Here is a 57,671-nt window from a genome sequence, read left to right on the forward strand (position 1 = left end):
GATCTCGGTATTCACGGCTTGCACCCCGAGCTGATCAAGATGATTGGCCGGATGCGTTTCCGGTCGAGCTACGGGCAGAACCTGCTGCAGCACTCGCGTGAGGTGGCAAAACTCTGCGCCACCATGGCCGCCGAATTGGGGCTGAATGCCAAGCTCGCCAAACGGGCTGGATTGCTGCACGATATTGGTAAAGTATGGCCTGAAGAAGCCGAACTGCCCCACGCCCTGCTGGGTATGGAACTGGCCAAGAAGTACAAGGAGAACCCCGAGGTAGTGAACGCCATTGGCGCTCACCACGACGAAATAGAAATGACCAGCATGATCTCGCCGATCGTGCAGGTGTGTGACGCCGTTTCTGGCTCCCGTCCTGGTGCCCGCCGCGAGATGATGGAGTCGTACATCAAACGCCTGAAAGAACTCGAAGAACTAGCTACTAATTTCCAGGGGGTCGTTAAATGCTACGCCATTCAGGCCGGTCGTGAACTACGCGTGATGGTCGATGCTGATCACGTTACCGACGAGCGGGCAGGTACGTTGTCGTTCGAGATATCGCAGAAGATCGAGAAAGAGATGCAATATCCGGGTCAGATCAAAGTGACCGTTATCCGCGAGATGCGTTCGGTAGCTTACGCTAAGTAGAACAGCATAAATCACAAACGAAAAAGCCGGGCTAGTACCCGGCTTTTTCGTTTGTGATTTATGCTGTTTACGTTTCGTTGCCTTCAACGTCTTTTTTGTCATCCCTCCTGCGTCGGGATGACAAAAAAAGCTGTCGAGAATTTACACGCTCAGCTTCTGCATGTTTTTGAAGCTTACCGCGATGGCCTCCAGCGGGGTACCTTTTGTGACGGCATCCTGCTCAACGAAATAGTGCTTAACACCGCCGGTTTTGGCTGCATCCAGGATACGCTGGAAATCAACTGAGCCGGTGCCTACTTCGGCAAACTCCTTCTTCTCCGTTTTGGCAATGTCTTTCATGTGTACCAGCGGAAAACGACCGGGGTTCTGCTTGAACAGTTCAACAGGGTCTTTTCCAGCAATGATCGTCCAGTATAAATCCAGTTCCATCTTCACCATCTTGGGATCAGTGCCTTTCAGAATGATGTCGTAGCCAAGCTGCCCATCGAGTGGCTGGAATTCGAAATCGTGGTTATGATACACGAACTGGATACCCGCTTTGTGGCAGGTTTCGGCCGCTTTGTTGAAGAGATCAACAAAGCCCTTGTAGTCATCGGCTTTCTTACGGTCGGCGGGCATGATATACGCGCAGGCCATGTACTTCTGACCAATCGTATTGGCATCTTCCACGATCTTCTCCCAGCCATTCTTTAGCTGATTGGGCATGTAGTGACCGCTAGGCGAGGTAAGACCCAGACTTTTTAACTGATCTTTAAAGGCTTGTGGCGTTTTACCGAAGTATTTACCGTCGTTATACCCAAACGTTTCAACTTCTTTATAGCCGATCTCGGCAACCCGCTTCAGCACAGAATCAGGATCTTTGCTCAGTTCGTTCCGCAAGGTGTAGAGCTGTAAACCCACATTCTTGATGGGTTTAGCCTGCGCCTCAAAGCGGCTCAACAAGGGCAGAGATAACGCTAATGCGCTTGTTTTCAGAAAGTCAGCGCGAGAAATAGTGGGCGATTGTGCCATTATCAAAGGTTAGTTAATTAGAAAGACAAAAGCATTAGAAATGCAATTCTGTTTGTCAGACAACGAATAAACAAATAGGTTTATCCGAGCCATGACGTATCTATTACTTTCAGAAGATCAACAAGCGAATTACCTACTAACCAGGTTGCTTAAAACAGGGCCGCCTTTACCGCTGATCGGCATATTGCCTTTCCAACTGACTGTGCACAGTGGGGGCCTTTGCCAACTTCAGACTGCGTTCACTTAACCAGACGGCGATGATATACAGGAAAACGACGTTGTAGGTGATCAGTGTATAAGCCTGCGTATAATCGGAAAGGCGATTACCCAACAGATCACTGGTCATAAAACCAACCGAGATAGCAACGATGCACATCCAACGGCGCAGACTGGCTGCCTGCTGTACTGTCAGCAGGTGATAGAGGCCGGCCACAATAAGCAGCAGCGTGACATGGTGCCCTTCCCAGGCCACGCCAGACACCAATAACATGGTCAGGAAAGTAAGCAGGATCGCCAGAAAGGGCAGCTGGCGTTGCTTTCGGGTTAACCAGACGTACCTGTACGTGATACCCATTATCAGTAGTCTGATTGCCAGGCTGATCTTGCCAACTACCGCCGGCGGCCAGCTCACGACGTTGTATGTGATTCCATTGATGGTATCGTGGGCTGTCAGCAGCTTCGCCAGTAGTGGCGAAATACCGAACGCAATCCAGTCGGTAAAGACTTTACCGGTTAGAAACGGTTTGAACGTGATGTTCCAATAATCGAAATAATCCTGAATTCCCTGATTTACGCCCCGGAAGCCCATCAGGATAACGGCGAAAAGCGCCGTGAAGCCAAGCGCTGCAAGTACGGTCTGTTTCGGTCGCCGGAAAGCTAGTGTGACGACAAGCAACAGGGCCATTACTTTAATCCACATGGCCAGCGTTAACAGGCCCAGCGCCGCTAACCGATGTCCTTTCAGGTACGTGTATAAGCCACCAAAGCAAAGCAGCGCAATTACTTCATTGACATTTACCCACAAAATGTTGTGCCAGAAATAGCGGATACTAGCCACGAGGCCAATCACCAGAGCTACCCCTAGAGCTGCCCTGGGAAAGTAAAAACGTAGCAGTTTATAGACCAGTGTGATGATAACCAGCCAGGCTGCAAAGTTGAACAGCGTAAAGACGACCACAGCCACCGGAAACGGCATCAGGGCCAGGATCTGGCAGAATAGCACAGCTATGGGTGGATATAAAAACTCCTGAGAACCGGGCACTGGCTCATAGAGTGGTTTGTCGGCCAGAAACTTTCCGCCAACAGCCCAATAGATATACACATCGCCGTTGACACCCTGGTACGAATACTGTCGGATCGCGATGACAATGGCCAGCACTAGAAAAGCAGCTAGTAGATACCAGCGGCGACGGGCAAAGAGGAGAACTTCACTCATTTAATCGATAGACTTTGATATCACAACGTTGAGTCTCGTTCAGGCCGGTATGGCTACCCGGCGAACGTATTACCTGACATAACGGACCAACCAACTGTGTTTTGTAATGGAACCTTTAGAACGGCCCATTTTTCGATAATTAGTTAGCTTATGTACACTATAAGATCAGGAGCGGCTATAAGTCTGGTAGATTCAGGCGCCATTTTGCGAATGCGACCCCTACGGGCTATTTTTCCAGAACACTCATTATACAACCTGATATAACTTATGCGATTACTCTTTACGCTGCTGTTCGTGGTCGTGCTCAACCCGTTGGTGGCCCAGACCATCGCCACCTTCACAAACGGCATGGAGAAGCACCCGGGCTTCCTGACCTATTACTGGGACGCCAAAAAAGGCAAGATCTGGCTCGAGATTGATAAGTTCGGGCAGGAGTTCCTTTATTACCCGACCCTGGCGCAGGGGGTTGGCTCCAACGATATTGGCCTCGACCGGGGGCGGCTCGGGGCCGAACACGTCGTTCGTTTCGAGCGGAGCGGCAACAAGATCCTGCTCATCGAACCAAACTACGGCTACCGCGCCCTCAGCACCGACTCCCTGGAGCGCCGGGCCGTGGCCGAATCCTTTGCCCAGTCGGTCCATGCTGGCTTTGAGGTGGTAGCCGAAGAAGGCGCCAGAGCGCTCGTTGATCTAACGCCATTCTTACTTCAGGACGCTGTAGGCGCTGTGCAGGCGATCAGCCAGACCAGACAGGGTACGTTCCGGGTCGATGCCAGCCGGTGTGCACTCTACCTGCCACGCACCAAAGCCTTTCCGCAGAATACCGAGTTTGAAGTGACCATTACCCTTACCGGCGATCAGCCCGGTGCCTATCTGCGGCAGGTAGTGCCCACGGCATCGGCGGTGAGCATGCGGCAACACCATTCGTTCGTTGAACTTCCCCCACTCGACGGGTCGTATAAACCCCGCCCGTATGACCCCCGCTCGGGCATGAACAGTATCGATTTCTTCGACTATGCCTCACCAGTGAGCCAGCCCATCACTAAACGATACACCGTTCGGCACCGGCTGGCCAAGAAAGATCCGTCGGCCCCTGTCAGCGATCCGGTGAAGCCTATCATATACTATATGGATCCCGGCGCACCCGAGCCTATCCGGTCGGCCCTGATGGATGGTATAAACTGGTGGAACCAGGCCTTCGAAGCGGCAGGCTACCGCAATGCCTTCCAGGTAAGACTACTGCCTGCCGACGCCGACCCGATGGATATTCGGTACAACCTGGTGCAGTGGGTACACCGATCAACGCGGGGCTGGAGCTACGGTATGAGCATTGTTGACCCACGAACGGGCGAAATTTTAAAGGGGAAGGTAACGCTCGGCTCACTGCGGGTTCGTCAGGATTACCTGATTGCCCAAGGGCTAACGGCTCGGTATGAAAACAACCGCGCTGACACGGCGGCTCTTATGCCCATGGCACTGGCCCGCCTCCGGCAACTCGCGGCCCATGAGGTAGGCCACACGCTGGGCTTACCGCACAACTACATTGCCAGCACCGTTAACCGCTCCTCAGTGATGGATTACCCGCACCCACAGGTTGACATTGGTGCGAACAACAGCCTAAGACTGGATAGTGTTTACGCCGTTGGCATTGGTGAATGGGACAAAGTGGCGATTACCTACGGATACCAGGATTTCCCGAAAGGAACCGACGAGAAAGCGGCGCTCGACGCCATCATCACCAATTACCTGAAGCGCGGCCTTAAATTCCTGAGCGATCAGGACGCCCGCCCGGAAGGAAGCGCCCATCCACAAACACACCTTTGGGACAGTAACGCCGATGCCACGAGTGAACTGCTCCGCACCATGGCTATTCGTAAGATCGCGCTGGGCCAGTTCAATGAATCGAAAATTCCGGTGGGCATGCCAATGGCCAATCTGGAAGAGGTATTGGTACCCATGTATATGTTCCATCGGTATCAGGTCGAAGCGGCCAGCAAGGTACTTGGTGGTGTCACCTATAGCTATGCGCTGCGGGGCGACGGGCAGGTAGTGACCCAAACGGTAGCCCCCGATCAGCAGCGGCGGGCGCTAACGGCGCTGCTGAGTACCCTGGATCCAGCCACGCTGGCCGTTCCTACAGGCATTTTAAGCTTGATTCCGCCCCGTGCGTTTGGCATCGATGCGAATCCGCGTGAAGTGTTTAAACGCCACACCGGCCTCACCTTCGACCCGATGGGACCACCCGAAGCAGCGGCAAACCTGACCCTGCGTTTATTGCTGAACCCTGAACGGTGCGCCCGCCTGCTGAATCAGAAAGCGCTGAACCCCGCCATGCCTGGCCTGTCTGACCTGCTGACGGGCCTGATCGGCATCACCTTCGAGCCAATGCGCCGCCAGTTTGGAGAAGCCCCAACGTACCCCGAGGCAATTCGGCAGCTGACGAGCCGCCGCCTGCTGGAAAGTCTGATTGAGCTAGCGGCCAACCGCGACGCCGACAGCCGGGTACGGGCTACCGCTCACGATGCCATTCAGCGCATTCGGCTGCAATACCTGATCAACAAGCCAACTACAGCTCCACTGACGTATACGGTTACTGAGACGTACCCAAATCAGTTGCTCTGGCTGATTCATCAGTACGAAAGCAATCCACAGCAACCGATGGCCAACACCGTACTTGCCGCTCCCGACGGTGCACCCATCGAACCCGGCTACGACTGGCTCGATTGCGAACAAAACTAGTTTACTGTCTTGTTCGCAATCGAGCCAGTCGTAGCCGGGTTCGATTGCGAACAAGACAGTAAACTGTTAATTAACTCCACTCGCGGTCCCAGGAATCTTTCGTGTTCCAGACATCGGTGGGGGCAAACCAGGTGCTGCCTTTTTTCAGGAATTTCTTAGCCGCTTCTTCGTTCAGCTCTACCCCCAAACCCGGTTTATCAGGCACTTTTACGAAGCCATTGTTCACAATGGGTTTGAGGCCGGTTACAATATCTTCCCAGCCTTCTACATCCACACCGTGATGTTCCAGGGCAATGAAGTTTTCGGTAGCTGCCGCACAGTGCACGTTGGCCATCATGGAGATGGGCGATCCGGCAAAGTGCATCGCCATCGGAATCCCAGCATCTTCAGCGTAGTCGCCTATTTTCTTGGTCTCCAGAATACCGCCCGACGAGGCCAGATCCGGGTGAATCATATCCACCGCCCGCTTATCGATCAGTTTGATAAATTCTTCTTTCAGGAAAATGTCTTCACCCGTCAGCGTAGGCGTTTCGATGGCGTCTGAAATCTGCTTCCACTGATCGGCGTAGAACCAGGGCACCAGGTCTTCGAGCCACGCCAGCCGGAAAGGCTCCATCGCTTTACCAATCTGAATAGCCGTATTTACGTCGAAATGGCCGAAGTGGTCGGCGGCGAGCGGGGTGTCGTAGCCCACAATCTCGCGCACTTTTCCGACGTGCTCCACCAGCTGATCAAGCCCTTTTTTGGTCACCTGGATTCGGGTAAACGGGTGTTTGGTCATGCCGTAGTTACCTACTTTATTCTCTTTGCCTCCATACTGGTTCGTAATGTCCCAGACGTTGGCCCCAACCAGCATGTCTTTCTGGCCAGCCAGCATGCCAATGCCGAAATCCATTTTCAGGAAGGTGTACCCCTGTCCTTTCCGCTTCTTCATATTCACCGCAAAGTCATCATACGTTTTCCCTTCCGGTGTATCGGCATACAGGCGCACCTCATCGCGGTATTTGCCGCCCAGCATCTGGTAAACAGGTACGTTGAACGCTTTACCGGCCAAATCCCACAGCGCCATTTCAACGCCACAAACGCCACCTGCCGCCCGGCCATGACCGCCAAAAGGCTTGATGAGCTTAAACAATTGCTCGACATTACAGGGGTTTTTGCCCAACAACCGTGACTTCAGCATCAGCGCGTAATTAGGGCTGGCGCCGTCGCGTACTTCGCCCCAGCCAACAAGCCCCTGGTTGGTATCGATACGAATAATAGGACTGCCAAAGGGCACCCTGTCCAGATGAGCAATGCGCAGATCGGTAATTTTCAGATCCGACGGTTTTGAGTCGCGGTTCACCCGCTGCGTAGTGAACTCCAGTTCCTGGTCTACGCCAAACGGGCCTTTCACGTTGTCGAAGGTCAAGCCGACAGACAGGCCACCCAACACCGATTTTTGCATAAAATCACGGCGTGAAGGCGCCTTGGGCACAACCAGCGGAAGTGTTGCCGAGGGTAAAACAGAGCGGTCAGGCGAGGTAGATTGCCGCAGAAAGTCGAGTAAATGCCTTTTCATATAAGTGGTTAATAAGCAGGATTTAATAGGACTAAAACTACCGCTGTAAAGTAATTTACTCCTGCCAGGCCCTTCTAACGATAAATTCCTTACTCCGACCTATTTATATGAAGACCATTGGTTTACCACTCCTTTTTGCCTCCTTTTGCTTGTCTGCCTCTGCCCAGATTCAGCTTCCGAAAGAACAGCTACAATTCTACACCGCCGACTGGAAAGGCGACCGCACCGCTGACGGTCGGCCGAAGGTTTCGGATGCACTGCTGGCCCGGTTAAAAAATGTATCGCTGGAAGAAGCCTGGGGGGTGTTGCGCAGTGAAGGGTACCATAATCAATTCGAGGGCAACTGGCAGATCATTCGCCCCAATGAAGCTATGGTTGGGCGGGCCCTCACGGCCCAGTATATGCCTAGCCGCCCCGACATGGAGAAACCTATCAAGGAACTGGGCAAAACGCAGGGGCGCCAGGGCAACACCAACTCGTGGCCTATCGATATGCTTCAGAATGGCGACATTTATGTGGCCGACGGAATGGGGAAAATCGTGGGCGGCACGCTGATCGGCGATAACCTCGGCAATTCCATTTTCGCCAAATCAAAAACGGGCGTCATCTTCGATGGCAGTGTACGGGATCTGGAAGGGCTGGAAGATATTCCGGGGTTCAATGGCTGGGTACGTGGCTACGACCCGAGCTATATCATGGACATGACCATGACCTGCGTAAACTGCCCGATCCGCATTGGCCGGGCCGTTGTGCTGCCGGGCGATCTGGTCCTGGCCAAGAAAGAAGGCATTGTGTTTATTCCGGCCCACTTGGCCGAGAAGGTTATCCTGAGCGCCGAGTTCATTGCGTTGAAAGATAATTTCGGCCATCAGATGCTGCGCGAAGGCAAGTTTACCCCCGGTCAGATCGATCAGGCCTGGACCGCCGACATTACGCAGGCCTTCAAAAAATGGATCGACGCCAACCCCAGCAAGATTCCGATGCCCCGCGCTGATCTGGATAAATTCATGAAAGACAAAAACCTGTAAGAAGAGAGCCAGCCGACATGCTGGCTTTTTTTATTCCGTAGCTTTGGCCTATGATCACCCTTCGTCCGGCGCGCTCAACCGATGTATCATTCTTCTACGACTGCCTGTGCGATCTGGAAGCGGTGCAGTTAGACCTTGCCGCTTTCTCCCGAATCTTCTTCCAGAACATAACTGATCCCACGATCAGGTACGTTATTGCCGACTCCGACAACGTACCTGTGGGTTTTCTCAACTGCCACGTTCAGTGGCTGTTACACCACGCCGGGCCGGTGGGTGAAATTCAGGAAATGTATGTACTGGCGGAGTGGCGGAGCAAAGGAGTTGGTCAACTCTTGATCGAACACATGGCTGAGCAGGGGCGGCACGAAAACTGGGTCAACCTGGAGGTCACCTCGAACCGTCGCAGGCAACGTACCCATGCGTTTTACGAACGCATGGGATTCATTAACAGCCATGTGAAGCTGGTCAATTCGTTGATGGAGCCTGGACGGTAACCGAGACGAGGCTCTCAAAAAGAGGCATCGTTCATTTAACGAACGTTTATCAAGCGACTGATCGAGACGGGGCGGCCGTAGGTGGTCACCCCCTGCAAGCGCAACCGAATGGTACGAGCCGAATCAGATAGCGGAAACTTAATCGTCGAAAACCCTGACAAGCCCGTTGCCACCGCTGGTTTCCAGTACAAAACATCGCGGTGGTCGGGCCGAATCGCCACGCTATCCGGCTGACTGTCATACTTCGGGGTGTAGAACTGCCGGTCGGTCTGGAGTCCGTAGAGCGTTAATTCAGGCATCTCCGGCGCTGTTTTTTTACTTGCAATCGGCTCCCTCCTTGAGAAGAAGGCAATAACACCGGCGCCACCCCGTGAACCATAGATAGCCCCACCCCCGTTTTTAAGCACCTCAATTCGCTCAATCTCAGTCGGATTGATCGTGTACAAGGCTGTTCCGTCCTCATTTTCAGGCAGGGCCATTCCATCGAGCAGGTAAAGCGGGGCGTTGTTCTGACCAAACGAGCTTACCCCCCGCACCACCACCGAGTAACCCATGTTTCCCGGCCCGCTCCGCCTGGTTACCTGCACGCCCGGCACTCTGCCAGCCATCATATCATAAGCATTGGAGTACGACCGGGCGTTGTCGTCGAACAGGACTGTTACATCTGGCGACCCGTGCAGACTTACCCGGCGGGCGTGGCTATCGTCGTCGGTCCGACGGGCTTTTACCGTTATTTCTTTCAACTGGCGCACATCCTGGTTGCGGTACTGACCGGGATCACTCACTTGCCGTTCCTGGATAGAAGCTACAAATGGCTTTAGTAGGGTCAGATCAACTGCATACACCGAATCGACAGCAGCGAAATAATGGCCAGGTACGTTCAACTCAACGCGGGTGTTGGTAATTGGTTTGAAATCGATGGTCATTGGCCTGACCTGAACCGTGACAGAATCGCTCAGGTCGAGGCTGCTGAGCTCAAAATGGCCTTTATCATCGGTTCGGGCGGTTCGGGCAACTGTATTTCCAGACGAACCGCTGAAAGTCAGCAACAGATTGGCGTTGGCAAGCAGACGATTCTTTTTATCGAAAACCTGTCCGGTCAACGTCATACCGGTCATTGGCGGGGTGACAGCGGGTGGTTTGCCCCCGGCCATTCGCCAGTTTATTCGTCGCCAGCCCTGCGTCAATAGCAGATCATCGAGTGCCCGTCGAATCTCGGGCTGCGGCCGGTTCAGGTACTCGTTGGCAAACTCGACCCGCCCCCGCAATTCGCCGGTCAGCAACAGGTGGGTACGGATGTCGGCTTCAACGCTATCGTCGGGAACCTGCTGCGCATCGGTAATGACCGCCGAACCCGTCACGGCCACCTGTTCGCCAAATCCATCGGTTAGGCGAACAGACAGCGTAACATCTTCATGGGCTGTATAGACTGGCTTGTTGGGTGTCACCTCGGCGATGATGGGCAGAAACCGGTCGGGAATACATACCAGCCGCTCGGCCTGTGCATGCCCCAGTGAATCGAACAACGTAACCTGCGCCACCCCAACGGGCAATTTTGCCGTTGGAATCTCGATGGTGGCATTTCCTTTCTGTAGCTGAATTTTGGTCTGTTGCATCAGCCGCCCCCGACACTGAACCGTGAGGTAGACAGGCTGCGTGGCAAACTGAGCAGAGCCACGTACCCGGACGGTCAGCTTCGTGCTGTCGGTAACCAGATCGGCGGCCAAAACGATACCCGCTGAGTCGGCGGCGGGCAGCGTAACCAGCAGTGAGTCAACCCCCCAGCGTACCTGAGCCGTGTAGGTCTGATTGGGCAACGGTACCAGTTCGAGGCTCCCCATCCCCACCGTATTGGTGGCGAACTGACGCACACCAATGCCTTTTGCCGACAGGATTTGCCCCGTAATGGCAACGCCCTTTCCCCGTCGGTCAACGGCTTTGATGCCCAGCCGCGCTGGCAACCCGGTTACCCATCGCCCGCCTTCGGGCAAAAATTGAACATCGATTGGAGCCGCTTTGGCCGAAGTGGCGGGCCTGGGTACGTCATTACCTAGCGCCAGCCCATTGATGATCGACACCGTTCGCTCGAAAGCTGGCCGGGAACTACCCCGGTCGGCTTCGGTGTAGGCCCGTAAACGGTATTGCCCCGTCGCCAGCGAATCAGACAACCGGAAGTTGCCCGATGAGCGGCCGTTGGTGACCCGTATCCACTGATGGGCAACCAGCCGCCCGCCCGGAGCCACCAGGTCAACGTGCAGCGGCATTTCTTCATCACTAACCGCCTGGTCGAAAGGAAGTTGGGTAGCCGGATCGAGCGAAAATCCACTGAACCAGAGGCGGTCACCGGTACCGTAGAGACCTTTATCTGTTTGCAGATATACGGCTGGTGCTTTGTTTTGCTGCCGGGCTATCCAGTCCGATTTCAGGGAATCGATCTGGGCATCGGGCGGCAACAGAATTCCCTGGTTCGACGTGGCTGCCAGCAGCATAGCGGTTTTCGTTGGCGGTTGCCAGTCGGCAGGTAGCAGCGTAGCCAGCCGGTCGGCACTCAGGGCCCCGCGCATCTCCATGCTGTTGGGCGACACCACCCATCCGTCGACCGTAATGGTGGCTGGCCCCAGGGGCATGTCTATCAGTGAATAGGCATAAGGCAGCTCACGATAGGGTGTTAACGCACGTTGCCGGGTATAAAAGACTTCCAGCGGTTTCCGGCTGTAGAAATAACGTTCAGAGGGGATTTCGGCCTGCGTAAACAGGCTATCGGCCCTAACGGATTTGGTGGGTGGTTCGCTTCCGAAACGGATAATGGGAATCGATTTGTCGGCGCCGAGATTGATCGTCGATTCAAAAACCAAAAAACCTTCCCGTTCATGCGTGCCCGCCAGCAGACTCGCCAGCAAGTGCCGCCCCGACCCCAGGTAGGCCCGTTGCCGATTCCGTTCCCACCGCTCGGTCTGCTCGCTATTGTCGGCCTTCATCGACTCGAACCGGCTCACGCCCCCGTAGTACGTCGATCCCTTGTAACTATCGAACGAGAGCAGCTGGTAGGTAAGGCGATACCCCAGGGCGTTGTTGTCGATCACCAGCGGTTCAGAGGCAGTAGCCACCAGATGACCGTCATTCATGGAGAGCGCCACTGTTTCAACGTTAGTGATCACGCATTTATCAGCGGCCGAGTTTTCGCCGAGCAATTCGCGCTTAAACTGCTTCAGCATTCGGTTGTAGGCGCCGGTCCGTTTGGCTTTGACAGTCACAGCCTTCAGCCCGATAGCATCAGGTTTCAGCATGAACGTGACCCGCCGATTCTGCGTATCGCCTACCCGCAGTTTCTGACGCACGGTTTCGTAGCCCACCGCCGAGGCCACAAGCTCAACCGTTCCTGATGGCACGCCTGGCAGTTGGTAGCGCCCTTCGCCATCGGCCGTGGTGCCGCGCGTAGAGGCATTGACGTACACGCTGGCAAACGGAACCGGCTTGTTGGAGACGCCATCGATCACCCGTCCGGTAATCGCCATTGGTCCCTGCGCCCATGCCAGTCTGACCAGCATAGCCTGGCAGACTACCAATAAGCCAATGATGGATATTCGATTCATGACGACCGGGAAACGCTTAAAACCATTGACAACGTACCTGACTCTTCCAGAAGAACTTATGTACTTAGCCGGATAACGCCCCCATCAAGCGGATAATCGGCGCCCGTGATGAATCCCGCTTCATCTGAACATAAAAAGAGTGCCAGAGCCGCTACCTCGTCAGGCGTCCCCATGCGGCCAATAGGCTGGGCGGCTGACAGTTTAGCAAACATGTCGGCTTCCTGACCGGGGTAGTTTTTCGCCAGGAAACCATCTACGAAGGGCGTATGCACACGGGCGGGCGAAATGCAGTTGCAGCGGATGTGATGGGCCAGGTAATCTTTGGCCACCGACAGTGTCATGCTCAGGACGGCTCCTTTGCTCATCGAGTACGCAAACCGATCATTCAGCCCCAAAGTAGCCGCAATGGAGGCCATATTCAGTACCACCCCTCCACCACTGGCCTTCATTCGGGGCAACACAGCGTGCAGGCAGTTGTAGACGCCTTTTACGTTTACCGAAAAAATACGATCGAAATCGGCCTCGCTGGTTGTCTCCGCTGAGCCAATATGGGCAATGCCGGCATTGTTGACCAATACATGAATAGGGCCCGCTGCCGCCACCTGATCAACCACCGCATCAACAGTGGCCTGGTCGGATACGTCGACGCCGTAGGCATAAGCCTGCCCACCCGCCGCCTGAATACGATCAACAGCCGCCTGCGCCGCAGCCAGATTCAATTCCAGAATATGAACAGTGGCCCCTGCCGCCGCAAAAGTTTCCGAAATGGCCAGTCCTATTCCACTGGCGCCCCCCGTAATGAGGGCTGTTTTGTGTTGTAATGAAAACATAAGAAAGGAGGAAAGGGAGGAAGGGAAGGAAGGAGGAAAGGGAAGTCTGCATAAGTAAGCGTCTTTTGCTCCCTCCGTCCGTCCTTTCCTCCCCTTCCTCCACTAAAGTGATACGCCCCGCTTCCAGGGGATGAAATCGTCTTGTCCGAGCAATTCGGCTTTGGTCAGGTACGTTCCTGAGGCCAGGTCAATTAGCCAGTCGAGCAGGGCGGCGCCGTTCTGTTCAATAGTTTGCTGCCCGTCGATGACTGGGCCACTGTCGAAATCAATGACGTCGGGCATCCGGTTTTTCAGCTTGGTATTGGTCGAAATCTTCACTACCGGACTAACCGGATTGCCTGTGGGCGTACCCAGACCTGTAGTGAACAGAATCAGGTTTGCCCCCGAGCCAGCCATGCCCGTTGTGGCTTCTACGTCGTTACCGGGGGTGCAGAGCAGGTTTAGGCCCGGCGCCATGATCGGCTCGGTATAGTCGAGCACATCGGCCACAAAAGCCAGTCCCCCTTTCCGGGCGGCCCCCGCCGATTTAATGGCGTCGGTGATCAATCCGTCTTTGATGTTTCCCGGCGAGGGGTTCATATCGAAACCAGAGCCAGCGGCTTCGGCCTGGGCGGCATAGGTCTCCATCAGGTTCATGAACTTCACGGCCCGCTGATCGTCAGGCATCCGGTCGATCAGGTTTTGTTCAGCGCCGCACAGTTCGGGAAATTCGGCCAAAACCGTTCGTCCGCCCAACGTACCCAGCAAATCAGACAGGTAGCCAATGGCCGGGTTAGCCGAAATTCCCGAAAAGCCATCTGATCCGCCACATTTCAATCCAACGCATAAGTCGCTCAGTGGTGCAGGCTGGCGTTCGATCTTATTTACCTCGATCAGGTGCAGAAATGTGTCTTTGATGGCCTGGGTCATCAGTTCGTATTCGGTACCGGCCTGCTGCTCATACATCAGCAGCGTCTTTTTCCCGTGCGGGTTCTGGCGACGTACCTCTTTTTCGAGCATATCGGTCTGCAGATGCTGACAGCCCAGGCTCAACACCGTAGCCCCAGCCACATTCGGATTGTTGATGTAGCCAGCCAGCAACGAACAAAGCGCCGCCGAATCCTGCCGGGTGCCGCCGCACCCCATTTCATGCGTCAGGAATTTGATCCCATCCACATTGGCAAATGGCCGCCGTACTATCCCTTGCTGCCCCGTATGCAGGGTCTTGTTTTGCTCTGGCGCCACAAAAGGCTCCATCTTACGAATCACGTCGAGCTGGCCGTGCTGATACAAGTGTAAGAGCTCACGGACCTGATCGCGATAGATGTCAGCCTGTGCATAGCCGAGTTCGCGCTCAAACGCGTCTTTCAGCGTCAATACATTCCGGTTCTCGCAGAAAACCAGCGGAATAACCAGCCAGTAATTACGGGTCCCTACGCGCCCGTCGGCCCGGCGATACCCCATAAACGTTCGGTCGGCAAACGCCGATGCATCGGGTGGCTGGTAGGTATAGGGCTGCCGTTGATCTAGTCCGTAGGGGTCGGCCTCGTGGCGCAGATTGAACGTGGTGATAACTTCACCCTGCCCGATTGGCTGCGTTGCCCTGCCCACTGTTACGCCATACATATAAACGGGATCACCGGGCTGCCGGGCCTCCGTCACGAATTTATGTTTGGCCGCGACGCCGTTCGGCACCGTATAGGCATGACCGTCATGATGCACCACTGCCCCCGCAGGCAAATCGGCCAGTGCCACAATGACGTTATCGTCGGGATGAATTTTCAGAATAGTGTCTGACATGAAATAGAACGTTACTCAATCGGTAAGTAACAGAAAAAGTAGCCTTGTAAGGCGATATACCCTTAGTTACTCCTAGTTACGTAAGCTAAAACTTTCCGGGAAGATTTGCGATTATTCGCACCTTTTGCCAACATTTGACCTTCAACAGGCTACCTGTCCCTTTCAGGTTACCAACCGCTTTATGCTAACTGCCAATATCCTGAACCTCTTCGATAAGTCGATCTATTACGGCACCATTCACATTGATCATGGCCGTGTGGCGCAGATTGATCGACTTGGCCCCGAACGACTTGGCGAACCTTATATAGTCCCCGGCTTTGTTGACGCCCACGTGCACATAGAAAGCTCGTTGTTAACGCCTACCCAATTTGCCCGACTGGCAGTTGTACACGGTACCGTATCCACCGTATCGGACCCGCATGAAATCGGCAATGTGCTGGGCGTGGCGGGTGTTGAGTATATGCTCGATGACGCGGAACGTACCCCGTTTAAATTTTGCTTTGGCGCCCCCTCCTGCGTACCAGCTACTGTATTCGAGACTGCCGGTGCGACCATTGGCGTAAACGATATAAAGAATCTGCTGGGCCGACGTGACATTGGGTACCTGGCTGAGATGATGAATTTTCCGGGCGTGCTGAACGAAGACCCGGATGTGCTCCTGAAAATCGCGTATGCCAAAGCGTTCAGCAAGCCGATCGACGGTCATGCACCGGGGCTGCGCGGTAATGATGCCCAACGGTACATTGATGCCGGCATTGAAACAGACCACGAATGCACCACCTACGATGAAGGTCTCGACAAAGCCCGACGGGGCATGAACATCCTGATTCGGGAAGGAAGCGCCGCTCGAAACTTCGACGCCCTGATCCCACTCGTCGATGAGTTTCCGCAACTTATCATGTTCTGTTCAGACGATAAACACCCCGATACGCTGGCCGAAGGGCACATCAATCAACTGGTGGTGCGGGCAATCCGGGCTGGCTATAACCGCTGGAATGTTCTACGGGCAGCCTGCATCAACCCGGTGTTACACTACCGGCTACCGGTGGGGCTACTCCGCGAAGGCGACCCCGCCGACTATATTGTGGTGGCTGATCTGCAGGAATTTCAGGTCCTCGAAACGATCATTAACGGTGAAACAGTAGCCAAAGCAGGTCAAACGCTGTTGGCCGATCAGCGAAGCGAACACGTCAATCAATTTAACTGCACCCCCAAAGAACCCGCCGATTTTTGGTTACAGGCCCATCGGCCTTATGGTTCATTACGGGTCATTGAAGCCATTGACGGTCAGTTGATCACCAATGAACTGCATCTGGAAGGGCAGGTGGAAAAAGGGGCCTGGGTGGCCGACACCACCCGGGACCTGCTCAAGATCGTGGTGGTGAATCGATACACCGACGCGCCTGTAGCCGTGGGGTTCATCAAAAATTTTGGGTTAAAACAGGGCGCTATTGCCTCCTCTGTCGGGCACGATTCGCACAATATCACCGCCGTAGGCTGCGACGATGAGAGCCTGTGTCAGGCGGTTAATGCGGTTATTCAGTCGCGGGGAGGCTTATCGGCGGTAGGGGTGCTAGACCAGGCAATGGGGCCGCTTTATATCCGCAAGTTGCTGCCTTTGCCCGTTGCTGGCCTTATGACTGATGTAGACGGGTACGTTGTGGCCGAGCAGTATGCCGAACTGGACCAATTCGTAAAGGAAGAGCTTGGCAGCATACTGGCAGCCCCCTTTATGACCCTCAGTTTCATGGCGCTGCTGGTCATTCCTTCCCTTAAGCTAAGCGACAAAGGTCTTTTTGATGGAAGCACTTTTCGATTTACCGGTTTGGAATTAATTAAATGATCATCCTTTGATTCGTGGAACCGTTACGCGCAGTCACAAAGAGTGTAGTATTTTACCCAAATACAACACTTTTGTAGCAATTGAGTCTTTTTTTTAGGATTATGCCGATAATAATTAGTGAAAGATTTATAAGTTTACGGTAGTCCTCTTAACTAATCTACTACCCATATGGCTCGGCAGCGCACGTCTCCCAAAATTGATGAAGTTAAGTTGTGGGACGAATTCCGGTCTGGTAACCAACCGGCTTTCGCAACACTCTATCAGGAGTACGTCAATGTTCTATTCCATTACTGCAGCCACTTTTCGCAGGATCGTGCGTTAATCAAAGATTGTATCCACGACTTATTTGTGGAGCTTTGGCGACACCGGCAAAACATTGGCCCAACAACATCGGTGCGGTTTTATTTGATGGCATCTATCAAGCGCAAGCTGGTTCGCCACATCACCGCCGAACAGAAATTCTGTAATCCTGATGACCTCCGGCCAGGCGAAGGATTTACCGACAGTGACCGGTCGTATGAGATGGCCCTGATTCAAAATGAGGAAGACACGCACCTGAACAGCTGTTTAACCCGTGCCCTCGACCGGCTGCCTCGCCGTCAGCGCGAAGCCGTCTATTTGAAATTCTATCAGAACATGGGCAACGAAGAGATTTCAAAACTCATGGACATTAACATTCAATCTGTTTATAATCTGATTTTTGGCGCCCTGGGCAATCTAAAAAAACACGTGTCTGTTGAACGGTTCGCTATGTAGCAAGAAATTTTCCAGACTATTCCTACCCCTCCCTTTCCCATAGAACAGCGGCCCTGGTTTTCTAATCAGGGCCGCTGTTTTATGTAGGTGATCAGTGGCGCCTGGTCCATATTCTAGATATTAAGCCGGTAATGAAGCTAAACTGTTGGGGAAATGCGTTCTCTCTATACGCTCCGCCCATACGGACATAGCTTACCACCCCATTTGATCCCCATGCCTACGCGCCACCTGATTGCCGTTGAGAATCGCTACTGGCACTTCCGCCAACAGGGAGACACCACGGCCGAAACGGCAATTGTTCTTCTGCATACATTTCCAGGCGACTCGGCCATGTTTGCGCCGTTGTTTGATGAATTAAGTGCGCTGCGGCCTAAAATGCGACTAATAGCGCCCGATATTCCGGGCTATGGTGGCACCGACCCCTTGCCCCGCTCACCCACTTCACTTCAGGATTATCTACCTTCTTTCCGCGCTTTTTTCCGCGAACTGGGGCTACGGCAGGTGATCGTGTATGGAACGGGGAGTGGCGCCCAATTTGCCACAGCCTATAGCAATGCCTACCCCGATAAGGTGGCCAGTGTGTTTCTTGATGACGCTCTTCAGGCAGAGGGGCCGGAGCGGGAATACAGACTGGCGTATACTTTCCCTGATCTGACGCCTCAACCGGATGGCAGTCATCTACCTACGGTATGGCAGCTGGCCACCAACCTGCTTCAGCATTTCCCCTGGTTGGGCAACCATGAAGCGCACCACGTCGACTTGCCCCCTACTCCTGAACAGATTCAGCGAACAGCCGTCGAGATCATGAGAGCCGGCGCTGATTATGTCCAGGGTTACCGGGCGGCCATACACTATGCGCAAATGGCCAGGGTGGGTCATCTGCCAGTGCCTACCACACTATTTCGTCGATACGCCAACGCTGAACAGCCCGACGCACCCGATCAGCAGGAACTGCCTGCTTCTATACAATTAGTTGATACCCCTTCTGCCCTTTCCGGCCATTACAAAGTTGTGGCCGAGCGCCTTCTGAAAGGAATCAAGAATTGAGAGGCGCTACTGGCTACCACCTGGTGCGGTTACATAGCCCCGTTTTGTTTTCCGTTAACCACCAATCGTTGACATCGACTCGGTGACGGGTTGCCGGTGATCTTCGGCTTCGAACCCATTGAGCGGGCGATGGGCAAAGGCTTTCAGGAAAGCCGCCGTTAACTCGCTATCCGACGCACCGTTCCGAATCAGCGCGCGGATATCGAGCACGCCATCATCGTACAGGCAGGTTTTCAGCATCCCCTGGGCCGTCATTCTGATGCGGTTACAGCTTCCGCAAAACGTGCGCGTATAAGCCGCAATGATACCCAACGTACCCACATAACCCGGCACCTGCCAGGTGGCCGCCGTGGCGTGGGGCGCCGTAGGGCGTTGTTCCAGCTCAGGGTAAAATGATCTCAGTTCCTGCAAAATTCGCTGGTGCGTCCAGGTTAGTACCGGGTAATGATTGCCTTCGCCATTGAACGGCATCTCTTCGATGAAGCGCACGTCAATGGGCTGGGTACGTGCCAGTTCAGCCAGCGGGTAAAGATCTTCGATATTCTGCCCGTCCATCACTACTGCGTTAATTTTAACGCGGATATGGTGGGCCAGTAGCTCATCTAACGTACCCAGTACGGCAGGCAATTCATCGCGACGGGTGATCTGGTGAAACCGATCCCGATCGAGGCTATCCAGACTTAGGTTAACCGATTTCACTCCCAGACGCGCCATCTCAGCCACATGTGGGGTCGTTAGTACGCCGTTGGTCGTCATGTGCAGTTCGGCCAGGCCAGGAATAGCCGCCAGGCGTTCCATAAACGGCATCAGCCCGGCCCGCACAAAGGGTTCCCCACCGGTAAGTCGCAACTTAGAGACGCCCATTCTGGCCAGCACAGCCACAATTCGCTCCATTTCCTCGTAAGTAAGCAGCTGGTTTTTGGGCAGGTACTTAATACCACTTTCGGGCATGCAGTAAAAACACCGCAGATTACAGCGGTCTGTTACGGCTAGCCGCAGGTAGGTTATCGGGCGATTGTGGTTATCGAAGAGCATCAGCCGGAAAACAGCAGATCAGACAGGAAGGTTGCCTGATTTGTACCGGCAAATTAATAAAAGCAGGCTGTGTTTGCTGACCCTGCTCTCTCGCCACTGACCCCATCGCCTTTTTCACGGATCATGATCTACGATTAAGCTAAGAAAACCACCTTTGCTTCCAATTTATGCGCCGTAAGCCGTTTATTTGAGGTATCGCATTACTCAATAGTCAGCCTATGCTTACGACCCAACCCTGGACCAGCTTCCTGCCCGACACCGACAATCAGCAGTTGCTGAGCGAAACAGTGTTACCCACCTATATAAACACGTGCCGCTGGTTTGCCGGAAAAGCTCGTCAGCAAGCGGGATTTAGCTTCTCAACGATACTGCCACTTCAGGCCAGCAAAGCAATCTATTATATGGCTATTATTGAGGTGCGTTACACAGATGGCGACCCTGAGCAGTATTTGTTGCCCTTGTCTTTTATCACCGATTCGAGCATGATGCCCAGCGTACCTGAAAAAGGGCTGCTCACCACCGCTACCTTCGGCACAGAAACGGGTTGGCTCATTGATGCCATCTACGATGCTGGTTTTCGCGATGTCCTGTATCACAATCTCCTGGCTAACCAGGCTGTAGGAGCTGTTACATTCCAGAAGGGGAAGGGACTGATCGCCAGCGACACGGTTTCCTCACGCGTGTTACCCGTCGACTCCAGTAATTCGGCGCTGGTTTTCAACGAACTGTATTTCATGAAGCTCTACCGGAAACTGTTCGCGCTGACTAATCCGGAGGTAGAGATGGTGGCTTTTCTGACCGAAACCGGTGGCTTTGAGGCGATTCCAGCTTATGCGGGTAGCTTCACCTGGCAACAGGCGGGTGAACCGGATGTGACACTCGGCATGATGCAGCGCATGGTAGCCAACGACAAAGACAGCTGGGCCATGACCGGCGATTACCTGAACGATTTTCTGTATGCCGTACCCAACCGGGTATTTATGGTGAAAGAAGATGTGTTTGAAAAAGTAGCCTTGCTGGGGCAGCGAACCGCCGAGATGCACCTGGCCCTCTACAGCAAAACCGATGACCCGGCATTCCAGTCAGAGCCTTTCACCGACGAGTATCGCACGTTTCTGGCTGGTCGCTTCACCGAGCTGCTCGAACGCCGTTACGACCTGCTGGTCAACAATTACGGTAGGCTCGACGAGCAGGCGCAGCGACTGGCGTGGGTGTTTATGGAGGCCAAGGAGATGATCGACGATTTTGTGGCCGATTTCAAGACGCGCGAGTTGGGGTCATGCCGTACGCGTATTCACGGCGATTACCACCTCGGTCAGGTGCTGGCCACGCAAAACGACTACGTCATTATCGATTTTGAAGGCGAGCCCGAAAGCACCATTGCCGAACGGAAGATCAAGCATTCGCCGCTGAAAGATGTGGCGGGCATGATTCGGTCCTATCACTACGCCGTATCGGCCAAGCTGTTCAACGCCGCAGAAACGGAAGGGATTGACCCCGACAAATTACAGATCGTATCGGATCGTTGGTACAAGCTGATTCGCGATACGTACCTGGACGCGTATCTGGGTACGTTCGGATCACCCCACCCGATGTTCTACGACAACGGCGAGATCAACTACCTGTTGCTGATCTATCTGCTCGAAAAGGCAGTCTATGAACTAGGCTACGAAATCAGCTACCGACCAACCTGGGTGAAGATTCCGCTAAAAGGCATCGTCGATGTTATCCGCGAGATCGAAAAACTCCAGCCCGGCGGCCACCACCGCCAGATAGCTTCAGCACCGCTTCATCTGGTGTAATGGTATCAAGTGTCACCTGAAACTTGACACCTGAAACTTGAAACGACTACCCTCATGCCCTACTTCCACAACACCACAGTTCTACTCACCGGCGCGGGGTCGGGAATCGGGCGCGAACTGGCCCGGCAGGCAATGCAACAGGGCGCAGAAGTCATTGCGACCGATGTGAACGAAATGACGCTGGCCGAAACGAACCGGCTGGCTGGCGGGACGCTACGTACCCATCCCCTCGACGTGGCAGACGCCGTTGCGATTCAGCAGTTTGCCAGTGATCTGCTTCCATCGCTCAATCCGGCGCACCGGCTCATCCTGCTCAACAACGCGGGGGTGGCGCTGGGCAGCGGGCCTTTTGCGCAAACGCATCTCGATGATTTCGAGTGGCTGCTGACCATTAATTTGTGGGGAGTCATCCGAATGACCAAGGCATTTCTGCCGTTCATGCTGAAGCATAACCAGGGTCACATCGTCAACATCAGCAGTGTTTTCGGGCTGGCGGGCGTAGAAAACCAGTCGGCCTACTGCACGGCTAAGTTCGGAGTCCGGGGGTTCTCCGATGTGCTTCGGATGGAATTGATGGATACGGACATCCAGGTTTCCTGCGTGCATCCGGGTGGGATCAGCACCAGTATCGCAGCCGCTGCCCGCCGGGGTCAAGGCGGTTTCGTGACCGACGATATGCACAAGCAAAGTACGGCCAGCTTTGCCAAAGCAGCCAAAATAACCCCGCAGGAAGCGGCCCGGGTCATCCTCGACGGTGTAGCCCGACGAAAAGCGCGAATACTGATCGGTAACGATGCCCGCCAGATCGAGTGGATCACCCGCCTCTTTCCTACCAGGTACGTGGCCATGCTCCGAAAACGTATTCACAAGGCGTTTGAAACGAGTTAAAGCGCTCAATTCGTGCGCCTTAACCGTTTAAGCTATCCAGCTGAATTCGTAGGCAAGCTCCGGCGTTTTAGTCCGCTCAGCCACACGGGCAAGGCGGGCAGGAAGGGCCATCAGGTAGTCGCGGGCCTTTTGTGCTTCGTCGTTCAGGCCACAGATGGCATCGATTTTCCAGTCTTTCAACAGCGACTGCATGATGGCAATGTAATCCTGAACGGTATACACGCCGAGACGCTGAGCCGCATCGGAGAAGTGGCTATAGGTTTCGCCCAGTTTAAAGCCCGATTCGCGCAGGAAATGAGCGGGCATAACGATCTTTTTCCGCATCATGTCTTCAAACGCCAGCATCATATTCGACGGATCGAGCCCGAAAATTTCCTGCACAAACGACTTATACGCTTTGGCGTGGCGCATTTCATCGGCGGCAATAACGCCACACATCTGCGATAGCAACGTATTGCCGGCTTGTTTGGCCAGCGTTGCTGTACGGCGGTGCGATACGTTGGTGGCTAATTCCTGAAATGACGTGTACACAAAGTTGCGATACGGATCACGGCCGGTCTGAATGTCGAATCCGTCGGCAATAAGATACTGGGTTGATGTTTCCATGGCCCGCATATCTACCCGGCCCGAGAGGTACAGAAACTTGTTCAGCAGATCGCCGTGGCGGTTTTCTTCGGCCGTCCAGGCACGTACCCAGCGCGACCAGCCTTTCTGATCAGTCTGGTCGATGCCATCAACGTCCATCAGCCAGGATTCATAGGTGGGCAGGGCTTCTTCCGTGATGGTATCACCGATCAGTACGGCAATGTAATCGTATGGCAGGGCTTCGGCTTGTTCACGCAAGTCGCGCACTTCGTCGAAGAACGTCGGCTTGGTTGAGTCGGGCAGAAAATCGGTAGGCTGCCAATTGGTATCAATTGGCTTCAGGTAATCGGCCATGATCGTGTCGATCCTGGTACCAATAAACTGCATGACTTCGATTCGAGAATTCATTGAGTTGTATCGCGTTACGGTAAGTATAGGCAGCCAGACGGTGTGACTACGGGCCTGTTACCAAGCTACTTTACGAAAAAAAGAAGCAAGAACGGGCTTATTACTTAATTTTGCGCGGTTAATGACAAGTTATTATTAGTATCAACGTTTGAAACGGGCTGCCGAATACCTGCTTAGTGCAGTTTATCTGATTTATTTCTCCCTGATCCTGCTGGTATTCCATGCGGCGCAGTTGATCGCTTTCACCCTGGGAGGACGGGCTGCACAGAAACCAGTGGCCGACTGGTTGAATCTCTCCATTATGCAAGGCTGGTTGCTAACCGGCTCGACCCACCGGTTCCGGTTCGAGTACACACCGCCAACCGACCGACCGCTTATTTTCGTGGCCAATCATCAGAGCATGTTCGATATCTCGCCGATTGGCTGGTATCTGCGGCGGTATACGCCGGTTTTTGTCTCGAAAATCGAGTTGGGCCGAGGCACACCCAGCGTGTCGTATAACCTGCGTAAGAGTGGGGCCGCGCTGGTAGACCGGACCGATCCCCGGCAGGCATTGAGTGAGATTGGGCGCCTGGGCCAACGCGTGAAGGAAGGTGTTTGTTCGGCCGTGATTTTTCCCGAAGGCACCCGCAGCCGTGATGGGCAATCAAAACCTTTTGCCGGGGCGGGGCTGGCTATTTTGCTCCGTAAATGCCCCAATGCCCTGATCGTGCCCATTGCCATCACTGGCACAGGTAAATTCAATCCGGAAGGTCTTTTTCCACTACGCCCCTTCAGCCACATGACCTGGACTGTTTTGCCGCCCATCGAGCCTGCCGGTCTGACCGGTGAGCAGGTAGCTGGTCAAACACAGGAGGCAATTATGGCCTACGTCCCTACTAAACAATCCGTCTGACACCTGTCACTTCTATGCAAGTTAACGATACCCACCAGCACGCCTTTCGCTTTTCGCAAGGCGACGTAATTGATTTTGCCCGCGTTACCGGCGATAATAATCCGCTTCACCTCGACGCTGACTTTGCGGCTCAAACCCCCTTTAAACGCCCGATCATTCACGGCATGCTGGGTGCCTGTATTTTCACAAAAGTGCTGGGCACCGAATTTCCTGGCTCGGGATCGGTCTATCTGGCGCAGACGCTGGATTTTCTGCGGCCCATGTTCGTCGATACCGATTATGAGGTAACGTTTACCGTGCAGTCTATTGATGCGGCGAAACATACAGCGCAGATCCTCGGCGAGATCCGCGATGTACAGACGAAGAAAATTACCACCCGTGGGGTGGCTACGCTGATGCACAAAGAGAAGATTGGCTAATCCGCTTTGATGCAGGAGACCCGATCGACCCACTGAACAGGCCATCTCAGCCTTGCGTTGGTTGATCGGGTCGGGGCACCGTGTTTTCCTGTTAGCGCACAGGCCACCCGGTCATCGACACTACTTCTACTTGTATCAATTAGTCTGGCGTCGAAACGCGCGGCAGCTAAGGTGCTCGCTGGATGCCGCGCGAGCCTGGTCGCTAGTGGCCACGCTAAAACATCCCATATAGCTGTTTATAGCCGGCCAATCCATAAAATTTACGCCCGGGGAGGTGATGCTGGCATAAAAATGGCTACTGATTCTATGGACTAACTCCTTTGGAAAAATCGACGGCGAGCTATTACGTAGTACTCGATCAGACCAGTCAGGGCCGTACCAGGAGTAGATATGATGACTAGATTTACGTTTGAACAGTATGGCTTGAGACGACCCTGGCTGGTTATTTTACTCTTTCTGGTTGGACAGTTCATCGCGCTATCCGCTGCTCAGGCCACTCACTTTCGCTATGGCAATCTGACCTGGCGCCAATTACCCTCCGACGCTTCAGGCCGTACTATTGAGTTTAAACTCACCATGGGGTTCCGGCTGGGGTATTTCACGCCGACACCAACGGTTGGCTCTACGGTGACCAATACCAGCGCCAATTCCGGGGCGGCGTTTAATTATGGGGATGGAACATCTATCTCTGTTTTCGATTTCACGGTAACGACGGTCAATGCAGCCGACGATTATCTGTACGGCGAAGCTACGCTCACGCATACGTTCAGCACAACCGGTAACGTGACCGCGTTTATCGAGTCGAGTGCCCGGCTCAATTCGTTACAGAACAATGCAGGTGGCCGATACCGGATCACGTCGCTGGTCAATGTGGGCAGTAACAATGCGAATCTGCCGCCTTCATCGACCCTGCCCCCCATCGTTAACCTGCCGGTGAGTCAGTCGGCGGCTACTTTTACGGTCCCTGCAACGGATCCAGATGGTAACCCCCTCACCTTCAGCCTGGCCACGGCTGCCGACCTGGGCGCCACGTCGTATACCTTTACGCAGCCAACGGGCTTTTCGATATCAGCAGCCGGCGTAGCCACGCTCGATACCCGGTCGCCCAAAGCGGTCAACCAGTTGTACAATGCCATTATAAAAATCTCAGATGGCAAGTCATTCGTGGTCATCGATTTTCTTATCAAGATCGTGGCGGCCAGCGACCCGCCGGTTTTTGTGTATGGGGGTATAACACCGGCCAATAACTCCACGATCCAGACCTACGTTGGCTGCCCGATCAACTTCACCGTTCGGGCCACCGATACGGACCCAACCAGTAACACCATTACGCTACAGGGGGTAGGGTTGCCAGCCGGCGCCGCCTTTTCGCCCGTTACAGGCTCCAACACGGTAACATCTGCGTTCAGTTTTACGCCAACCACCGAGGGTACGTCGGTAACATCTTTTTTTGCCCAGGACAACGTGGGGAATCAGGTTATCACCTCGGTTACCTTCCGGGTGCTTCAGCCTATGCTGACAAGCAGGGCGCCGGCCGTTTGCGTGGGAAATGCGATCAGCTTAACGGCAACACCCGGAACAAGCGCCTCCGGGGTCACGACCTATACGTTTAGGGGGCCCAGTGGTGTTATTGGCTCGCCCGGCACGAGCAGCACAGCTACCGTCAACGGGCTGACTGCGGGCGTGTATACGTTCAGCGTGACAACAGCCAACTCGATCAATTCGAGTTCGGCCTGTACCAGTACAGCTACTACGTCGGTCACTGTTGACGCACCACCAACCGTTACCCTGTCTAACTCTGGCACGCTGACCTGCTTAGTGACCAGCAATACGCTAACCGCCGCCAGTAGTACGTCTGGCACCAGCTATGCCTTTTCGGGGCCGGGGCTAAGCCAGACAAGCGCCGCCAATACGGCGGTGGTCACGCAGGCGGGCACTTATACGGTGGTTGTCACAACGGCCAGTGGTTGCACGGCGGTAGCCACGACGACCGTCTTCAGCAACACAGCAACGCCAGTTGCGCCAACAGCCACCGTAACGGCTCAACCCAGTTGTACACTGGCGACAGGCACCATTACCGTCAGTGCACCCACAGGCTCTGGCCTGACCTACAGCCTTGACGGAGCAACCTATACCAACACCACAGGCGTATTTACCGGGGTGGCGGCGGGCAGTTATTCGGTCACCGTGCGCAATACAGCGAGTGGCTGTGTGTCGCCAGTTACATCCGTGACGGTCAATGCGCAGCCCCCAGTACCAGCAGCTCCGACGGCAAGCGTGACCTCACAGCCGACCTGTACTACCCCTACCGGAACAATTACGATCACGGCTCCCACAGGTACCGGACTGACGTACAGTATTGACGGAAGCACCTACGTGGGCACGACCGTTTTTTCGGGTGTTGCGCCAGGGTCCTATGCCGTGACCGTCCGCAATAGCAGTGGGTGTATCTCTGCCGCCACAACGGTGACTGTCAATCCGGCTTTACTCGCTTCTGCCGCCCCAACGGCTACCGTAACCGCCCAGCCTACCTGCACACTGGCCACAGGCACGATCACCATTACAGCCCCTACGGGTCTAAACTTTTCGTATAGTATAGACGGGGTGAACTACACGAATACGTCGGGCATTTTTACCGGTGTAGTCCCTGGTGTGTATTCGGTGACGGATCGAAATACGATTGGTTGTATATCAACGGCTACCTCCGTCACGGTGACGGCCCAGCCCCCCACCCCAGCGGCTCCTTCCGTTAGCTTGCTACAGCCCAGTTGTACGCTGGCGACGGGCACCATTAGCGTTACAGCCCCCACAGGCACGGGGCTGACTTACAGTATCAACGGAACCACCTACACTAACACTACAGGCATTTTCTCAGGCGTGGCCCCCGGGTCGTACTCAGTCACCGTGCGTACCAGTAGCGGCTGCACCTCAGCGCCTACGGCCGTGACGGTCAACCCGCAGCCCCCCACCCCGGTAGCGCCAACAGCTACCGTAACGGCTCAACCCAGCTGCACACTGGCGACAGGCACCATTACGATCACGGCTCCCACGGGCTCTGGCCTGACCTACAGCATTGACGGAACCACATACACGAATACGACAGGCGTATTTACCGGGGTGCCACCCGGATCGTATTCGGTCACCGTACGCAACGGCAGCGGCTGCCTATCACCTGCCACGTCGGTAACCGTAAATGCGCAACCTGCCACGCCTTCCGCTCCAACCGTGAGTGTGTCTTCTCAACCCAGTTGCACACTGGCGACGGGCACAATCACTATTACGGCACCTACCGGAGCAGGGTTAACGTACAGTATAGATGGCACAAACTACACCAACACGACGGGTATTTATACAGGTGTGCCACCCGGATCGTATTCAGTGACTGTGCGTACCAGTAGCGGTTGTACGTCAGCGGCTACCTCTGTCACGGTGACGGCCCAGCCTGCTACACCACCAGCCCCAACGGCTACCGTAACGGCTCAACCCAACTGTACGCTGACCACGGGCACGATCACCGTTACAGCCCCCACAGGCACAGGGCTGACTTACAGTATCAACGGAACCACCTACACTAACACTACAGGCATTTTCTCAGGCGTGGCCCCCGGGTCGTACTCAGTCACCGTGCGTACCAGTAGCGGCTGCACCTCAGCGCCTACGGCCGTGACGGTCAACCCGCAGCCCCCCACCCCGGTAGCGCCAACAGCTACCGTAACGGCTCAACCCAATTGCACACTGGCAACAGGCACCATTAGCGTCAGTGCACCTACCGGTACAGGTTTAACCTACAGCATTGACGGAGCAACCTATACCAATACTACTGGCCTTTTCTCGGGGGTAACGCCGGGGGTATATGCCGTTACTGTGCGCAATGCAAGTGGCTGTACATCGCCGTCTACCTCCGTCACCGTCAACGTGCAGCCTTCTACCCCTACCTTAACCCTTAACTCCGCCACACTTTGCGCTGGTCAGTCTGTGACTCTCACGGTAACCGGGTGCAGCGGGGGAACACTGCAATGGAGCACAGGAAGTACCGCCTCGTCAATTATGATCACTCCCCTGGTAACAACCCGCTATTCGGTGACGTGTCTGGCAGCCAGTGGCTGCTCTGCTACTACTTCGCAGACGGTCGTTGTCAGACCTACGCCTGCTTACACCCAACAGCCCACCGTAACGCTGGCCACCTGTCGGGGGGGCACGGCAAATCAGGATGCCAGCATCAGTTTCACAACCTTGCAGAATACCGAACGCGCCGATTTGCTGGCAGCCAGTAGCTATACTGGCGGACCTGCTTACGGAGCCGTCAGCAATCGGCTGGTTTCGGGCGGTGCAGTTAGCTTTAGTGGGCTCGCTAATCCAGTCTCCAGTCAGGCGTATACCGTTCGGTTATTCAGTGCGGGTGGCCTCTGCACAGTCGATGTGCCGCTGACGCTGTTGAGTACCGACTGTCGCTGTTCGGGCTGCCCAAACATCAGGCTACAAATGGGGAAATGAGTCTGCTCTCTCCCGGCGCAGCAGCCAATGTCAACAGCTAAACAACGTACCTGAGTGGTAGCACGAGGCTACGATTAACTCTTCCGCGACTTACCGGCAATGGCGGTAATCGCGGCAACCAGCCGGTCGAGGTCTTTGGGTGAATGATAGACATGGGGCGTTACCCGAACACCGTGGATATTCTCCCAGTCGATGCCGACTGTGTGAATCTTGTATTTGCCCATCAACTGGCTATCCACTTCGGTCGCTTTCAGGCCGTCGATAGAAAATAACCCCACGGCCCCCGCCCACTCGGGCTTGAGCGACGTATGGATTTTCACGCCGGGTACATCCCGAACGCGCTCCATCCAGTAGTTTTTCAGGTAGTGTGCCCGGGCGAACTTCCGGGCCGAGCCAATACCATTATGAAAATCAACGGCGGTACCGATGGCCATTTCTGAGGCAAATGATCGCGTACCCAGGCTCTCGAACTTGCGAATATCAGGGCCATCGGGCTCGTTGTTGGAGAGCAGCGCCCATACGTCCCTGATCCTGTTCTGTTTCACATACAGCATACCGCTACCAAAGGGGGCACCCAGCCATTTATGCAGGCTGGTCGCGTAATAATCACAACCGAGGTCGGGAATGGTAAAATCGAACAGGGCAAACGAGTGAGCACCGTCGGCAATGACCTCGATACCGCGTTTGTGGGCTTCATCGGCGATCTTCCGAACGGGCATTACCTGGCCAATCCAGTTGATCATATGGGTAATGTGTACTACCTTGGTTTTCGACGTAAACGCCTTGACATATTGATCAACCAGCGCCGCCTCATTTTCGCTGGGAAGTTCCAGGTTCAGAAAAACCAGCTTGATGCCGTCCCGTTTTTCGCGCTGTTTCCAGGCGTTGAGCATATTAGGGTAGTCCTGTTTGGTTAGCACCACCTCGTCGCCGGGTTTCAGGTTCAGGCCAAAAATGACGGTGTTCAGTCCTTCGGTGGCATTGCGGTTAATGGCGATTTCTTCCGACGAACAACCAGCCAGATCGGCCAGTTTCTCGCGCAGGGCTTCGCGACCCTGGTCCAGAATGCGCCACATATAGTAGGAGGGTGCTTCATTACTGTATTGATAAAACCGGATGTGGGCATCCTGCACCACTTTGGGCTGCGGGCAAACCCCGCCATTGTTCAGGTTCAATATGTTGGGCGACACCGTATATTCCGCCTTGATACGCGCCCAGAAGTCTTCATCCTGCGCCCATTCCAACGGTGATTTCAGGCCAGCGTCAGGCAGCGAATGACCAATCACTTGGGGCAAAAAAGGTGGCAGTGTAAGCGCCCCCGTAGCGGCGGCGGCTGTTTGGCGAAGAAAATGCCTGCGAGAAGTCATAAGTAGCTGGTTGATGGAGAGGTCATCCGTAAAATAACGGAATAAAATTAGGCAAACAGAAACAACTACTATGAATTTCTTTGGCATCGGCGCCCTATTTTCGTGCCTTACTCAGGTGCTGTTCTTATCAACTGCATCGTGGCCCGAGTTGCTTCGCGCTATAGACCACGATGCAATACACGCAAATTCAGCAGTTTACCCAAATACAACCAATCATCAACAAATCATGCATTATTCACGACGCCGTTTTTTTCGGCAATCGACCCAGCGGGGTGCAGCGGCGCTAACGCTCCCTACCCTTATTCAGGCATTTTCGACCGAAACAGTACAGGCTACAACGCTGGTTGAGTTGGCTATACCGGAACGTATCAAGCCCGACAGCGTGGTACGCTCGTTACCCGAAAACATGGTATGGGGCTACTTCGGAGCCGACGTTGCGCCGGTGAGTCGCATCAAAGACGGAGACATCGTGGAGATACAGACGGTGAATCCATCTGGTGTGAGCCGGACTGATCCAGAGGCGTTTTACAAGGCCAATAACCTACCGATCGATGAGCATGCGAAGGAGGTTATCGCCATCATGAAAACCGTGAAACCAGAGCCATCGGGCATTCGGGGGCATATGCTTACCGGCCCGATCTATATCGAAAACGCACAGCCTGGCGATCATATCGAAATTCGCATGCTCGACCTGACCCTCCCCGCCGATTTTGGTGTAAACAGCGTGTGGCCCGGTGGCGGCGGCATTCCCGACCTGGTAAAGCAGCGCGAGACATTTGTGTACCGGTACGACGCCAAACGCCGCACAGGTACGTTCATCGATGGTGTCGAGATTCCGCTGAAGCCGTTTATGGGCGTTATGGCCCTGTCACCTCCCGCTGAAACAGGGCGCGTCAGTTCCATCCCACCGGGTTTCTTCGGTGGCAATCTCGACATAAAACACCTGACCAAGCATACCACACTACACCTACCCGTATCGGTACCGGGCGGGTTGTTTACTACCGGCGACGGTCACGCCGCCCAGGGCAATGGCGAGGTGAGCGGCGTAGCCATCGAAACGGCAGTGAATCTGACGGCTCAGTTTATTGTGCATAAAAACAGCGCCCTGAAGATGCCGCGTGCCGAAACGCCCACTCACTTCATCGCGGTTGGTCTGGATAAAGATCTGAACAAAGCCATGAAGCAGGCACTTGCTGAGGCGGTTCAGTTTATTCAGACTGATCTAGGATTCACGTTCAATCAGGCGCTTTCGATTGCCAGTACCGGCGTTGATCTCGAAATCAGCCAGGTAGTCGATCAGGTGTTGGGTGTACATGCCATGATTCCGAAGGCACTATTCCCGAAGAAGAAATTTGGGTATTGGTGAGCAGTTGACGCCGAGCCTTGTTAGCATCCCTGTACCGCACATTCTCGCGAAAGGATCAGTTAAGCCGCATTACCGCGTACTATTACCTCATCACCCATGCTTCCCTACTTTCCTTTCGGTCAGCAGTTTAACGACAAAATGGGGACGTACCCCCTGCCCGAAAGCGACCGGCTGATCGACGTAGATGGGCATTACCAAACTGAAATCGCGCTGAAACAGCAGCTACTGACCGAACTACCCGCTTATTATTACCAGATGCTTCCGGGCTACGAAGCGGCGCAATGGGAAGCGGTGGAGTTGGTGCTGAAGCAACTGGTCCGCTGGTATCCTGCTCAGTTTACGATTCGGCAAACCGGCCGACGCTGGCACTGGAACAACCACCTGACCGGCGAAGAAACCGCCTTTACCGCTGGCGATTCAGGTACGTTGCCCATTGCTCCACTCGATTGGGCGGGGCGGCAGGTGCAGGAAGATCTGGTGCTACTGGCTGGCCCGGAGTCGACGCTCGTGGGTGGTCAGCTTTGTTTCGGCAATGGCTGGTGTCTCAACGAAAAAGTGGGGCTCCCCTTCTGGCAAATTCACGCGCCCATTGTCCCCATCGTGGAACCGATGATGCAGGCGGCGCAAAAGCTGATGGCACGCCTGCCGGTTGGTCGGGCGGTGTGGCGACTGAACTGGAGCGTGAAAGTGACCGACCAGCTCGATATGACCAGCCGCCATATACCCGTGCTGGATCAGCTTCTGGCCAACCGGCTCCCCACCCTCACGCCCGATACTCTTGGCGAGCAGCTCTTTATCCGCATTGAACGGCAAACCCTGACGCGGCTGTCCCAGTCGGGGGCTATTCTGTTTGGCATTCACACCTACCAAAATCGACTGGCCAGCGAAGTAGCGGCCCGCCCCGATGCTGCCTCGCGGCTGGCGCAGGTCTTCAGCACCACGCCGCCCGCCATGCTCGCCTACAAAGGCATGACGGCGTTTATGCCACCCCTGTTAACGTACCTGAATCAGCAGGTCAGTCACCGGGAAACCCTCTAAAAGCAGAAGCGTGGGGGTGGTTTCAACACCAGCCCCACGCTTCTGATCTGGCACAACGTCGGCGGGCTGTTACCCTCTTGTCACAGACACGAACTTGCCTTCGCCGTTGAAGATAACCGTGTAGAGCACTTCACCGACCTTAATGACGACCGTGTAGCTCGTTACCCCAGAATCGGTTGATACGATTACGCCCTTCATAAACGTCCAGCCGGGGTACGTTTTGGTCAGGTACTCCCGGCTGGTACCGGGTAAATCAGTCGGTGAGGCCATCGCCCTTTCAACAGGCCGTGGTGTATAGGTGTTCGTCAGCACCTTGCCGTCGGCATCGAAAGTCATTTCGTAGCGTTTCCCGTCTTTATTCACCACCACCGAGAAGATTCGCCTGCCGTCTTTCACCGTGACTGACCCTTTCTCGAAGGTGTAACCCGCCAGAAACGCAATGGCCGCAGCGGGCAAGTCATTGATCGACTTCAGTTCCACCGTTGTTGCCGGGGGTGTGGGAGTCGATGCGCTTGAGCGGAGTACCTTACCGTCGTTGTCGAAGAGCAGTTCGTAGGTCGTTGTGCCTTTCGTGCCATATACGAGGTAGGTTTTCTTTCCGTCTTTATCAACCGTGGCTACGCCTTTGGCGAAGGTGATGCCATTCTCCCTCAGGTACGCACTGGCGGCAGTGGGCAGGTCTTCGGCTTTGGTAATGGGGAAGGTAGTAGGCGTGGGCGCGGTTGGAATGGGCGCGTTGAACGCAAGAATCAAGGCGCCACTGGCATCGAAGATGAGCGTCACTTCTTCCTTTTCATTGCGAACGGCCACTTTGTACGCGCGCTGATTATTATACTGCCCATCGCCAATGGCCACAATTTTGTATCCTGGGTACGTCTTGTCGATGTACGCTTTGGCGGCGGCGGGTAATGTCACCGACTGTGGGCTTGTCAGGCCGTCGCCCTTTCCCAGCGCGTATACTTCCAGAATACTCCCTTTGGCATTGACCGTAGCCTGATGACTAACCGACTGAACGCTGAAATCAGATTCCCACACGTTGCCTTTGTCGATTTCGGTAAAACTCAGGCTGGTGGCCGTTGGATAGGCGATCCGCACCGCCTGAACAACAACAGCTGGCACATCGGGAAATTCGGTGGTCGGCTGTGCCTCCTGCTGGCGGCAGCCGTCCAGGCTCAGCAGCGCAAGCAGGCTGGTAAAGAGTACTACTTGTTTCATGGCTCGTAAGGATTAGTTAGACGTGAATGCGTTGGCTAAAAGGAAATTAGCCGTACAAAGTTGGTAATTATACCCAAACTAACAACGGCTGTTCCACGTCTCCCCGCCGGGTCGTGTGATCCTTCACCAACGGGACCGAGCCAATGCAGGCAACAGACTCAGTGGAACAGAGCTTTCTCCGCTGGTTACGTTTAGGGTTGCCCCTTCCTGGCGAGCAGGATCAGGAAGAATAGGTTCATTCCCCATCCGGTGAGGCGGGTCATCCACATGGCAGCGCGGTAATCAGCGGCGGCCGGGTTTTGCCAGACGCGGTAGGTCAGCGCAGCCAGGTACACGAGGCCCGGTGTGGTCAGCGCAATCATCAGAAAGAAAGGCCAGGTACCCTGATAGAAGATCAGGAAGCAGATGCCCGATGCCAGCAAACAAATCCAGGCATTGATGAACGTACCCCGAACGCCCATCAGCCGGCTGATGGTGAGGTCGCCCCGGCTGGCATCTTCAGCATGCTGGTATACCTGCGTAACCGGGTAAAGTGCCAGAATATTCAGCGTCGAGATCAACGTACCCAGCCCTAAGCCAATCTGGCTCGAGGTAACGAATAACTCCCAAAAGCTCATGTCGTGCATGATCATGTAGGTCATCAGGAAAACGAACCCGCCCTGAAATGTGCTGATCAGCAGCCAGCTGGCAATGGGGCGTTTTTTGATGCGGATGGCCGTATGGCTGTAGCATTTCATGAATGCGCCGTAGACCAGGATAAATACCAGGAGCTGACTGTTGATGAAGGCCCCCGCCAGCAACGCCAGCGCCTCCAGCCCCATGGATACCCAGAACAACGTTTTATCGACGGGCGGCGGGGCTTCGAGGCCGTTTACGCTGCCTTCGTCCTTATCGTAATAACTGTTGAAGGTATTGGCCGCCGGATACACCAGCACGTGAATGATCAGCAGCACCCACACGGCCCGCCACCAGTCGCCGACGCCGGGCAGGAGCGTCATGGCGAACAGGCAAACGGGAAGCAGGTAAACCGAGAAAGGAAGCCGTAAATGAAGCCAGATAGCGCGTAGCGTCATGCTCGTAGAGTCATAATTATGGAGAGAAGAACAACCTTATAGTACAGGGGTAGTTATACTGATTAACATCGTGTCAGTTACAAAGCACGTAGATTGAGGTATCACGCGGTGGACCGCACCAACACTATTCCTAATGAACGTACCTGCCAGTTTCATTACGTCGCTCGGCACTGCCGTACCCGGAAACGCAATTCCGCAAAACCAAATTGCCCGCTTCATGGCAGAGGCGCTGGAAATGGATGAGCGGGACCAACGTCGACTCTCAGCCCTGTACCGCCAGACCCGCATTGATCAGCGGCATTCGGTACTGCCCGACTACAGCCGTTCGCGGGGTGAATATACGTTCTACCCTAACACCGAGGGGCTCGAACCCTTTCCAACGGTTGGGCAACGTATGAAAATGTATCAACAGGAGGCCGTTCCGCTGGCGTTGCAAGCCATAGACGATTGCCTGGCCAACTATCCAGGCTTTGACAAACAGGGCATTACACACATCGTCACTGTCAGTTGCACCGGCCTGTATGCACCCGGCCCCGACATTGAACTCATTGAAGCCATGGGCTTACCGGGCACGACACAGCGCATGGCCATTAACTTCATGGGTTGCTATGGTGCCTTCAATGGCATAAAAGCCGCCGATGCCATCGTCCGCTCAACGCCCGACGCCGTGGTGCTGGTGGTCTGCGTGGAACTGTGTACGCTTCATTTCCAGAAGAAAAACGACCTCGATAACCTGCTGTCGAATGCCCTTTTCTCCGACGGTGCCGCCGCCGTTCTTGTGGAAGGCAAAGCCCGTGTCGATCGGTCGTTGCGGCTCCGGTCGTTCTATTGCGATCTGCTTCCCGCCGGTAAAGAAGCCATGGCCTGGCACGTGACCGACTACGGGTTTGAAATGACCCTGACATCGGAAGTACCTTCGTTCATTCAGCAGGGAATTGGCCAGATGCTCTCGCGATTGCTCGAACGCAGTGGCCTTACCATCGGCGATATTGGCACGTATGCGCTCCACCCCGGCGGCCGACGAATTCTGGAAGTAATCGAAGGGCAGTTGGGCCTCGACCAGACCGACAATCGCTATGCGTATCAGGTACTGAAAGAGTTTGGCAACATGTCGTCGGCCACGGTGCTGTTTGTGTTGAAAGCGATCTGGAACGACCTGGACAACGCTGCCAACGACCCCGATAAAAACAGCGACGGCTCGTTCAACATCCTCAGCTGCGCCTTTGGCCCCGGCCTCACCCTCGAATCCATGATTCTGGAAGCGAACTACACGCCAACCGCCGAAGCTGAAGAGACATCACATGCCGACCTGATCACGGTGTAGGTACGTTGCCTGTTTCGAAGAGTGATGAGCGTCTCGCCTAAAGAACTGTTACTTGGCTATATCTCAGCTATAGCCCCACTGTCCACAGCTATCCTTGCCGATGTAGAACAGGCCATTACCGTGCAGGACATACCTAAAGGAACCATGCTACTTGAGGCTGATCGGGTCTGTCAGCATGTATGGTTTATTGCCGACGGAACTGCTCGCGCTTTTTACTACAAGGACGGGAAAGAGGCAACGGCCTGGTTTATGGGGCAGCACGATTTCATCATTTCAGTACGCAGTTTCATTGAGCAGAAACCCAGCTACGAATACATTCAGGCCCTGACCGCCTGCACGCTGGTCCGTGTTTCGTACAACCAGCTTCAGCAGTTGTATCAGAAACACCCCTCGTTCAACTCCGTGGGGCGGCAGCTCGTTGAACAATACTATGCCCTGAGCGAAGAACGTCTGTTTCAGCTACGCATGAACACCGCCGCTGAACGCTATGATCTGCTCCTGGCAACGCACCCAGCCATTTTCAAACAGGCTTCCTTAAAACAGATTGCCTCCTACATCGGCGTGACGCCCGAAACCGTCAGCCGACTGCGTAGACGGAGATAGCTGGGTACGTTCTTGATACATGTCAAGAGAAACAAGCTCACGAGTCGCTTGTTTTGTCTCGTTCAAAAACTCAAACGAACCATGACAAAACTAACGTTACAACTCGCATTGGCCTTATTTGGCTTGCTTTTCTTCTTTTCCTGTGAACGCGAATCTGTTACAGACAAGCCCGACCCAGCCTTTGCTGCAATCACCGACAAAACAGTTTTAGCAGCCAAAAAATGGCATGACGCCCGACAGACAGGAACAACAGCGCGGCTTGGTGGTACTGATGATACAGAGAAAACACCCAACTGGTTAAAAGCCATAAGCTACACTGTTGGGACCGAAACAATCGTTGAGCTTCCGATAGCCTACAAAAAGCCACAGGGTATGACCATAGCTAGAGGCGGAGGCGATAAAAAGCCGGGAGAAGCCTATCAGCGTCTTGTCAAAGAAGACATCTCTGTAGTCAGCAAATATGTAGTGGTCAAAGACGCAGATGGTCATTACAAGGCACTTGTGATGAAGGTGGTGGGGTCAATGCTATTCTATGCTTCACACAAACAGGACGAGCTGAAGACAAGCAGCTACAAATCTGTACCAACAGATTTCAGCGGCTACGTCTTGTTTTACGATTGGAATGAGACTATGCTTTATGGATATCGGTATCAGGTCGGGCAGCTTATCGGCACCTGTTCACCAGGCACGAAACCCAACGGCAGATTAGTGACGTGTAATACAACCCCCGTTGACCATTACTCACAAGCCTGCACGGAAGGATATGGTTGTGGTCCGTTAATTTATACCTATACCGACTATGTTACTACCTGTTATGATTCAGGAAACGGTGGAGGAGCAGGTCCAGGCGGAACGACAGGCGGTGGAGGTGGAGGTTCTACAGGAGGAGGTCAAGCCGTTACAGACGCAAACGGTAACTACTACATTCCTAATTATTACAACCCACCGGTTGTTGATGTGAAGAAGCTCATGGATTGCTTTGGCGAGAATATAACAACAGCCACAAACTATAACTACACTATCACAGTGTATGTGCAGGAACCGTTGTCAGGCGGGGGTGGGTCTTCTTACGGTTTTAATCATGGACCAGGACACGTCTTTATAGGCCTGACAAGAGTGAGTAATACAAACCCATCGGATCGAATAAATCAAGTGTTTGGCTTTTATCCAAATACACCTACACTTTCTCCAGCAATCTGGGTTGTGGGCCAGTATAAAGACAATGGAATAGACACACCTTATACTGTCAAAAAACTTTTCAGGTGAGTGCTTATCAATTTGCAGGGGCGGTATACAGTATAAAGTTTTCAGACCCCTTAATGTACAAATTAGGCGAATTTAATTGTGCTGGCTACGTGATAAGCCTGTGTGAGGCGGCCGAAATTAATATACCTGAAAACAAAGTAATGACAGGTGTTGGAACAACTTATACTCCAGGAAGACTTGGGGCGGATCTGAGAGAAAGAGCAGGTAGTGATCCTTCTATAACAGTCATACCGGCCTCAAACAGGGCTTATTCAGAAAAAAGCAAAGGAGAATGTAACTAAAATTACCAATAAAGCGATATTTTTATTTGATTTTCTCTATCGTAATCAATGAGTTAAAAGCTGTTTGAGCTAGCTGGGCTATCGCATTGCGACCAAATGGTTGTAGCCGGAAGGTTTACCGAAGTAGCTTCCGTCACGCAGCGACCCAACAACGCGTTAATTTATACTGCTACGCGAAGATTGGAACAGTTAAAAACAGCTTGTCATCTTTCTACATTCTTGTCTTTATAAGTTAGATTGACTTACAGCCATGAAAAAATCAAAAGTTATCAACGGCATTCGGCTTCTATTTTGGGTAATTCTCATCGTCAATCTACCACCAGTTTGTAATGTTATACAGCTGTTTGGCAATGAATATGGGTACATCACAAAACAAGGTCGGCAGTTTGAAGAAAACCAATTTGCAGCGAATCGGTATGAAGAAGTATTTGTGGCTTATATAGTAACTGGTCAAGAACCAGGCTATGAAAACGACGCACCTTTGTACCGGACTGAGCCTATTAATCCGCTTCGGTTCTGGCGATGGTATGATTATGCCGTTCATCCCCGCTGGCGGTTGCCTTATAATGACCAACCTGACACACTTAAGAAAGGGCCGGTCAACGTCAATCCGGAAAAGCTCAGGCTCTGGAAAAGGATTCACGAAATAGACGGCTACTGACATACTAATGGTATCATCAGGCTAAACGCATTTTAATGTTGCATTTAGCCTGATGATACAACAGATTGCCTCCTACATCGGCGTTACCCCCGAAACCGTCAGCCGATTGCGCAAACGGAAATAGCCGGGTACGTTCTTGATATATGTCAAGAGAAACGTAGGGTTCATATTCGTGCTTTGTCTGGTTCGTTTAAACAGACAGAGGTATGATGCACCCAGCCACCAAGACCAAACTCAAGCCAGTATTCAGCGCCATGGGCTGGCTCATTCTGATCGTCAACACATATCCTGTTGGTAACATCATACTCCTGTTTGGCAACGAGTTTGATTATGTCACGAAACAAGGGAGATGGTCGTATGAAGATCAATTCAAGGGCCAGCGCTACGAATATATGTATGGTGGTTATTGGCAGGATTTAACAGAACTCGGCTACGAACAGGATGGGCCCCTTTACCGGACAACGCCTATCAATCTGCTCAAATTTTGGCGCTGGACGGATTATGCCATCCATCCGCGCTGGCGATTACCGTACAACGACCAGCCCGACACACTCAGAAAAGGGCCTGTACATCCCAATCCTGAGAAGGTAAAGCTCTGGAATCGGATTCAGCAGATCGACGCGCGTTGTAACTTGCCGAGCAACTTCCCATCAATATGCGCCGGTTTATCCTTATACACGGTAACCTCAACGTGCCCGCTACGTTCGACGCACTAGTGCCGCTGTTGCCAACGGGTCAGGTACGTTGCATTGATCTGGCAGATACCTTCAACGCCTGGGATGTCACGATGCCGGTAACAGCCCGAACCGTTGCCGAACACGTGGCACGTACCTATCAGATTGGTACCAGTGATGTTCTGATTGGCCATTCAATGGGCGGCTGGCTGGCGGCGAACATCAAAGCGTTGACCGGTGCTCAAACTATTCAGATCAGTTCGTGGACCAACCCAGGCAAGATCAAAGCACCCATCCGCAACCTTAGTCTGATCCGGAGAATCGTCAGCAGCGGCATCGTTCAACACTGGCTGACTATTCAAGTCGCCAAGCGGCTGTATCCATTCCGGCGCTCCCGCGCTCGGGTACACGCGACACTCGACCGGATTCAGGCGTTTAATCCGGCCTACATATACTGGCAGTACGAACTTATTTTTCGGAACGTGCCCACACTCACGACCCTGCCCGACTTACGCATTCACGCACGCCGCGACCCGGTTATCAGCCCACCCGATGAGCCGTTTGTCGACGTACCCGGCTTCCACATGCCGCATGTCGATAATGTAGTTGCTGTAGCCAGGGCTATTCGTACATTTCTCCACTAGTTGTCTCATCGACAGTTACTTACGGCGACAGGCCTGCATTTGGTCATTCGGCTCCAGCCAGCTATGCAGCTACTTTAGCCTATGCCGTCGCAATCCGAAACCGATAAATTTTAGCTATAGCATCATAGAAATTATAGATAAGGATTATACAAAACCTTCTTGTACGTTTGTTTCCGTTAACCGTTAAAACTACCAACATGCACAACCACAAGCCCTCAGCTACTTCAGGAGATGACTCTATCCTGGACCATGTGAATCCCGATAGCAGTGACGTCGCCAAATGTCCATTTATCAATGGTACGTTAAAGCAAAGCGCAGGCAGCGGTACCCGCAACCGCGACTGGTGGCCCAATCAGCTTAAACTGAATATACTCCGGCAGTATTCATCGCTCTCCAATCCAATGGGTGAGTCGTTCAACTACGCTGACGCATTCCAAAGCCTTGATCTGGCTGCGGTGAAGAAAGACATTTTTGAGTTGATGACCACGTCGCAAGACTGGTGGCCTGCCGACTTTGGGCATTACGGTCCGTTCTTCATTCGCATGGCGTGGCATAGCGCCGGCACCTACCGTATTCAGGATGGCCGGGGTGGTGCAGGCTTTGGCACACAGCGGTTTGCGCCGCTCAACAGCTGGCCCGACAATGCCAACCTCGATAAGGCTCGCCTGTTGCTCTGGCCTATCAAACAGAAATATGGCCAGAAACTGTCATGGGCCGATTTGATGATCCTGACCGGCAACTGCGCACTGGAGTCGATGGGCTTTAAAACATTTGGCTTTGCTGGTGGCCGGGCCGATGTATGGGAACCGGCCGAAGATATTTACTGGGGTTCTGAAACGGCCTGGTTGGGCGACAACCGCTATACAGGTGACCGTGAACTGGAGAATCCGCTGGCGGCTGTTCAGATGGGGTTGATCTACGTGAACCCGGAAGGCCCGAATGGTGAACCGAATCCGCTGGCATCGGCCCGTGACATTCGCGAAACCTTTGGCCGTATGGCTATGAACGACGAAGAAACCGTAGCCCTGATTGCGGGTGGTCACTCCTTCGGCAAAACCCACGGCGCGGCCGATCCTGGCAAATATGTTGGCAAAGAACCGGCTGGCGCGGGCATAGAAGAGCAGGGACTGGGCTGGAAAAACACGTATGGCACCGGTAATGCAGGCGACACCATCACCAGTGGCCTCGAAGTAACCTGGACCACTACGCCAACGCAATGGAGCAATAACTACTTCGAAAACCTGTTTGGCTACGAGTGGGAGTTGACTAAAAGCCCCGCTGGTGCTCATCAATGGAAGCCCAAAGGTGAAGCTGGTGCCGGTACGGTACCCGATGCCCACGACCCATCGAAGCGCCATGCTCCGACGATGCTGACAACCGACATCGCCCTGCGCACGGACCCCGCCTATGAAAAAATATCGCGTCGTTTCCTGGAAAATCCTGATCAGTTCGCCGATGCGTTCGCGCGGGCCTGGTTCAAGCTGACGCACCGCGACATGGGGCCACGCGCCCGCTACCTGGGTCCTGAAGTTCCCGCCGAAGTGCTGATCTGGCAAGATCCAATTCCGGCGGCTACGTATGAGCAGATCGACGAGCAGGATATTGCCAACCTGAAAGCCAACATACTGGCGTCGGGTCTGTCAGTTTCTCAATTGGTATCCACGGCCTGGGCATCGGCCTCCACGTTCCGGGGTTCCGACAAACGGGGTGGTGCCAATGGTGCACGGCTACGTCTGGTACCGCAGAAATACTGGGCCGTTAACAACCCAACCCAACTGGCAACCGTGCTAGGTACGTTGGAAAGCATTCAGGAAGAGTTTAACAGCACGCAGACTGGCAACAAACGCGTGTCGCTGGCCGACCTGATCGTATTGGCAGGCGGTGCGGGTGTTGAAAAAGCAGCCAACGATGCCGGCCACCCGGTGACAGTACCGTTTACGCCCGGCCGCACTGATGCGTCGCAGGAAGAAACGGATGTGGACTCATTTGCCGCCCTCGAGCCTGCTGCCGATGGGTTCCGCAACTACCTGAAAAACAAACACACCGAAAAAGCCGAGGCCCTACTGATCGACAAAGCGCAACTGCTGAACCTGACTGCCCCTGAAATGACGGTGCTCATTGGCGGCATGCGGGTACTGAACAGTAACTTCGACCAGTCGAAGCACGGTGTGTTCACCACCCGGCCGGAAACGCTCACGACCGATTTCTTTGTGAACCTGCTCGATATGGGCACCACCTGGCGCGCCACATCAGACACGCAGCATGTGTTTGAGGGTCGCAACCGGCAAACAGGTGAAGTTAAGTGGACTGGCACTCGCGTTGACCTCATCTTTGGGTCAAACTCAGAGCTACGGGCTATCGCCGAAGTGTATGCCTGCCAAGACGGCCAGGAGAAATTCGTGAACGATTTCGTAGCAGCCTGGACCAAAGTAATGAACCTCGACCGGTTCGACCTCGTCTAGTAACGGGCTGTTTCTATAACGTAAAAAGGTGGTCTGTAACGGACCACCTTTTTACGTTATAGAAACAGCCTAAACCTAGGTTAGATTATTTCAGCACCTTCCAGTCAATGAGACCCCAGCGGGTGAGGCGGTACATAAGCGATACTTTCAACACGCCGAGGCCATAGATGGAGCTACGCTTGAAGTTGATGGATGACGCCTCTTCGAAGTATTTCGTGGGGCAGGTCACTTCGGCAATGTCGAAGCCTTTATAGAAGATCTGCGCGATCATCTCGTTGTCAAAGATAAAGTCATCGTCGTTGTGGGTAAAATCGAGCGCGCGCAGCACTTCGCCAGAGAACGCCCGGTAACCGGTATGGTATTCCGACAGTTTCTGGTTCATCAAGATGTTCTGCGTCAGGGTCAGAAAGCGGTTGGCGACATACTTGTACATGGGCATTCCGCCTTTCAGCGCCCCTTTACCGAGAATCCGTGAGGCAAACACAACCGGGTACAAGCCATTGCCAATGATTGAGATCATGGCCGTGAGCAACAGCGGCGTGTACTGGTAATCGGGGTGAAGCATGATCACAATATCGCCGCCAATCTCCAGCGCCTTGCTGTAGCAGGTTTTCTGGTTGCCACCGTAGCCTTTGTTCACGTCGTGCCGGATCACGTGGCGAATTCCCAGACTTTGGGCCACTTCCACCGTGTTATCGGGGCTATGGTCATCAACAAGAATCACATCATCGACCAGATCGAAGGGAATTTCGCGGTAGGTACGTTCAAGGGTCAGGGCGGCGCGATAGGCTGGCATCACGACCACTACTTTTTTACCATTATACATGAGTACAAACTTACGTAAGCCAACTGGCAACTGCGAATTTCGTGCCATCGGTTCCAGCTGTATCGCCGATATTGCAGCCTGATTTGTGAGTAAGCGTCAACTTTTCTAAACGAGGCGCGTTATTCCAGCAGTTATCCCTAGTTTATGTTCACCAGCGAATCGTTATTTTTTCTCGGCTTTGCCGTCTTTGTTCTTTTTGTCATGTCGCTCGATCTGGGCGTCTTTTCGTCGAAAAAAGCGCGCCAGAGCCATGTGGTCGGATTTAAGGAAGCGGCCACCTGGAGTGCCATCTGGGTAGCTCTCTCTATCCTCTTTTATTTTTTCCTGCGCAATTTTGGGCACCTCGTACATGGTATCAACGACATGGCGAAGCTACAGGAGGTACGTGATCGCTACGCCGATCATGTGCAGCTGACGGGTAGGTCGTTTGCCGAAAACCTGACTATCTTCCAGAAGAACATGTCGCTCGAATACATCACGGGCTATCTGGTCGAGTATTCGCTGTCGGCCGATAATATTTTCGTTTTCATCCTGATTTTCAGCTCGTTCGGCGTTCGTGATCGGTACTACAAGAAGATCCTGGTCTGGGGGATCTTAGGGGCCATCATTCTGCGCTTCGGATTTATCTTCCTGGGATCGGCCCTGCTCCAACGCTTCGACTGGATCATGTATGTGTTCGGCGCATTTCTGGTCTACACGGGTGTGAGCCTGTTCTTTCAGGGCGATGACGATGAACAGATCGACACCAAGAACCACCCCGTTGTGCGGTTCGTCTCCAAATACATGAACGTGTACAAGCGAAACGTGACCGATAATTTCTTCATTCGCCGTAAGCACGATAACAAGCTGTTTGTCACGCCGTTGTTTATCGTGGTTATCGTGGTCGCCTTCACCGATCTGGTCTTCGCGGTCGACTCCATCCCGGCTATTTTTTCAATTACCAAAGACCCGTACATCGTCTTTTTCTCGAACGTGTTCGCCATCATGGGCCTGCGGTCGATGTTTTTCTTCCTGTCGAGCATTATGAGCCAGTTCCGTTTCCTGAAAGTGGGGCTAGCCGTGCTGTTGACATTCATTGGCCTGAAAATGTTGTTTGAAGCACCACTCGAACACATGGGCTTTAAGCCAGCCTATTCGCTCTACGTGATCATTGGTATTCTGGCAACCAGCATTATCGCCTCGTACCTGATTCCCGAGAGGAAAGAAGCCGAGGCGTAGCGTTAAACGGGAAGCCGTAGCGGCGGACCGTGCAGACTGGGCGGAGGTAGTGGAGCTAGTCAGATTTTATGTAAAAAAGATCTGCACGCACTCGCTAAATCCGCCCAATCTGCGTTCTATTAGTTCCGTAAACGTCTATGCAATTTTCTGCCACCGTTCTTAAAACGTACCGCCGTCGACTCACGAACCTGAGCAGCCGTAACCGGTCGCTGTTACTCAGCAGCCTGCCTGTTGATCAGTTCGTGGATTTGCACGACGCCGATTACCGCCTCAACAAACCCTCCTTTGAGCTGGTTGTCGGGCTCGTAGCCCGTAAGCATCACCTAGCGCTCTGCGCTGTAACCGACCCGCGCGACGAGCGGACGAACACGCTTAGCAAACGCCTGCGCCGGTTATCGCGAACCGAGCGGTTCATTGAAGAAGAACGGGGCACCGAAGATTTATACGTTGGCTGGCCTTTCGTGCGTGGTCGGTTCAACGACGGCACCCCTGTACACGGCCCGCTCCTTTTCTTTCCGGTACACCTCACCACCGAAGGGAACGAATGGCGGCTGGAACGCCGGGGCGACGTACCTGTGCAGTTCAACCAGTCGATGGGGCTGGCCTACAGCTATTTCAACGGGATCAAACTAGGCGACGAATGGCTCGACCCGGATATCGACAGCTTCGATAAAGACCCGCTCACTTTCCGGATGCAGCTCTACGACTGGCTGAAAAGCAGTCCGTTCGAGATAAATTTCAACACGCAGAACTTTACCAATCTGCTGTTGCCCTTCGACAAACAGTCGGCCAAATCGCTCACCGACCTGGAGGGCGTTGGCGAGTTGAAGCTGATTCCCGAAGCGGTACTGGGCATTTTTCCGCAGGCCGGTTCCTTTCTGGTACCCGATTATGATAAATTGTTGGAAGGAAAGGAGGAAGGGGAGGATGGGAGGAAAGGAGGATGGGAGGAAGGGGGGGCTGACGCGTCCTTTTATCCATCCTCCTTTCCTTCCCCTTCTCCCCTTTCCTCCCCTTCTCCCCTCTCCTCCCTTTCCTCCTTTCCTCCTTTCCCCCCTTCCTCCCCTTCCTCCCCTCTCAAAGAATCATCCTTACTACTTCCTTTGCCGGTCGATGCGTCGCAGGAAGCAGCCGTGCGGGCCGTGAAAGCGGGTCATTCGCTGGTGGTACAGGGCCCACCGGGGACAGGTAAATCGCAGTTGATTGCCAACCTCATGGCCGATGCCGCCGCCCAGGGCAAGCGCGTGTTGTTGGTTTGCCAGAAACGCGCCGCCCTCGATGTGGTGCATCAGCGGCTTAAGCAGGTAGGCATGGAATCGTTTGCTGCCCTGGTGCATGATTTCCAGGATGACAGAAAGCCCCTCTATGCACAACTAGCAGCACAAATTGATGCCATAGACAGCTACCGACAACAAAACAACGGCCTCGACGCAGTACTCCTTGAACGCGAATTCGACGTTGAAAGTCGCCGGATTGATGCGCTGGTCGGGGAGCTACAGACGTTCAAGAATGCCCTGTTCGACACGACGATTTGTGGCGTATCGGTGAAGGAGTTGTACCTCAACAGCAGGCCCCATAATTCGTCGGACCCCGGTGGGCCAGCCAGCTCAACATGCACAGACATTTACCGCGACTTCCGGCTCGATGCGGTAGGTACGTTCCGCGAACAGTTGGCTAATTATCTGGCTTATCGCGAACGCATCGGCAGCGATCATCCGTTTGCCGACCGGGTAAGCTTCGCTGCTTTCACAGGGCAGGACCTGGCAGGCATCCGCGACGCCATCCAGGACGTGGCTGGCGAATGGCCAGGACTGGCCGATCGGGCCAACGCCTTGCTTGGTCTGGCGCTTTCCTGGCCAGCGTTGACAGTACAGCTGGCCCCTAAACGAACGGAACTGGACGCGCTGGCTCAAACCGTTGCCGATCCGCTGGTGTGGGCCGTACTCAGCCGGATAGCAGCAGGCTCCTTGCCCGAGAATGCCGTTGCAACGCTGGCCAAAGATCAGGCCGAGCTGGCGCAGATCGACGCGCGTGGCATTCTACAGACAGACAACACCCACGGCCTGACAGATCGGCTCCGGCAGGGTGTTGCCGCCCGACAGTCGATCTTCAGCTGGTTGTTTTACAAAGACAAAGCTTATTTAACCACGCTGGCACAGGCGCATACTCTAGGTACGTCGCTGGCCGATCTACAGCAACTTGAAAGCCGGTGGGTGAATCGCCAGTCGTGGGAGGCGCGGGCCGAAGAAACCGGGCAGCAGTTTGCGGGCATCTCCATCGTGAGCACAACCCCTGTGCAGACGCAGCAGGCCCTTCAAACGCTGGCAACGGCAGTCTCGCAGGCAGAAACGGTATGGCTTGCCCTGGGCGATTCATTTCAGCCGTTGCGTCAGTTCATTACCATCGATGCCTCGGGTTCTGCATTTGGGCAACGGCTCATGGACGTTCGTTTTCTGCTTGCCGACGTGATAGCCCGGCAAATTCGCTGGCAAACGTACCTGACAGCCAGCCAGTTGCTTTCCCTGACGATCGATCCCAACGGCCAGGCAGCTACCCTGCAAGCGGCCTTAGGCCGGGATGCCGACAACCTGATCGAGATGGATCGGTTGTGGGTATCGTTCACGGCAGCCGAGCGGAAAGCAGCCGAACGCGTCACGAACGTACCTGACTTCGATAACGCCCTGCGCCTCGCCTGGATCGACGAGATCGAGCGGCAACACCCTGAACTTCGGAGTGTATCGTCGCTAAAAATGGGGCAGCATGAGACGGCCCTCCAGCAAAGTATCCGGCAGAAACAGGCCCTCACGCAGGCTATTCTGGGCCTGAAGCTGCGCGAGCAGACGTATCAGGCGCTGGTCGTCAACCGGCTCAATAACCTGGTCAGCTACCGCGAGTTACGGCACCAGGTAACGAAGAAAAGAAGCATCTGGCCCATTCGGAAGCTGATGGAACACCATGCCGACGAAGTATTCCGGCTTGTTCCCTGCTGGATGGCCTCACCTGAATCGGTGTCGACGCTGTTCCCGATGCAGGAGGGTTTGTTCGATCTGGTTATCTTCGATGAAGCGTCGCAGTGTTTTGCCGAAAATGGCTTACCTGCCATGTTGCGCGGTCAGCAAGTCGTTGTAACCGGCGACAGTAAACAACTTCGCCCCAGTGACCTTTACCGCGCCCGTTTCGACACCGACGACGATACACCGGATTCGGACGTCAACGAAACGATCATGCTGGAAGTGGAATCACTGCTCGATCTGGCAGCGCAATACCTGCCCCAAGTGTCGCTGACAGGCCATTACCGCAGCCGGAGCCTTGATCTGATCGCGTTCTCGAACGACTATTTTTACAATAATACGCTCACGCTCCTCCCCGACTTTACGGAAATCAACAACCCCGAGCCAGGCATCCGGTACATGAACGTGAAGGGGAAATGGATCAACAACACCAATCCAGTCGAAGCGGAGGCTGTTCTTTCGTTGATCGATCAGCTACAAACCGACCTTCCCGACCGGTCCATTGGCGTCGTAACCTTCAATTTTCAACAACAGCAACTGATTCAGGACCTACTGGAAACAACCTTGCCGCGCGCTGGCGTCCGGTTCGTCAAGAATATCGAGAACGTGCAGGGCGATGAGTGCGATGTGATCATTTTCTCGGTGGGGTATGCACCCGACGAACGGGGTAAGGTATCGGCGCAGTTTGGCAGCCTCAACATGACGGGGGGCGAAAACCGGTTGAACGTAGCCGTAACCCGGGCGCGGGAACGTACCTATCTGATTACGAGTGTATATCCCGATCAGTTGTCTGTTGAGAATACCGCCAATGAAGGCCCCAAAGTATTGAAAGCGTACCTGAATTACGCTCTTGACGTAGCCCAGGGCCATTTCAAACCACAACCCCGAGCCGTAGTTGGCATACAGGCGGGTGGGCTGCTAAAGAACGTCCTGTCGGCAACCCACCCCGATTGGCGACCCGAACTACCCTTTGCCGACCTGACCATTCGCAAAGAAGCAACGTACCTGGGCCTGATCTTGACCGACGATGATCAATATTTCCAGCAAACGCCCAAAGAAGCCCACGCTTACCGTCCTTTCGCCCTGGCTGATCGCCACTGGCCATTCCAGCGAAAGTGGAGTCGCGAAATCTGGCGTGAAGCAGGACAATAGCGTTTCAACGTCTGTGGTTACTGCCAGCGTTCAATCACAGCGGGCAGTTCGCTGGCGTCGGCCACTGTGATGTTTACAAGGGCATATCCGGGTTCGCCCCGCAGCATCCGCATCCGAACGTCGAACTGACCGATACTACGGTGCTGGCCATTCGTGAACCACCAGACCGTATGCAGCGTATGTGGGCCTTTTTTAAGCTCTCCGGCATACACCCGTTGTCCATTCATCGTTACCTCGCGTACGCGCCGAAGCGTATACCCCTGCCCTTTCCAGCAAACGGTTGGGCTGTGCTCGGCACTATACCAGTCGGGCAGGGGTTTCAGGTAAACTAATTCGCCGGGACGACTGTATTGGACAAAGCCAAGGCGCGTAGCCTGCCGAACGTACCCAGCTCGCTGATCGGTGGGGTATCGCTGCTTTGTTGGACGAACGAGCGTCAGACAAAGCGCAGCAACGCTCAGCATACCTACGCCTGAACGAAGTACCAACGCTCGGTCGGAGGCACTACCTGCTATGGCAGCTGTTTCCGTTCTTCCATACCGGCCAACCAGCCAGCGCGATAATGCCCAGAGCGGTGCCCAGGCGTAGACCAGCACGCACACAAGGCCAACTGCTTCATGAAGAGGATGGTTGGGCATCAGGCCGAACAGTACCAGTAAAACGATCCTGAACAGGTTCGCGGTCACCGTCAGGCCCAGGGCTACGCCGCCGTATACTAACACCCAGCCCAGTGGCAGCGAACGTACCCGACGACGCTCATAGGCAAGTAACCAGAAAACGGCCAGCAACACGGTTACGCCCGTCATACGCAGCCCCATACAGGCCGGGTCAACAGCCATTTCCTGCCCGTATAGCCGTAACACATTCCCGTCGACCTGCACCGGCATGCCCACTTGCTGTAGTAGTAAGCCAGCCCAGGTACTCAGGCGCAGCCGCACAGCGAAACCAAATACAGCATCGACGTACCTGAGCACAGGCGATAAGACCAATAGGGTCAGCAGCCGGGTCAGCCACTTGTTACGGCCGGGCTGACCCGGCATACTAACAAAGGCAAGCAGGGCCAGGGTCAATAAAATGAGCAGATCGGGCATTGGCGGGGGCGTCAGTTGTCATCAGAAACGAATCCATCCTATCAGACCAGCAGCCTGGGGCGTAGATAGAACCAGCCGACCAGCATGGCAGCGAGCAGCATCAGAGCCCATTCGTGCGGCTCGGGAACAGCACCGTCCTGATGCAGCGTCGCGTTATCGAGCCCCTTTTGGTCACCCCTGATCCCAAACCGGTCATACTCTTTCTGCGTCTCCAGCACCACCAGGCTAGATACGGGTGACACCACATGTCCCGTTTGCGCGATGGCAGCCAACCGCTCATCGTTCCGGTACGTCTTGTCGAAATAGTTTCGGCCTACGCGCTGCATAAGCTGGTTGTACGTAAACAGCCGCAGCAGATGATCAGGAGCCAGGCTGGCGCGCTGCCTAGACTGACCTGCCGCTGTTGCGGTTGAGTCGGTCGAAGTTTGCCTGATGATCATGCCCGAACCGGCTAGCATCACCTGGTCATCAGCCGCCACATCAGCCTCAAATCGATGGTTCGTTAACAGCTGTTCCAGTTGATTCAGATCACCGGTTACCGTGTGCAGCACGCGCAGTTCGGTCAGCGTTTTCAGGTAAGGCGGCAATTCGTTGTTCAGGCTGTAGGTGCGGATGGGTGCAGTCAGGTGCGTGGCTTTATCGGCTAATCGATTGGCGAACAGGCTACTGTCAAGATCTGTCAATGTTGGTCCGTTGGGTGTTCCTTTCGTGATCAACAGGGCTGTTTCCGGCGCGGCAATCCGGTGAATCGGAAACAGGCTGAACGGCTGTTTCGTCAGCGCTTCAACGAGTGGTTGCCGATTAGCCGGCGTTACGGCGTCTAGCCCGTCACGAAATACCCACAGCTTGACATGCCCTTTTTCAGCCAGTGCAGCAAGCTTGTGCACGTCCGCTTCAGTCCAGGTTTCGTTTATATCCAGGTAGATATCAGTGGGTTCGAAGGCCTTCATCGCTGGCACATACTGGCTCACCTGATATGCTTTCCCGTCTAGCCGGAATGGCTCGGACGACAAGGGCGGCGCGTTCATCTGTACCGACCAGTTGGGTTGATACTGGTCATGCTGCACCAGCTCGTGATTGGTTAGCGAACCGGAAATACCATGCAGTTCCAGGGCAGCCGGGTCGCCATCAATGGTTAGTTTCAGCGTTTCGTTGGCCTGTCTGGCAGCGGGCCCGTCAAACCAGGGGTTCTGGTAGGTCAACGTTTCTCCATCGAGTCGTAAGGGCGAGGTAATGCCAATTTTGACCTGTCGCTCCAGCTTTGCCGGAACAGGAAACACCCGAACTGTCACCCGGTTGCCTTCCTGCCAGGTCACTACCGACGGATCTCGCTCTTTAATCCTGCTTTCAGTGCCAACAATCTGGTTATAGGCCGAATCCGCTTTGGCCTGTGTGGTGAGCCGGGCGGGTTCTTCACGTCCATTCACCCACAACGACAGGGCCGACACAGCAGCGCCTTCGGGCAAATGGAATGTGTACAGTGCTTCCTGGCTGCCCCACTGCGCGCCGTTCTGCACCCAGATCGTTTTTTCGGTGTAGCTCAAACGGTACTGCGGCCAGATACGTACCTGCGTAGCCACCTGCGATGTGGTCAGGTTACGCCCACTCCAGAGCTTACTTTCTGTGCCATAATGCTGTTGGCTTACAGTCCGTAACAACTTGCCCTGTTCATTGCCCGCAAAGGCAGGAACAGGAAATAAACTATGCGCAATGACCACGAGTGGGTCATGTATTCGAACATCGTTCATGCTCATTTGCCCACCCAGCGAACGACTCCAGGGAGACGTGCCGTACACAATACCGTCTTTCAGAATTCGGTCGGTCAGCGGTCCCGGATGTAGTTGCTGGGCCATCAGTACCCAGTCGGGCAAATCACGGGTATGGCTCAGTACAGCGTCCATACGCACCTGATCGAGCCGGTCGACGGTGCGGTACCAGTTGACCAGAAAAAGAAGCAGCAGCGACAGCGGAATCAGCAGGCCGGCCGCCACTGCACCACGCAGGTACGTTCGTTGCCGGGCCGCCACCCACAACTGCCGCCCTACCACAAAGGCCAGTAACGCAGGCACAAACGTATGGAACGAGATGCCCAGCACTAACAAGGCAGGAATGCTTATTGCATAAAAAGGGCCAAGGTAAAGGGCCTGATAGGCAAACAGGAAGAAAGTGCCCGCCAACCCAGCATATAGCAGTTGCTGGCCCCAGGTTGGCAGTTTATCGGCCCAGGTGTGTAGCACCATCAGCGCACCACTACCCGCAATGATCCAGCTAAGCCAGGGAGCCGATTGCTCGAAAATAGCCATGTGCCGGTTCAACGCGAACGCACTGATATACCAGAGCACGAGCGATAGCCAAATCGATGCCTGCTGACGACGGTTGTTTCGCAGTAGATAAGCAAAGCCACCATGAGACAACACAATGATTCCGTAGATGGTGGCCATAATGTAGTGAACAATAAACCAAAGCGCATTATCATCCGACGAAGCGCTCATCCAGCACTCACAGGCTGTAAACAGCCCCCCGGATAGCACTAGCAGGGCAACTCCGTATTGAAAAATGGACTCACTGAAAACCGACCACCAGTTCGTTATGGCTTTGTTTTCGGTACGTGGCGCGGGGCTCAGCAGGGGCAGCTGGACGTGGTCTTCAGCTACGTGATCAGGGACAGGATTCGTTATCATAAAGTACTTTGTTTTTCAAAGTAGATAATAGAAAGGGTATGGATAAGCGGAAAGGATCTCGTCGAACGTCGATTGATTATCTGAAATTAAACCGCCCCTCGAATGAAGGCTTCCAATGCATTGAGGTGATCGGTAAATGCCTGTTTGCCCACATCGGTGGCCAGGTACGTGGTGTTGGGTTTCCGGCCAACGAACTGCTTCTGACTCAGCACATAGCCTTGTTCTTCCAGGGCCCGGAGGTGGGTCGCCATATTGCCGTCTGTCAGGCCAAGCAGTTCTTTCAATTCATTGAAACTGACCGCATCGTTTACCATCAGCACCGACATGATGCTGAGCCGGGCTTTGCTCTCAAAGGCTTTATTAAAACGGGACAGTACGTCGTTTGTCATGCAGCGGTTTGCCCATCCGCGGGCCGATCATATTTAAGCCACATTACTGTGCCATACACCACGTGCAGTACGCCAAAACCAATAGTCCAGGCCAGCAGGCTGTAGCCCGTCAGAAAAAGCGACAGCAGCCCCAGCGCAATTTCGCACAGACCGAGGTATTCCAGATCACGGTAGGTGTAGCGACTGGCGTTTAGCAGAGTGAGGCCATAGAACGTGAGCATGGTCGGGCAAACGAGCCAGAGCAACTGGTGATAGACCAGCCCCAGGCAGAAAACACCGGCCGCCAATAACGGTACAGCCAACGCCCAGATCATCCGCCGTGAGGCCGACGTCCAAACACTTAACCCCTGCCGCCTGGCTTTCCGCGAGGTAAAATACCAGGCGGCCAGCAGGGCCAGCGTCAACACAACAGCAGCATCGATAAACAAAAACTCCATCAGCTGCCGCCGCGACATCGGTGTCAGCGTTTCGTAATGACCCGAATCGAAGAAGGTAAACCAGCCTTTGCGCAACCGCAGGTACGCCGCCAGGGCACCGCCCATGGCGATCAGCCCCGCCGAAACGCCCGAGAGGCCGCTCAACGACAGGAACTTGGTCGACCGTTCCATGAGGCCACGGATCTCGGTCAGGGTTTGTAGATGTTCGCGCGACTCGATCATATCGTTTAAAAAGGGGGACGCTGCTTTAAGGGATTAAGCGATTGACACGGATTTTGAGGGAGGAATTGGTGGGGTATGCGCCATGAAGGAGCTAAGATGGCGTAAGGGCCAGTAGCTTGGGCACGAAGATAATCAGCCCAACAACCAGCGCCACGATGGCAACGATCAGTACCGCTCCCGACGACAGGTCTTTGGCAGCCCCAATCAGGGGGTCGCGCTCGGTCGTAACCCGGTCGGCCAGTTTTTCGAGGGCTGTATTGACACTCTCGGCGGCTATTACCAGCCCGATTTGGGTCGAGATCATGGCCCATTCCAGCGCCGACAGTTTTAACCAATAGCCTGCACCTGCCACTACCAGCGCCGCCAACAGATGGATTTTAGCATTGTTCTCGAACCGGAACAGATCAACGATTCCTCGAGCGGCAAACTGAAAACTTCGAAAAAATTTGGGCACGTCGATCATTGGTTACTGCATGAATTGGTAAGTAAGTGACTGGGGAATCAATGCTGAATGGTGGTCTACTCAGTGAACCAGCCGGATCAGTGGCTCATTCATCCCCTCCCGATTTTTGTTCATTCACATAGATGTAAAACGCAACATACAGCGTAGCCAGTCCGAAGCCGTAGGTCAAGGCTACTTTTTGAGCCAGCGGGTCGTGCAGCGATGTCCACAGGCTGCGCGTTAAAATCATGGGCTGCGTCATAATGTTCCAGCTATTCCAGCGAATGTAACGGCCCAGGTAGATACCGAAACCGGCTAATCCCTGGCAAACCAGGATCAGTAACCAGGCTGGCAACGTACCTGTAAGCGTTTGGAGAGTGCGGTGAGCCAGCAACGTACTGTACAGACCCGCCAGCAAACCAGCCAACGCACCCAGAAAAATCATCAGCGTATCGAACCAGACCAGATCGCTGTCAGTCACCCGCAGATGGAACAGATCGGTGATAATGTAGGGCGCATTGGGCATGAACAGGAGCCAGCCGCCAATCATCATCCAGGAAAACACCCTGTCGCGCTGCCCCCGCCCCAATACCCCAGCTGCCCTGAGATCACGAAGAACAAGCATGACGCCTAGTGGAAACCAGGCCAGAAACAGATTCCATCCCAGAAACAGGAAAAACCACCAGTTGCCCGTCAACAGGCCACGCGTGATGGCAAAGATGAAACAAGTACCCGTCAGGAGGGTCAGGGCAATAAGCCCTTTCCCTTTAGACGGTGTTACGGTGGGTAGAGTACGCTCTACCAAAAACTTAGTCGGATAAAGCATTGTGCTGAAAGTACTTTGGATTACAAAGCAAGCTGATTTCACTTTGTAATTCAAAGTGAAATGAAAAATAAATTGGCGGATTGACTGAACGGTTCTGGCCTACCAGATCAACCCCTTGATTGACAGGCACTTTCGGAATAAGTACAAAAAAAGGGGAAGCCTGCAAGCAGTTACCAACTATCGGGTTAACTACAGGCAGGCTTCCCCTTCATGCCGAGGCGCTACAGGTACGTTCAGCAGCACACAAAGCAATGTCGGTAGGTTATCAGTTACCGGCTTATCTTCACCCGGAATACCTCATAGGGGCGTTTGCGGGTGTCTTTTCCCCCATTGTTCTTAGCCATATGGTCAATCTGCGACGTTGTCACATACAGATAACCGTCATGAACCGCGTAGCTATCGGGCCATTGCAGCAACGTCATATCCTTAACCAGGCTGGTTCGCTTGAGCGGCGGTTTGGGGTTGCCACTCGTCTGCAGGCTGTATACCTCATAGCCTTGTATATCACCCAGATACAGGTTGCCCGCCTCGTCGATGATCATGCCATCGGTGGTGGTGTAGTTACCCATGTCCTCGACTTTCGCCTTCAGCTCAGCATCGCTCAGACTAGCATCGCGCAGGGCAGTTGTTGAAATCCGGTACAGTCGGTTATCGGTCAGGGGTTTATAGTAGAGCATTTCCCCATCGGGGGTCAGGGCCAGGCCGTCGGAGTTGAACTTAACGGGGCCTTTGTCATCGCGTAGCTCACGACCATCGATGACGAACTTGAACAGAGGGTCCGATTTTACCGATTTATGCCCCTGGAGTTTCATCGTGATTTTGCCACTATTGATATCGATAACGGCGATGCCCCCATTCTTTGATTCGGTCACATAAACGACTTCGCGTTGGGTATCCACCCGAATGTCATTGAGGTAGCTATCGGGGCCCACAATATTTTTGAACGAGTATTGCCGGATAACCTTGTTGGTAGCCAGGTCAAAACAGACCAGCTTATGGGCGTCGCGGTAAACGCCCGCTTGCTTGGGACTCGCCGGATCAATGACCCACAGTCGATCTTTCGCATCGACATATTCCGACTGAACGCACACCCAGCGGTTGGTTAGATCCTGGCCAGGCGTGGCACCGCCCATTTTCCAGCTGTTCCAGGCGGCATCGGGGTACGGCTTCACAGACCCGTCTTTCATGACTTCGACCAGGGCGTATTTGTAAGTATCGGACCAGTATGGATAGTTGATGAAGATTCGACCGCTTTTCGATACGGCCACGCCCGTAAGCTGATACGTATTGTCTTTAAAGACGGGCTCCAGTTTAGCCTGCGCTATAGCTTCTGCGAACGTACCCAGCACCACCACTGGCAATACCGCCCCTATAAACCACTTTTTCATTGTCGTTGAGATGTTTCAGGCAAAACGACCCAGCTACGCCGAAGGTTTGGGAAGGTGAGGGAAGGTATAGGCTGGTGTAGGTCAGCTTATGACTTTTCCAGACTTCTTTTGGCGCTTATTCCTATATTTCCTGCATGCAACCTTCGCCCCCGCTATCAACCGCTACTGCTCTTCGTGCCGTGCTCACCCTTCCTGTGCTTGTTGCCGCACTAGGCTATTTTGTCGATGTGTATGACCTGTTGGTATTCAACATTGTCCGTGTGCCAAGCCTGACTGAACTGGGTCTATCGGAAAAAGACATTTCGCTCGTTGGCGGACGTATCTACAATTATCAGCAGGCGGGTTTACTACTGGGCGGGATTCTGTGGGGGATTCTGGGCGACAAACGTGGGCGGCTATCGGTCCTGTTCGGGAGCATCATTACTTACTCACTGGCCAATGTTGCCTGTGGGCTGGTGCATTCGGCCGATACGTATGCCTGGCTGCGATTTCTGGCCGGACTGGGCCTGGCCGGCGAACTGGGAGCTGGCATCACGCTGGTGAGCGAAGTGCTTCCCCGCCACCTTCGCGGGTATGGTTCATCGGTCGTGGCAGGCGTTGGTCTGCTGGGGGCCGTAGCGGCCTTCCTGACGGTTCAGTTCACGGGCAACTGGCGACTAACGTACCTGATTGGCGGCGGGCTGGGGTTTGCCCTGCTCCTGCTCAGGATTGGTGTTCTGGAATCAGGCCTCTA

General features: G+C 54.2%; 44 protein-coding genes (2 of these 44 only partly in view). 25 read left to right on the forward strand and 19 right to left on the reverse strand.

What is annotated here, in order from left to right:
- Nucleotides 1-639: the 3' end of a ribonuclease Y gene (rny, locus tag ACAW75_RS05865; RefSeq protein WP_370727754.1), read on the forward strand. 996 nt of this gene lie to the left of the window's left edge; 639 of the gene's 1,635 nt are visible here — the last part of the coding sequence; the start codon falls outside the window, past its left edge; it ends in the stop codon at nucleotides 637-639.
- A gap of 141 nt (nucleotides 640-780) precedes the next feature.
- On the opposite strand, the gene ACAW75_RS05870 is transcribed toward rny, so the two are convergent.
- Nucleotides 781-1,650, reverse strand: a complete 870-nt coding sequence (locus tag ACAW75_RS05870) for a sugar phosphate isomerase/epimerase family protein (RefSeq protein ID WP_370727755.1) — start codon at nucleotides 1,648-1,650, stop codon at nucleotides 781-783.
- A gap of 166 nt (nucleotides 1,651-1,816) precedes the next feature.
- Entirely contained in the window at nucleotides 1,817-3,085 is a 1,269-nt protein-coding gene (locus ACAW75_RS05875) for a glycosyltransferase family 87 protein (protein ID WP_370727756.1), read from the reverse strand.
- 267 nt (nucleotides 3,086-3,352) lie between these two features.
- Here ACAW75_RS05875 and ACAW75_RS05880 point away from each other — a divergent pair, with 267 nt between their 5' ends.
- Entirely contained in the window at nucleotides 3,353-5,824 is a 2,472-nt protein-coding gene (locus ACAW75_RS05880) for a zinc-dependent metalloprotease (RefSeq protein ID WP_370727757.1), read from the forward strand.
- A gap of 70 nt (nucleotides 5,825-5,894) precedes the next feature.
- Here ACAW75_RS05880 and ACAW75_RS05885 read toward each other — a convergent pair whose 3' ends face one another.
- Nucleotides 5,895-7,271 (reverse strand): mandelate racemase/muconate lactonizing enzyme family protein, encoded by a 1,377-nt coding sequence (locus ACAW75_RS05885; RefSeq protein ID WP_370728087.1) that lies wholly within the window; start codon nucleotides 7,269-7,271, stop codon nucleotides 5,895-5,897.
- A 221-nt stretch (nucleotides 7,272-7,492) separates the two neighbouring features.
- Between ACAW75_RS05885 and ACAW75_RS05890 the strand changes: the two genes are divergently transcribed.
- Nucleotides 7,493-8,413, forward strand: a complete 921-nt coding sequence (locus ACAW75_RS05890; protein ID WP_370727758.1) for an RraA family protein — start codon at nucleotides 7,493-7,495, stop codon at nucleotides 8,411-8,413.
- Between the two features lie 50 nt (nucleotides 8,414-8,463).
- A complete protein-coding gene (locus ACAW75_RS05895; RefSeq protein ID WP_370727759.1) occupies nucleotides 8,464-8,907 on the forward strand; it encodes a GNAT family N-acetyltransferase in 444 nt (147 codons plus the stop codon).
- Nucleotides 8,908-8,942: 35 nt separating this feature from the next.
- Here ACAW75_RS05895 and ACAW75_RS05900 read toward each other — a convergent pair whose 3' ends face one another.
- From ACAW75_RS05900 to ACAW75_RS05910, 3 genes are all read right to left on the reverse strand, one after another.
- Nucleotides 8,943-12,500, reverse strand: coding sequence for a carboxypeptidase-like regulatory domain-containing protein (locus ACAW75_RS05900; RefSeq protein ID WP_370727760.1), 3,558 nt, complete (start codon nucleotides 12,498-12,500; stop codon nucleotides 8,943-8,945).
- A 56-nt stretch (nucleotides 12,501-12,556) separates the two neighbouring features.
- Nucleotides 12,557-13,330, reverse strand: a complete 774-nt coding sequence (locus tag ACAW75_RS05905) for an SDR family NAD(P)-dependent oxidoreductase (protein ID WP_370727761.1) — start codon at nucleotides 13,328-13,330, stop codon at nucleotides 12,557-12,559.
- Nucleotides 13,331-13,432: 102 nt separating this feature from the next.
- Nucleotides 13,433-15,109: a UxaA family hydrolase gene (locus tag ACAW75_RS05910; RefSeq protein WP_370727762.1), complete on the reverse strand. Its 1,677-nt coding sequence runs from the start codon at nucleotides 15,107-15,109 to the stop codon at nucleotides 13,433-13,435.
- Nucleotides 15,110-15,290: 181 nt separating this feature from the next.
- Here ACAW75_RS05910 and ade point away from each other — a divergent pair, with 181 nt between their 5' ends.
- The 3 genes from ade to ACAW75_RS05925 all read left to right on the forward strand — a co-directional run bounded on the left by ade (nucleotide 15,291) and on the right by ACAW75_RS05925 (nucleotide 18,755).
- A complete protein-coding gene (gene ade, locus ACAW75_RS05915) occupies nucleotides 15,291-16,952 on the forward strand; it encodes an adenine deaminase (RefSeq protein ID WP_370727763.1) in 1,662 nt (553 codons plus the stop codon).
- Nucleotides 16,953-17,120: 168 nt separating this feature from the next.
- The gene (locus ACAW75_RS05920; RefSeq protein ID WP_370727764.1) at nucleotides 17,121-17,708 is read left to right on the forward strand and encodes an RNA polymerase sigma factor; all 588 of its coding nucleotides are present in this window, start codon (nucleotides 17,121-17,123) and stop codon (nucleotides 17,706-17,708) included.
- A 213-nt stretch (nucleotides 17,709-17,921) separates the two neighbouring features.
- A complete protein-coding gene (locus ACAW75_RS05925; RefSeq protein WP_370727765.1) occupies nucleotides 17,922-18,755 on the forward strand; it encodes an alpha/beta fold hydrolase in 834 nt (277 codons plus the stop codon).
- A gap of 54 nt (nucleotides 18,756-18,809) precedes the next feature.
- Here ACAW75_RS05925 and moaA read toward each other — a convergent pair whose 3' ends face one another.
- The gene (moaA, locus tag ACAW75_RS05930; protein ID WP_370727766.1) at nucleotides 18,810-19,790 is read right to left on the reverse strand and encodes a GTP 3',8-cyclase MoaA; all 981 of its coding nucleotides are present in this window, start codon (nucleotides 19,788-19,790) and stop codon (nucleotides 18,810-18,812) included.
- A gap of 218 nt (nucleotides 19,791-20,008) precedes the next feature.
- Here moaA and ACAW75_RS05935 point away from each other — a divergent pair, with 218 nt between their 5' ends.
- Both ACAW75_RS05935 and ACAW75_RS05940 read left to right on the forward strand, forming a co-directional pair.
- Entirely contained in the window at nucleotides 20,009-21,592 is a 1,584-nt protein-coding gene (locus tag ACAW75_RS05935; protein WP_370727767.1) for a putative maltokinase, read from the forward strand.
- Between the two features lie 54 nt (nucleotides 21,593-21,646).
- A complete protein-coding gene (locus ACAW75_RS05940) occupies nucleotides 21,647-22,480 on the forward strand; it encodes an SDR family NAD(P)-dependent oxidoreductase (RefSeq protein ID WP_370727768.1) in 834 nt (277 codons plus the stop codon).
- A 27-nt stretch (nucleotides 22,481-22,507) separates the two neighbouring features.
- On the opposite strand, the gene ACAW75_RS05945 is transcribed toward ACAW75_RS05940, so the two are convergent.
- Nucleotides 22,508-23,473 (reverse strand): acyl-ACP desaturase, encoded by a 966-nt coding sequence (locus tag ACAW75_RS05945; RefSeq protein ID WP_370727769.1) that lies wholly within the window; start codon nucleotides 23,471-23,473, stop codon nucleotides 22,508-22,510.
- A 148-nt stretch (nucleotides 23,474-23,621) separates the two neighbouring features.
- On the opposite strand from ACAW75_RS05945, the gene ACAW75_RS05950 reads away from it, so the two are divergent.
- The 3 genes from ACAW75_RS05950 to ACAW75_RS05960 all read left to right on the forward strand — a co-directional run bounded on the left by ACAW75_RS05950 (nucleotide 23,622) and on the right by ACAW75_RS05960 (nucleotide 29,281).
- Nucleotides 23,622-24,368, forward strand: a complete 747-nt coding sequence (locus tag ACAW75_RS05950) for a lysophospholipid acyltransferase family protein (protein ID WP_370727770.1) — start codon at nucleotides 23,622-23,624, stop codon at nucleotides 24,366-24,368.
- A gap of 14 nt (nucleotides 24,369-24,382) precedes the next feature.
- The gene (locus ACAW75_RS05955; protein WP_370727771.1) at nucleotides 24,383-24,787 is read left to right on the forward strand and encodes a MaoC family dehydratase; all 405 of its coding nucleotides are present in this window, start codon (nucleotides 24,383-24,385) and stop codon (nucleotides 24,785-24,787) included.
- Between the two features lie 390 nt (nucleotides 24,788-25,177).
- The gene (locus ACAW75_RS05960; protein ID WP_370727772.1) at nucleotides 25,178-29,281 is read left to right on the forward strand and encodes a beta strand repeat-containing protein; all 4,104 of its coding nucleotides are present in this window, start codon (nucleotides 25,178-25,180) and stop codon (nucleotides 29,279-29,281) included.
- Nucleotides 29,282-29,355: 74 nt separating this feature from the next.
- Here ACAW75_RS05960 and ACAW75_RS05965 read toward each other — a convergent pair whose 3' ends face one another.
- Nucleotides 29,356-30,648 (reverse strand): aminotransferase class V-fold PLP-dependent enzyme, encoded by a 1,293-nt coding sequence (locus tag ACAW75_RS05965; protein ID WP_370727773.1) that lies wholly within the window; start codon nucleotides 30,646-30,648, stop codon nucleotides 29,356-29,358.
- 226 nt (nucleotides 30,649-30,874) lie between these two features.
- Here ACAW75_RS05965 and ACAW75_RS05970 point away from each other — a divergent pair, with 226 nt between their 5' ends.
- The gene (locus ACAW75_RS05970) at nucleotides 30,875-32,014 is read left to right on the forward strand and encodes an acetamidase/formamidase family protein (RefSeq protein ID WP_370727774.1); all 1,140 of its coding nucleotides are present in this window, start codon (nucleotides 30,875-30,877) and stop codon (nucleotides 32,012-32,014) included.
- A gap of 96 nt (nucleotides 32,015-32,110) precedes the next feature.
- Nucleotides 32,111-33,052, forward strand: a complete 942-nt coding sequence (locus tag ACAW75_RS05975; RefSeq protein WP_370727775.1) for a heme-dependent oxidative N-demethylase family protein — start codon at nucleotides 32,111-32,113, stop codon at nucleotides 33,050-33,052.
- A 69-nt stretch (nucleotides 33,053-33,121) separates the two neighbouring features.
- Here the strand turns inward: ACAW75_RS05975 and ACAW75_RS05980 are convergent, their stop codons facing one another.
- Nucleotides 33,122-34,267: a PepSY-like domain-containing protein gene (locus ACAW75_RS05980; protein WP_370727776.1), complete on the reverse strand. Its 1,146-nt coding sequence runs from the start codon at nucleotides 34,265-34,267 to the stop codon at nucleotides 33,122-33,124.
- A 191-nt stretch (nucleotides 34,268-34,458) separates the two neighbouring features.
- Nucleotides 34,459-35,340 (reverse strand): UbiA family prenyltransferase, encoded by an 882-nt coding sequence (locus ACAW75_RS05985; RefSeq protein WP_370727777.1) that lies wholly within the window; start codon nucleotides 35,338-35,340, stop codon nucleotides 34,459-34,461.
- 133 nt (nucleotides 35,341-35,473) lie between these two features.
- Between ACAW75_RS05985 and ACAW75_RS05990 the strand changes: the two genes are divergently transcribed.
- From ACAW75_RS05990 to katG, 8 genes are all read left to right on the forward strand, one after another.
- Nucleotides 35,474-36,664, forward strand: coding sequence for a type III polyketide synthase (locus tag ACAW75_RS05990; RefSeq protein WP_370727778.1), 1,191 nt, complete (start codon nucleotides 35,474-35,476; stop codon nucleotides 36,662-36,664).
- A 24-nt stretch (nucleotides 36,665-36,688) separates the two neighbouring features.
- A complete protein-coding gene (locus ACAW75_RS05995) occupies nucleotides 36,689-37,267 on the forward strand; it encodes a Crp/Fnr family transcriptional regulator (protein WP_370727779.1) in 579 nt (192 codons plus the stop codon).
- Between the two features lie 81 nt (nucleotides 37,268-37,348).
- A complete protein-coding gene (locus tag ACAW75_RS06000) occupies nucleotides 37,349-38,533 on the forward strand; it encodes a hypothetical protein (protein WP_370727780.1) in 1,185 nt (394 codons plus the stop codon).
- Nucleotides 38,534-39,064: 531 nt separating this feature from the next.
- Nucleotides 39,065-39,475, forward strand: a complete 411-nt coding sequence (locus ACAW75_RS06005) for a hypothetical protein (RefSeq protein WP_370727781.1) — start codon at nucleotides 39,065-39,067, stop codon at nucleotides 39,473-39,475.
- 52 nt (nucleotides 39,476-39,527) lie between these two features.
- The gene (locus ACAW75_RS06010; protein WP_370728088.1) at nucleotides 39,528-39,599 is read left to right on the forward strand and encodes a hypothetical protein; all 72 of its coding nucleotides are present in this window, start codon (nucleotides 39,528-39,530) and stop codon (nucleotides 39,597-39,599) included.
- An 82-nt stretch (nucleotides 39,600-39,681) separates the two neighbouring features.
- Nucleotides 39,682-40,191, forward strand: coding sequence for a hypothetical protein (locus ACAW75_RS06015; protein WP_370727782.1), 510 nt, complete (start codon nucleotides 39,682-39,684; stop codon nucleotides 40,189-40,191).
- On the forward strand, nucleotides 40,131-40,793 hold the full coding sequence (locus tag ACAW75_RS06020) for an alpha/beta fold hydrolase (protein WP_370727783.1): 663 nt from the start codon (nucleotides 40,131-40,133) through the stop codon (nucleotides 40,791-40,793). Before ACAW75_RS06015 ends, ACAW75_RS06020 begins: the two co-directional genes overlap by 61 nt.
- A gap of 197 nt (nucleotides 40,794-40,990) precedes the next feature.
- Nucleotides 40,991-43,255: a catalase/peroxidase HPI gene (gene katG, locus ACAW75_RS06025; protein ID WP_370727784.1), complete on the forward strand. Its 2,265-nt coding sequence runs from the start codon at nucleotides 40,991-40,993 to the stop codon at nucleotides 43,253-43,255.
- 85 nt (nucleotides 43,256-43,340) lie between these two features.
- Here katG and ACAW75_RS06030 read toward each other — a convergent pair whose 3' ends face one another.
- Entirely contained in the window at nucleotides 43,341-44,081 is a 741-nt protein-coding gene (locus ACAW75_RS06030; protein ID WP_370728089.1) for a glycosyltransferase family 2 protein, read from the reverse strand.
- A gap of 144 nt (nucleotides 44,082-44,225) precedes the next feature.
- On the opposite strand from ACAW75_RS06030, the gene ACAW75_RS06035 reads away from it, so the two are divergent.
- A complete protein-coding gene (locus tag ACAW75_RS06035; RefSeq protein WP_370727785.1) occupies nucleotides 44,226-45,299 on the forward strand; it encodes a TerC/Alx family metal homeostasis membrane protein in 1,074 nt (357 codons plus the stop codon).
- A 137-nt stretch (nucleotides 45,300-45,436) separates the two neighbouring features.
- Nucleotides 45,437-49,462, forward strand: coding sequence for an AAA domain-containing protein (locus ACAW75_RS06040; RefSeq protein ID WP_370727786.1), 4,026 nt, complete (start codon nucleotides 45,437-45,439; stop codon nucleotides 49,460-49,462).
- A 17-nt stretch (nucleotides 49,463-49,479) separates the two neighbouring features.
- Here the strand turns inward: ACAW75_RS06040 and xrtN are convergent, their stop codons facing one another.
- The 7 genes from xrtN to ACAW75_RS06075 form a co-directional block, all read right to left on the reverse strand.
- A complete protein-coding gene (gene xrtN, locus ACAW75_RS06045) occupies nucleotides 49,480-50,553 on the reverse strand; it encodes an exosortase N (protein WP_370727787.1) in 1,074 nt (357 codons plus the stop codon).
- A 41-nt stretch (nucleotides 50,554-50,594) separates the two neighbouring features.
- Nucleotides 50,595-53,234, reverse strand: coding sequence for an XrtN-dependent VIT domain-containing protein (locus tag ACAW75_RS06050; RefSeq protein ID WP_370727788.1), 2,640 nt, complete (start codon nucleotides 53,232-53,234; stop codon nucleotides 50,595-50,597).
- 86 nt (nucleotides 53,235-53,320) lie between these two features.
- A complete protein-coding gene (locus ACAW75_RS06055; protein WP_370727789.1) occupies nucleotides 53,321-53,623 on the reverse strand; it encodes a winged helix-turn-helix domain-containing protein in 303 nt (100 codons plus the stop codon).
- Nucleotides 53,620-54,282, reverse strand: a complete 663-nt coding sequence (locus tag ACAW75_RS06060) for a hypothetical protein (protein ID WP_370727790.1) — start codon at nucleotides 54,280-54,282, stop codon at nucleotides 53,620-53,622. The genes ACAW75_RS06055 and ACAW75_RS06060 overlap by 4 nt, the downstream gene beginning before the upstream one ends.
- 91 nt (nucleotides 54,283-54,373) lie before the next feature.
- A complete protein-coding gene (locus ACAW75_RS06065) occupies nucleotides 54,374-54,745 on the reverse strand; it encodes a diacylglycerol kinase family protein (RefSeq protein ID WP_370727791.1) in 372 nt (123 codons plus the stop codon).
- Between the two features lie 85 nt (nucleotides 54,746-54,830).
- Nucleotides 54,831-55,550 carry a DUF1361 domain-containing protein gene (locus ACAW75_RS06070; protein WP_370727792.1) on the reverse strand — a complete coding sequence of 240 codons (720 nt, stop codon included), beginning with the start codon at nucleotides 55,548-55,550 and terminating at the stop codon, nucleotides 54,831-54,833.
- 269 nt (nucleotides 55,551-55,819) lie between these two features.
- The gene (locus ACAW75_RS06075; RefSeq protein ID WP_370727793.1) at nucleotides 55,820-56,938 is read right to left on the reverse strand and encodes an L-dopachrome tautomerase-related protein; all 1,119 of its coding nucleotides are present in this window, start codon (nucleotides 56,936-56,938) and stop codon (nucleotides 55,820-55,822) included.
- A gap of 134 nt (nucleotides 56,939-57,072) precedes the next feature.
- Here ACAW75_RS06075 and ACAW75_RS06080 point away from each other — a divergent pair, with 134 nt between their 5' ends.
- A protein-coding gene (locus ACAW75_RS06080) for an MFS transporter (RefSeq protein WP_370727794.1) crosses the window boundary here: on the forward strand, nucleotides 57,073-57,671 show its 5' portion. 652 nt of this gene lie beyond the right edge of the window; the window shows 599 of its 1,251 coding nt (coding positions 1-599); its start codon is at nucleotides 57,073-57,075; the stop codon falls past the right edge of the window.

It is taken from the genome of Fibrella arboris (assembly GCF_041321095.1).
Classification (GTDB): Bacteria; Bacteroidota; Bacteroidia; order Cytophagales; family Spirosomataceae; genus Fibrella; species Fibrella arboris.

What these genes read in the sequence shown, in the direction of transcription:
- ACAW75_RS05885 (WP_370728087.1), bottom strand. Translation starts at nt 7,271, where the DNA reads ATGCAAAAATCGGTGTTGGGTGGCCTGTCTGTCGGCTTGACCTTCGAC.
- ACAW75_RS05895 (WP_370727759.1), top strand. Translation starts at nt 8,464, where the DNA reads ATGATCACCCTTCGTCCGGCGCGCTCAACCGATGTATCATTCTTCTAC.
- katG (WP_370727784.1), top strand. Translation starts at nt 40,991, where the DNA reads ATGCACAACCACAAGCCCTCAGCTACTTCAGGAGATGACTCTATCCTG.
- ACAW75_RS05935 (WP_370727767.1), top strand. Translation starts at nt 20,009, where the DNA reads ATGCTTACGACCCAACCCTGGACCAGCTTCCTGCCCGACACCGACAAT.
- ACAW75_RS06055 (WP_370727789.1), bottom strand. Translation starts at nt 53,623, where the DNA reads ATGACAAACGACGTACTGTCCCGTTTTAATAAAGCCTTTGAGAGCAAA.
- ACAW75_RS06030 (WP_370728089.1), bottom strand. Translation starts at nt 44,081, where the DNA reads ATGTATAATGGTAAAAAAGTAGTGGTCGTGATGCCAGCCTATCGCGCC.
- ACAW75_RS06070 (WP_370727792.1), bottom strand. Translation starts at nt 55,550, where the DNA reads ATGCTTTATCCGACTAAGTTTTTGGTAGAGCGTACTCTACCCACCGTA.
- ACAW75_RS06020 (WP_370727783.1), top strand. Translation starts at nt 40,131, where the DNA reads ATGCGCCGGTTTATCCTTATACACGGTAACCTCAACGTGCCCGCTACG.
- ACAW75_RS06050 (WP_370727788.1), bottom strand. Translation starts at nt 53,234, where the DNA reads ATGATAACGAATCCTGTCCCTGATCACGTAGCTGAAGACCACGTCCAG.
- ACAW75_RS06040 (WP_370727786.1), top strand. Translation starts at nt 45,437, where the DNA reads ATGCAATTTTCTGCCACCGTTCTTAAAACGTACCGCCGTCGACTCACG.
- ACAW75_RS06000 (WP_370727780.1), top strand. Translation starts at nt 37,349, where the DNA reads ATGACAAAACTAACGTTACAACTCGCATTGGCCTTATTTGGCTTGCTT.
- ACAW75_RS05905 (WP_370727761.1), bottom strand. Translation starts at nt 13,330, where the DNA reads ATGTTTTCATTACAACACAAAACAGCCCTCATTACGGGGGGCGCCAGT.
- ACAW75_RS05910 (WP_370727762.1), bottom strand. Translation starts at nt 15,109, where the DNA reads ATGTCAGACACTATTCTGAAAATTCATCCCGACGATAACGTCATTGTG.
- ACAW75_RS06075 (WP_370727793.1), bottom strand. Translation starts at nt 56,938, where the DNA reads ATGAAAAAGTGGTTTATAGGGGCGGTATTGCCAGTGGTGGTGCTGGGT.
- ACAW75_RS05985 (WP_370727777.1), bottom strand. Translation starts at nt 35,340, where the DNA reads ATGACGCTACGCGCTATCTGGCTTCATTTACGGCTTCCTTTCTCGGTT.
- ACAW75_RS05990 (WP_370727778.1), top strand. Translation starts at nt 35,474, where the DNA reads ATGAACGTACCTGCCAGTTTCATTACGTCGCTCGGCACTGCCGTACCC.
- ACAW75_RS05955 (WP_370727771.1), top strand. Translation starts at nt 24,383, where the DNA reads ATGCAAGTTAACGATACCCACCAGCACGCCTTTCGCTTTTCGCAAGGC.
- ACAW75_RS05890 (WP_370727758.1), top strand. Translation starts at nt 7,493, where the DNA reads ATGAAGACCATTGGTTTACCACTCCTTTTTGCCTCCTTTTGCTTGTCT.
- ACAW75_RS05995 (WP_370727779.1), top strand. Translation starts at nt 36,689, where the DNA reads ATGAGCGTCTCGCCTAAAGAACTGTTACTTGGCTATATCTCAGCTATA.
- ACAW75_RS05900 (WP_370727760.1), bottom strand. Translation starts at nt 12,500, where the DNA reads ATGAATCGAATATCCATCATTGGCTTATTGGTAGTCTGCCAGGCTATG.
- xrtN (WP_370727787.1), bottom strand. Translation starts at nt 50,553, where the DNA reads ATGCCCGATCTGCTCATTTTATTGACCCTGGCCCTGCTTGCCTTTGTT.
- ACAW75_RS05940 (WP_370727768.1), top strand. Translation starts at nt 21,647, where the DNA reads ATGCCCTACTTCCACAACACCACAGTTCTACTCACCGGCGCGGGGTCG.
- ACAW75_RS05925 (WP_370727765.1), top strand. Translation starts at nt 17,922, where the DNA reads ATGCCTACGCGCCACCTGATTGCCGTTGAGAATCGCTACTGGCACTTC.
- ACAW75_RS05870 (WP_370727755.1), bottom strand. Translation starts at nt 1,650, where the DNA reads ATGGCACAATCGCCCACTATTTCTCGCGCTGACTTTCTGAAAACAAGC.
- ACAW75_RS06035 (WP_370727785.1), top strand. Translation starts at nt 44,226, where the DNA reads ATGTTCACCAGCGAATCGTTATTTTTTCTCGGCTTTGCCGTCTTTGTT.
- ade (WP_370727763.1), top strand. Translation starts at nt 15,291, where the DNA reads ATGCTAACTGCCAATATCCTGAACCTCTTCGATAAGTCGATCTATTAC.
- ACAW75_RS05945 (WP_370727769.1), bottom strand. Translation starts at nt 23,473, where the DNA reads ATGAATTCTCGAATCGAAGTCATGCAGTTTATTGGTACCAGGATCGAC.
- ACAW75_RS05980 (WP_370727776.1), bottom strand. Translation starts at nt 34,267, where the DNA reads ATGAAACAAGTAGTACTCTTTACCAGCCTGCTTGCGCTGCTGAGCCTG.
- ACAW75_RS05880 (WP_370727757.1), top strand. Translation starts at nt 3,353, where the DNA reads ATGCGATTACTCTTTACGCTGCTGTTCGTGGTCGTGCTCAACCCGTTG.
- moaA (WP_370727766.1), bottom strand. Translation starts at nt 19,790, where the DNA reads ATGCTCTTCGATAACCACAATCGCCCGATAACCTACCTGCGGCTAGCC.
- ACAW75_RS05875 (WP_370727756.1), bottom strand. Translation starts at nt 3,085, where the DNA reads ATGAGTGAAGTTCTCCTCTTTGCCCGTCGCCGCTGGTATCTACTAGCT.
- ACAW75_RS06005 (WP_370727781.1), top strand. Translation starts at nt 39,065, where the DNA reads ATGAAAAAATCAAAAGTTATCAACGGCATTCGGCTTCTATTTTGGGTA.
- ACAW75_RS05965 (WP_370727773.1), bottom strand. Translation starts at nt 30,648, where the DNA reads ATGACTTCTCGCAGGCATTTTCTTCGCCAAACAGCCGCCGCCGCTACG.
- ACAW75_RS05975 (WP_370727775.1), top strand. Translation starts at nt 32,111, where the DNA reads ATGCTTCCCTACTTTCCTTTCGGTCAGCAGTTTAACGACAAAATGGGG.
- ACAW75_RS06065 (WP_370727791.1), bottom strand. Translation starts at nt 54,745, where the DNA reads ATGATCGACGTGCCCAAATTTTTTCGAAGTTTTCAGTTTGCCGCTCGA.
- ACAW75_RS05920 (WP_370727764.1), top strand. Translation starts at nt 17,121, where the DNA reads ATGGCTCGGCAGCGCACGTCTCCCAAAATTGATGAAGTTAAGTTGTGG.
- ACAW75_RS06015 (WP_370727782.1), top strand. Translation starts at nt 39,682, where the DNA reads ATGATGCACCCAGCCACCAAGACCAAACTCAAGCCAGTATTCAGCGCC.
- ACAW75_RS05970 (WP_370727774.1), top strand. Translation starts at nt 30,875, where the DNA reads ATGCATTATTCACGACGCCGTTTTTTTCGGCAATCGACCCAGCGGGGT.
- ACAW75_RS06060 (WP_370727790.1), bottom strand. Translation starts at nt 54,282, where the DNA reads ATGATCGAGTCGCGCGAACATCTACAAACCCTGACCGAGATCCGTGGC.
- ACAW75_RS05960 (WP_370727772.1), top strand. Translation starts at nt 25,178, where the DNA reads ATGATGACTAGATTTACGTTTGAACAGTATGGCTTGAGACGACCCTGG.